The sequence below is a fragment of the Nonlabens sp. genome (assembly GCF_039941875.1).
In the GTDB taxonomy this organism is placed as follows: Bacteria; Bacteroidota; Bacteroidia; order Flavobacteriales; family Flavobacteriaceae; genus Nonlabens.
In genome coordinates this window covers 1-57,671 of record NZ_JBDVDQ010000009.1, presented here as the reverse complement: position 1 = coordinate 57,671, position 57,671 = coordinate 1, and the positions used below count along the sequence as shown (strand labels likewise).

The 57,671-nt window shown below is 36.3% G+C and carries 40 protein-coding genes and 1 tRNA gene (1 of these 41 running past the window's edge); 30 read left to right on the top strand and 11 right to left on the bottom strand.

The genetic code is table 11. The annotated features are described in order from the left end of the window. Together ABJF08_RS05505 and ABJF08_RS05500 are read right to left on the bottom strand one after the other, a co-directional pair. A protein-coding gene (locus tag ABJF08_RS05505) for a four helix bundle protein (RefSeq protein ID WP_348115069.1) crosses the window boundary here: on the bottom strand, positions 1 to 18 show its beginning. Its footprint begins 354 nt before the window's first position; the window shows 18 of its 372 coding nt (coding positions 1-18); its start codon is at positions 16 to 18; its stop codon lies beyond the left edge, outside the window. A gap of 138 nt (positions 19 to 156) precedes the next feature. Beyond that, positions 157 to 1,080: a dihydrofolate reductase gene (locus ABJF08_RS05500; protein ID WP_348115068.1), complete on the bottom strand. Its 924-nt coding sequence runs from the start codon at positions 1,078 to 1,080 to the stop codon at positions 157 to 159. Between the two features lie 44 nt (positions 1,081 to 1,124). On the opposite strand from ABJF08_RS05500, the gene ABJF08_RS05495 reads away from it, so the two are divergent. The 3 genes from ABJF08_RS05495 to ABJF08_RS05485 all read left to right on the top strand — a co-directional run bounded on the left by ABJF08_RS05495 (position 1,125) and on the right by ABJF08_RS05485 (position 5,391). Then, positions 1,125 to 2,189: an aminotransferase class V-fold PLP-dependent enzyme gene (locus ABJF08_RS05495; RefSeq protein ID WP_348115067.1), complete on the top strand. Its 1,065-nt coding sequence runs from the start codon at positions 1,125 to 1,127 to the stop codon at positions 2,187 to 2,189. A 16-nt stretch (positions 2,190 to 2,205) separates the two neighbouring features. Further along, on the top strand, positions 2,206 to 4,293 hold the full coding sequence (locus tag ABJF08_RS05490) for a T9SS type B sorting domain-containing protein (protein WP_348115066.1): 2,088 nt from the start codon (positions 2,206 to 2,208) through the stop codon (positions 4,291 to 4,293). Between the two features lie 288 nt (positions 4,294 to 4,581). Then, entirely contained in the window at positions 4,582 to 5,391 is an 810-nt protein-coding gene (locus ABJF08_RS05485; protein ID WP_348115065.1) for a hypothetical protein, read from the top strand. 73 nt (positions 5,392 to 5,464) lie between these two features. Here the strand turns inward: ABJF08_RS05485 and polA are convergent, their stop codons facing one another. Further along, positions 5,465 to 8,290, bottom strand: a complete 2,826-nt coding sequence (gene polA / locus ABJF08_RS05480) for a DNA polymerase I (RefSeq protein ID WP_348115064.1) — start codon at positions 8,288 to 8,290, stop codon at positions 5,465 to 5,467. A 171-nt stretch (positions 8,291 to 8,461) separates the two neighbouring features. Further along, on the bottom strand, positions 8,462 to 9,739 hold the full coding sequence (locus ABJF08_RS05475; RefSeq protein WP_348115063.1) for an MFS transporter: 1,278 nt from the start codon (positions 9,737 to 9,739) through the stop codon (positions 8,462 to 8,464). Positions 9,740 to 9,918: 179 nt separating this feature from the next. Here ABJF08_RS05475 and ABJF08_RS05470 point away from each other — a divergent pair, with 179 nt between their 5' ends. Continuing rightward, positions 9,919 to 11,142 (top strand): metallophosphoesterase, encoded by a 1,224-nt coding sequence (locus ABJF08_RS05470; protein ID WP_348115062.1) that lies wholly within the window; start codon positions 9,919 to 9,921, stop codon positions 11,140 to 11,142. 105 nt (positions 11,143 to 11,247) lie between these two features. Continuing rightward, positions 11,248 to 11,544 (top strand): thioredoxin family protein, encoded by a 297-nt coding sequence (locus ABJF08_RS05465; RefSeq protein ID WP_348115061.1) that lies wholly within the window; start codon positions 11,248 to 11,250, stop codon positions 11,542 to 11,544. A 5-nt stretch (positions 11,545 to 11,549) separates the two neighbouring features. Here ABJF08_RS05465 and ABJF08_RS05460 read toward each other — a convergent pair whose 3' ends face one another. Together ABJF08_RS05460 and ABJF08_RS05455 are read right to left on the bottom strand one after the other, a co-directional pair. Continuing rightward, positions 11,550 to 12,134 (bottom strand): polysaccharide deacetylase family protein, encoded by a 585-nt coding sequence (locus tag ABJF08_RS05460; RefSeq protein ID WP_348115060.1) that lies wholly within the window; start codon positions 12,132 to 12,134, stop codon positions 11,550 to 11,552. 37 nt (positions 12,135 to 12,171) lie between these two features. Further along, the gene (locus ABJF08_RS05455; RefSeq protein ID WP_348115059.1) at positions 12,172 to 15,576 is read right to left on the bottom strand and encodes a DUF2723 domain-containing protein; all 3,405 of its coding nucleotides are present in this window, start codon (positions 15,574 to 15,576) and stop codon (positions 12,172 to 12,174) included. 238 nt (positions 15,577 to 15,814) lie between these two features. Between ABJF08_RS05455 and ABJF08_RS05450 the strand changes: the two genes are divergently transcribed. Continuing rightward, positions 15,815 to 15,885: transfer RNA gene (locus tag ABJF08_RS05450), tRNA-Gln, on the top strand. A 73-nt stretch (positions 15,886 to 15,958) separates the two neighbouring features. Here the strand turns inward: ABJF08_RS05450 and ABJF08_RS05445 are convergent. Then, a complete protein-coding gene (locus ABJF08_RS05445) occupies positions 15,959 to 16,780 on the bottom strand; it encodes a universal stress protein (RefSeq protein WP_348115058.1) in 822 nt (273 codons plus the stop codon). 150 nt (positions 16,781 to 16,930) lie between these two features. Between ABJF08_RS05445 and rimP the strand changes: the two genes are divergently transcribed. From rimP to infB, 3 genes are read left to right on the top strand one after another with little or no spacing between them, the layout of a single operon-like run. Continuing rightward, entirely contained in the window at positions 16,931 to 17,398 is a 468-nt protein-coding gene (rimP, locus tag ABJF08_RS05440) for a ribosome assembly cofactor RimP (protein WP_348115057.1), read from the top strand. 8 nt (positions 17,399 to 17,406) lie between these two features. After that, positions 17,407 to 18,639, top strand: a complete 1,233-nt coding sequence (nusA, locus tag ABJF08_RS05435) for a transcription termination factor NusA (protein ID WP_348115056.1) — start codon at positions 17,407 to 17,409, stop codon at positions 18,637 to 18,639. A gap of 32 nt (positions 18,640 to 18,671) precedes the next feature. Continuing rightward, a complete protein-coding gene (gene infB, locus ABJF08_RS05430) occupies positions 18,672 to 21,572 on the top strand; it encodes a translation initiation factor IF-2 (protein ID WP_348115055.1) in 2,901 nt (966 codons plus the stop codon). An 841-nt stretch (positions 21,573 to 22,413) separates the two neighbouring features. On the opposite strand, the gene ABJF08_RS05425 is transcribed toward infB, so the two are convergent. After that, on the bottom strand, positions 22,414 to 22,788 hold the full coding sequence (locus ABJF08_RS05425; RefSeq protein WP_348115054.1) for a translation initiation factor IF-2: 375 nt from the start codon (positions 22,786 to 22,788) through the stop codon (positions 22,414 to 22,416). Positions 22,789 to 23,013: 225 nt separating this feature from the next. Between ABJF08_RS05425 and ABJF08_RS05420 the strand changes: the two genes are divergently transcribed. The 8 genes from ABJF08_RS05420 to ABJF08_RS05385 are packed head-to-tail and all read left to right on the top strand — an operon-like array spanning position 23,014 to position 34,457. Then, a complete protein-coding gene (locus ABJF08_RS05420) occupies positions 23,014 to 24,312 on the top strand; it encodes a c-type cytochrome (protein ID WP_348115053.1) in 1,299 nt (432 codons plus the stop codon). Between the two features lie 20 nt (positions 24,313 to 24,332). Next, positions 24,333 to 27,401 (top strand): TAT-variant-translocated molybdopterin oxidoreductase, encoded by a 3,069-nt coding sequence (locus tag ABJF08_RS05415; protein ID WP_348115052.1) that lies wholly within the window; start codon positions 24,333 to 24,335, stop codon positions 27,399 to 27,401. 27 nt (positions 27,402 to 27,428) lie between these two features. Next, positions 27,429 to 28,865, top strand: a complete 1,437-nt coding sequence (gene nrfD / locus ABJF08_RS05410; RefSeq protein ID WP_348115051.1) for an NrfD/PsrC family molybdoenzyme membrane anchor subunit — start codon at positions 27,429 to 27,431, stop codon at positions 28,863 to 28,865. Between the two features lie 12 nt (positions 28,866 to 28,877). Further along, positions 28,878 to 29,411 carry a DUF3341 domain-containing protein gene (locus ABJF08_RS05405; protein ID WP_104514480.1) on the top strand — a complete coding sequence of 178 codons (534 nt, stop codon included), beginning with the start codon at positions 28,878 to 28,880 and terminating at the stop codon, positions 29,409 to 29,411. Further along, a complete protein-coding gene (locus tag ABJF08_RS05400; RefSeq protein WP_348115050.1) occupies positions 29,411 to 30,115 on the top strand; it encodes a cytochrome c in 705 nt (234 codons plus the stop codon). The genes ABJF08_RS05405 and ABJF08_RS05400 overlap by 1 nt, the downstream gene beginning before the upstream one ends. 21 nt (positions 30,116 to 30,136) lie before the next feature. Continuing rightward, on the top strand, positions 30,137 to 31,534 hold the full coding sequence (locus ABJF08_RS05395; protein WP_348115049.1) for a quinol:cytochrome C oxidoreductase: 1,398 nt from the start codon (positions 30,137 to 30,139) through the stop codon (positions 31,532 to 31,534). Positions 31,535 to 31,555: 21 nt separating this feature from the next. Beyond that, on the top strand, positions 31,556 to 32,632 hold the full coding sequence (locus ABJF08_RS05390; protein ID WP_348115048.1) for a cytochrome c oxidase subunit II: 1,077 nt from the start codon (positions 31,556 to 31,558) through the stop codon (positions 32,630 to 32,632). A gap of 4 nt (positions 32,633 to 32,636) precedes the next feature. After that, positions 32,637 to 34,457, top strand: a complete 1,821-nt coding sequence (locus ABJF08_RS05385; protein WP_348115047.1) for a cbb3-type cytochrome c oxidase subunit I — start codon at positions 32,637 to 32,639, stop codon at positions 34,455 to 34,457. A gap of 69 nt (positions 34,458 to 34,526) precedes the next feature. Here the strand turns inward: ABJF08_RS05385 and ABJF08_RS05380 are convergent, their stop codons facing one another. Continuing rightward, positions 34,527 to 35,033 (bottom strand): peroxiredoxin-like family protein, encoded by a 507-nt coding sequence (locus ABJF08_RS05380; protein WP_348115046.1) that lies wholly within the window; start codon positions 35,031 to 35,033, stop codon positions 34,527 to 34,529. A 176-nt stretch (positions 35,034 to 35,209) separates the two neighbouring features. On the opposite strand from ABJF08_RS05380, the gene ruvB reads away from it, so the two are divergent. The 10 genes from ruvB (at position 35,210) to ABJF08_RS05330 (ending at position 52,718) form a co-directional block, all read left to right on the top strand. Next, on the top strand, positions 35,210 to 36,235 hold the full coding sequence (gene ruvB / locus ABJF08_RS05375) for a Holliday junction branch migration DNA helicase RuvB (protein ID WP_348115045.1): 1,026 nt from the start codon (positions 35,210 to 35,212) through the stop codon (positions 36,233 to 36,235). A 3-nt stretch (positions 36,236 to 36,238) separates the two neighbouring features. Beyond that, on the top strand, positions 36,239 to 37,591 hold the full coding sequence (locus tag ABJF08_RS05370; RefSeq protein ID WP_348115044.1) for a cytochrome P450: 1,353 nt from the start codon (positions 36,239 to 36,241) through the stop codon (positions 37,589 to 37,591). A gap of 164 nt (positions 37,592 to 37,755) precedes the next feature. Further along, positions 37,756 to 40,044: an NADP-dependent malic enzyme gene (locus ABJF08_RS05365; protein WP_348115042.1), complete on the top strand. Its 2,289-nt coding sequence runs from the start codon at positions 37,756 to 37,758 to the stop codon at positions 40,042 to 40,044. 58 nt (positions 40,045 to 40,102) lie between these two features. Further along, the gene (ruvA, locus tag ABJF08_RS05360; protein WP_348115041.1) at positions 40,103 to 40,684 is read left to right on the top strand and encodes a Holliday junction branch migration protein RuvA; all 582 of its coding nucleotides are present in this window, start codon (positions 40,103 to 40,105) and stop codon (positions 40,682 to 40,684) included. Between the two features lie 3 nt (positions 40,685 to 40,687). After that, on the top strand, positions 40,688 to 47,893 hold the full coding sequence (gene sprA / locus ABJF08_RS05355; protein ID WP_348115040.1) for a cell surface protein SprA: 7,206 nt from the start codon (positions 40,688 to 40,690) through the stop codon (positions 47,891 to 47,893). Positions 47,894 to 47,979: 86 nt separating this feature from the next. After that, positions 47,980 to 48,357: a glycine cleavage system protein GcvH gene (gene gcvH / locus ABJF08_RS05350; protein WP_348115039.1), complete on the top strand. Its 378-nt coding sequence runs from the start codon at positions 47,980 to 47,982 to the stop codon at positions 48,355 to 48,357. Continuing rightward, positions 48,357 to 48,782: a VanZ family protein gene (locus ABJF08_RS05345; RefSeq protein WP_348115038.1), complete on the top strand. Its 426-nt coding sequence runs from the start codon at positions 48,357 to 48,359 to the stop codon at positions 48,780 to 48,782. Before gcvH ends, ABJF08_RS05345 begins: the two co-directional genes overlap by 1 nt. 56 nt (positions 48,783 to 48,838) lie before the next feature. Further along, positions 48,839 to 49,567, top strand: coding sequence for an energy transducer TonB (locus tag ABJF08_RS05340; RefSeq protein ID WP_348115037.1), 729 nt, complete (start codon positions 48,839 to 48,841; stop codon positions 49,565 to 49,567). Between the two features lie 102 nt (positions 49,568 to 49,669). Next, positions 49,670 to 50,500 (top strand): energy transducer TonB, encoded by an 831-nt coding sequence (locus ABJF08_RS05335; protein WP_348115036.1) that lies wholly within the window; start codon positions 49,670 to 49,672, stop codon positions 50,498 to 50,500. A 31-nt stretch (positions 50,501 to 50,531) separates the two neighbouring features. After that, complete coding sequence (locus ABJF08_RS05330; protein ID WP_348115035.1) at positions 50,532 to 52,718, top strand: hypothetical protein; 2,187 nt, start codon at positions 50,532 to 50,534, stop codon at positions 52,716 to 52,718. Between the two features lie 9 nt (positions 52,719 to 52,727). Here the strand turns inward: ABJF08_RS05330 and ABJF08_RS05325 are convergent, their stop codons facing one another. Beyond that, positions 52,728 to 53,117 (bottom strand): group III truncated hemoglobin, encoded by a 390-nt coding sequence (locus tag ABJF08_RS05325; protein WP_348115034.1) that lies wholly within the window; start codon positions 53,115 to 53,117, stop codon positions 52,728 to 52,730. A 138-nt stretch (positions 53,118 to 53,255) separates the two neighbouring features. Here ABJF08_RS05325 and ABJF08_RS05320 point away from each other — a divergent pair, with 138 nt between their 5' ends. Then, on the top strand, positions 53,256 to 53,954 hold the full coding sequence (locus ABJF08_RS05320; protein ID WP_348115230.1) for a zinc metallopeptidase: 699 nt from the start codon (positions 53,256 to 53,258) through the stop codon (positions 53,952 to 53,954). Positions 53,955 to 54,038: 84 nt separating this feature from the next. On the opposite strand, the gene ABJF08_RS05315 is transcribed toward ABJF08_RS05320, so the two are convergent. Next, positions 54,039 to 55,403, bottom strand: a complete 1,365-nt coding sequence (locus ABJF08_RS05315) for a saccharopine dehydrogenase C-terminal domain-containing protein (protein ID WP_348115033.1) — start codon at positions 55,401 to 55,403, stop codon at positions 54,039 to 54,041. 53 nt (positions 55,404 to 55,456) lie between these two features. Here ABJF08_RS05315 and ABJF08_RS05310 point away from each other — a divergent pair, with 53 nt between their 5' ends. Together ABJF08_RS05310 and pckA are read left to right on the top strand one after the other, a co-directional pair. Next, on the top strand, positions 55,457 to 55,852 hold the full coding sequence (locus ABJF08_RS05310) for a DUF423 domain-containing protein (protein WP_348115032.1): 396 nt from the start codon (positions 55,457 to 55,459) through the stop codon (positions 55,850 to 55,852). Positions 55,853 to 55,906: 54 nt separating this feature from the next. Next, positions 55,907 to 57,520 (top strand): phosphoenolpyruvate carboxykinase (ATP), encoded by a 1,614-nt coding sequence (pckA, locus tag ABJF08_RS05305; protein WP_348115031.1) that lies wholly within the window; start codon positions 55,907 to 55,909, stop codon positions 57,518 to 57,520. The last annotated feature ends 151 nt before the right edge of the window (positions 57,521 to 57,671 follow it).

The following is a 57,671-nucleotide window of genomic DNA, read 5'->3' as shown; positions in this document are numbered from 1 at the left end:
TAAATCTTCAAAATCCATTATGTCTATTTTATTAATTGCTAGATTCAATATTTGAAATTAGATAGGTGATCACATTATTCACAACTAATTAACTCTGTGACTAAATCACCATAACTAATTAAACTTGTGACTGAAACCTGCGACTGGGACTGGAATCTATCTCCTCACCCAAGTTTCATAATCAAAACTATAAGCATGCTTTTCATCTGCAGGATGGTGTAGTGATGTTTTTATCTCCCATTTTGTAGTATCTATTTTTGGGAAATACGTATCTACGTCAAATGTGCCGTGAACCCTCGTTAGTTCTATCTCGTTAGATATAGACATCGCAAGTTTATAAATTTCGCCACCACCTATAATAAAAGGATTATTATCACCAGTAGTAGTCGCAAGAGCAGTTTCCATATCATGAACTACTATGCCGCCGTCTGCTCTGTAATTTTTATCTCTAGTTAGTATTACATGAGTGCGGTTAGGTAACGGTTTAGGGAAACTTTCAAAAGTCTTACGCCCCATAATGATGTGATGACCAGTGGTAAGTGATTTAAATCTCTTAAAATCATCTGGTAAATGCCATACGAGATCGCCATCTTTACCCAGCTCATTATTCATTCCTGCAGCTGCGATCATGGTGATTTTACGATTAGTATTTGGATTATCGATAGATAAAGTGGTTTTAGGAGCTACGTATTCCTTCTGTACTTTCTTTTCTAACTGTGTGATGCGTTCTTTTTGTTTCTGCACTAGTTTTGCATATTGTCTCTTTTCCCATTCAGGACCTAGCAGCCTTTTAGTAATAAACACATTAAAAGCATGATAACAAAGTAATAGCAACCATGCAAAAATCACCCATATCCACCATTCTATATCTAGAATGCGTATAGGCTCTACTTTCATAAGCACTTGACTAATTATAATTAGTCCTACCGCACCTACTAGAAAAACAATAAAATGTGTAAAGAGACCACGTTTTTGCTTAATGCGTTTTTGCGCATTCTCAATCATCTCTTTTTGTTCTAAATCAATTCCAGGTATATCTTTTTTCTTTCTACCGAACATTCTAGTTATTTTTATACTCAAATTTACGCTATTATCCACATAGACGTTCTTAGCAATTGTATAAAATGATCGATCAATTTCCTATTCTCAAAGAATACACTTATCTCAATACGGCAAACCATGGCTTACTGTCTCAAGATATAGTAGACCATCGCGCTTCTCTAGATTTAAAAATGCGAGACCAGGCTTCTCTTTTTACTAATAAGCGCAATGTGTTTATAGATGAAGTAAGACACACGATAGCAAATTTTATGGATGCCGATCCTGATTTTACGGCAGTGATTCCTAATTTTTCTACCGCTTTTAATACGTTGATTAACGGTTTTGACTCTGCAAGTATTTTTTTACTTTTAAAGGATGACTATCCATCGATTAATAATCCAGTAGAGGCTCGAGGATTTAAAACACACCATGTGGTAATAGATGAGCAAATGGAGCAAAATATTATTGCAGTTTGTGAGATGGAGCAGCCAGACTTCTTCTGTTTTTCTATGGTTCAATACATATCTGGTATTAAGATGGACTTAGATTTCTTGAACGATCTAAAAAAACGATTTCCTAAAATAACTCTCATTGCAGATTTTACTCAGTATGTAGGTTTTGAAGAGTTCCGCTTTCGCGAAAGCGGAATAGACATCATCATCGCGTCCTGTTATAAATGGTTGCACGCTGGAGATGGAAATGGTTTTTTATGTATGAAAGAAGAAGTACAAGAAACTATTTTTCCTATAGAGAAGTTAGATGGAAATGCAAACAGTGGAATTAAATCTAACGTGAATTTCATAAGTACTTTTGAACCTGGTCACCAAGATATGATGGCTTTTGGTACGCTACAACAAGCTATTATCAAAGCACATGAATTGGGGTGGAAAACAATTAGTGAGCCTGTTAAGGAGCTGGCTTCTAAAGCAAAACTAGCTTTTCAAGAAAGAGGGCTGCTTTCTACCGTCGTCTGTGCTAGAAAAGAACATTCTTCTATTTTCAATATAAAAGGAGATCAAGAACTATATGAGGAGTTATTAGACCATAAGATTATAACCTCGTTGCGAGGCGATGGTCTTAGAATAAGTTTCTCTTATTTTAATACAGAAGAGGACTTGATTAAGTTGTTGGAAGTCTTAGATTTGTAGGGCTATGACCATTTTTATGAAAAAGTTCTTTTTACTCGGCCTAATTTTATTTGCGCAATTCAGTTTAGCTCAAAATCCTAATGACTGTATAGACGCTATTTTACTTTGTGGAGATACAGATTTAGGAATAAACCCTTCTGGTATAGGTAGAGATGAGTTTGCACAATTCGGTAATCCAGTGCCTAGTTGTTTTAATTTTCAGACAGATCAGGCTTGGTTTAGGGTAGAAATAGAGACTACAGGAACTTTTAGTTTTGCTCTGACACCTGATACACCTCAGGCTGATTATGATTTTGCGGTTTTCGGACCAGTAATAAATTGTGATAATCTAGGGCCAGCCATACGTTGTTCTAGCACAAACCCAAATGATGCTGGCGTTACTGGTGATACAGGTCTTAACGACACAGAGTTGGATCTTACTGAAGGGCCAGGACCTAACGGTAATGGTTTTCTACAGGAAATAACCGTCACTGCAGGCGATGTATATTATATAATTATCGGTCTAGCAGTAGGAAACGGTGGTTTTTCACTATCTACTAGCGGTAGTGCTACATTACCACCATCACCTACAGCTAATGTTGTTGCAGATCTAGATGTTTGTGATAATCTAGGAGCACAAGATGGTTTTAGAGAATTTGATTTTACACCACTCGATGCAGATGTTCTTCTTGGGCAAGCTAATACATCAGTGACTTATCATGAATCTCTTAATGATGCTAACATAGGTATTAATGCACTCACTTTCCCGTATACTAATGTTTCAAATCCGCAGGAGATTTTTGTGCGTGTTTTAAGAAATGACTCTAACTGTACCGATTTTACCCAGTTTACGGTAGAGGTAGACGATACTAACGTTGCTACAGATGTAGACCCTTTTATTATATGTTCTGATAATACTACAGAAGTTTTTGATTTTGATACGGTTATTGACTCTCTCGTACCTAATAATGCCAACTTAAACATTTCTTACCATCTTAGTTCTGCAGATGCTAGTAGTGATAGTAATCCACAAGGATCTGTATTTACAGCAACAACTACCGAAGAATTTTACTTTATTAAAGTAATAGACCCAACAGGGCTATCATGTGAATTTATTTTAAATACTTCGCTTTTGGTTGCAAATCCACCAGTGATCGCTACTCCTAACGATCTTGTGTTGTGTGACGACGATTTTGATGGTTTTTTAAATGTCTCCTTAAGTAGTCAAAATGTAGATATTTTAAATGGTTTAGATCCAGCTTTACATCAGGTACGATTTTATGCGACAGATGCTGACCGTACTCAGGAGCAAAGCACATTAGGTAATACATATACCACGACTCAAAATCCGCAACGTATTTATGCAAGTGTTACGGAAATAAGAACCTTGTGTGTTGCAGACGTAGAATTTGACGTTATCATTAATCCGCGACCTATGCTTGCTGCCCAAGATGATATTGTTGTTTGTGTAGATGCTGTTAACCCAACTCGAATAAGTGTGGAAGCTGGTTTTGATCTTTATGAATGGAGTACTGGAGAGATGGGTGCTGCTTTGAATAGTATTGAGATAGATCAACCTGGAGCTTACACTGTGACAGTGACTAATAGTTTTGGCTGTCAAAATTCATTGACCATTACCGCTTTACCGTCTGATATAGCTGTGATAGATGATATTATTACAGAAGATTTTAGAAACGGAGATAATACGGCCCAATTCATTGTTTCTGGTCCTGGAGATTATGAATTTTCTGTTGATAATGGAGCTTTTCAAGACTCTAATTTCTTTTCTGGGCTCTATAAAGGGTTTCATACAGTTAGAATACGCGATAAAAATGGTTGTGGTACGCTGACTCAAGAATTTGTGGTGTTAGATTATCAGCGCTTCTTTACACCTAATAATGATGGTTTTCATGACTATTGGACTCTAGACGGTATCACTACTTCGCCTGAAGCTGTAATTTTTATTTATGACCGTTATGGCAAGTTATTGCATCAAATGGCACCACTAGGACCAGGATGGGATGGTACCTATTTAAATGCGCCTTTGCCTTCTAGTACCTACTGGTTTACTTTACAAATACCTAATAAGCCACTAGTTAAAGGCTATTTTGCTTTAAAGAGGTAAGGTTGAGTTGGTGTTTTCGCTTTCGCGAAAGTGAGAAAATTACACTGACGTCATTTGAAATATTAAATTTTTACTAGATGTTTATCAATTAAAAGGACCTGAAATAATTAGTTTCTTCATTAATAAACTTTATTTCATGTCGTTAATCGATAAATAGCTATGTAGTTTATCGAATATTCATTTACTTTATCTTTATAAACACGCATTTCATCGATAGAAAATTCTTACACCTTTTATAAATTCGTTATATCTCTATACTTATTTATTTTGCAGTTATAACCCTGTATTATGAAATTTACAAATTTAATTGCAGCCCTGACTATTTTATTAACTGTTACCATGACTACTGCTCAAGTAGGTATAGGTATCGCTCAACCTGAAGCGGCATTAGACATTAATTCTACTGACACTGGTGTATTGTTGCCTAGAATAGGTTTACTCTCTGCCACAGACGTCACATCTGTTGTTAACCCAGATGGTGGTGCGCTGGTTAACGGAACCATGATATGGAATACTGGAGCCGCTGGTTTAACACCAGCCGGATATTACTTTCATGAAGATGGTGTGTGGTATGAAGTAGCTCGAGGGACTACACCTCAAGTGTTTTTTGGTAAGTTAATTATAAGTGCCAAAGGAACAATGGATATTACTGACGTACCATTTAAACCAGAATCTATTGAGTTTCTAGCAGTGAATAGAGTTCAGAATTATGATGAAACTTATAGATCTGGCACTAATAATTCAAATGATATAAGAATGGCAGGTGGACAGACTGTAGGGTATGCTCAAGCAATAGGTGCTAGTATTAATCAACAAGTGATCTCAAGTGGTTTTAGTGGGTCAAGTATCAACAACATTGGTACATATTCTTCTAGTAGCCACTGTATAGCAGCATATTTTGTGAATAATAATGGTGAGCCTATACACGATAATGGTACAGCAACTGGTGGTACTGATGCTGAGGCAGGATTAATATCTGCTTCTTTACAGACATTTAATGATGACGGTTTTACTCTTAATGTAGATAATTACTTAGGAGAAACTTCTACTGGAGTGAGAACAAATCAAATAGTAGTTATTTACAAGGCATATAGATAATGTTGTAGGTATTCTAAACTAATGTCCTAAACATAAAAAAGACCTGCCGTAGCAGGTCTTTTTTGTTTGTATTTTAATGCGCTTCTAACCAATTCTGTCCAACGCCAACTTCTACATCTAGTGGTACACTCATTTTATAAGCATTTTGCATCTCGTCTTGAATGAGTTTTTTCATGTCTTCTAACTCATCGTTATGAATGTCAAAAACCAATTCATCATGAACTTGTAATAACATTTTAGACTTGCAGTTCATCTCTTCAAACTTCTTGTGTATGTTGATCATGGCAATTTTAATAATGTCTGCTGCGCTACCTTGTATCGGTGCGTTAACCGCATTACGTTCTGCCGCACCACGTACGATACCGTTAGAGCTATTGATATTATTTAAATAACGACGTCTTCCTAAAATCGTTTCTACATAACCATTCTCACGAGCAAAATCCACTTGGTCTTGCATGTAGGATTTAAGTTTAGGATATGTAGCATAATAGGTGTCTATCAATTCTTTTGCTTCTGCACGAGTAAGATCGGTTTGATTACTTAAACCAAAAGCACTTACACCGTATATAATCCCAAAATTAACCGTTTTTGCATTGCTACGTTGTTCTCTAGTCACATCTTCTAGTGCTACATTAAAAACCTTGGCAGCTGTAGAGGCGTGAATATCTTCACCGCTTTGGAAAGCAGCGATCATGTTTTCTTCTTCACTCAAAGCAGCAATAATTCTTAATTCTATTTGAGAATAATCGGCAGCGAGAAGTGTGTAGTTTTCATCTCTTGGCACAAATGCTTTACGCACCTGACGACCACGCTCTGTACGTATAGGTATATTCTGTAAGTTAGGATCTGTAGAACTTAATCTTCCTGTCGCAGCTACCGTTTGCATATAGTTAGTGTGTATGCGTTTTGTTTGAGTATTTACCTGATTAGGCAAAGCGTCTACATAAGTAGATTTTAATTTACTTAAACCACGATAATCAAGAACATTTTGAACTATCGCATGATCTTTTGCTAGGTAACTCAGTACATCTTCAGCAGTAGAGTATTGACCAGTTTTAGTCTTTTTAGGTTTTTCAACCAGGTTTAATTTTTCAAATAGAATAATTCCCAACTGTTTAGGAGAACCTATATTAAATTCTTCTCCAGCAACTTCATATATATCTTTTTCTAATTGAGTGATATCTGTGTCTAGATCACCAGATAGTGAGTTTAAAAACTCTTCGTCTAGATTAATACCTTCTATTTCCATAGCAGCCAGTACATCTAGTAAAGGCATTTCTATATCGTTAAAAAGTTTATCGGTTCCTGCGCTAGCAAGTTCTGGAGTAAAATGTTCCTTAAGTTGTAAAGTGATATCGGCATCTTCTACCGCGTATTCTTTTTGTTTTTCTAGATCTACAGCGCGCATAGAAAGTTGGTTCTTCCCTTTCTTCCCTATCAGTTCTACGATAGATTGCGGTGTGTAGTTCAAATAAGTTTCTGCCAGCACGTCCATATTGTGACGCATATCTGGATTAATAAGATAATGAGCCAGCATGGTGTCGAACATCGGTCCTTTTACATGGACTCCATATTTGTCTAATACTTTAATATCGTACTTTAAATTCTGACCTATTTTTTCGATGCTTTCGCTTTCAAAAAATGGTTTTAATTCATCTACGATAGCTTGTGCGGCATCACGATCTTCCGGAATAGGTAAGTAAAAGCCTTTTCCTTGTTCCCAAGAAAATGCAATTCCTACTAACTCGGCAGCAAGTGCATCTAGACCTGTTGTTTCTGTGTCAAAACAGACACTAGATTGCTTCATTAAAGACTGTAAGAACAATTTAGTTCCCATTCCTTCTTCTACTAACTGGTATAAGTGATCACTGCTAGCAAGAGTGTTGCGTCCTATAGATTGTGCCTCTGTAGTGATTCCAGAACCTGGAGCGTCAAATAAAGAGAATTGCCCAGCGCCAGCATCGTCAGTCTTTGCGCCTTTAGTTTTAGTCTCTGGTAATTCTTTAGAAAATATTTTTGCCAGAGTCTCCTTTGCACGACGAAATTCTAACTCGTCAAAGATATCGTGAACCTCTTCTACGTTAGGGTCGTCCAGTTCGTATTTTTTGGCATCAAAGGTTACCGGGCAGTCCAGTCTTATGGTGGCAAGTTTTTTAGAAAGAAGGCCTAACTCTGCATTAGCGATTACTTTTTCTTTCATTTTACCTTTAAGCTGGTCGGTATTTTCTAGTAAACCTTCCATAGAACCGTATGCAGCGATAAATTTCTTAGCTGTTTTATCTCCTACACCAGGTAATCCCGGGATGTTATCACTCGCATCACCCATCATACCTAAATAATCGATAACTTGTTCAGGTCGCTCTACTTCAAATTTCTTTTGTACCTCAGGAATTCCCCATATCTCAATTCCATTACCCATACGGGCAGGTTTGTACATAAAAATGTTTTCAGACACGAGTTGTGCATAATCCTTATCTGGTGTTACCATATAAGTAGTAAAACCTTCTTTTTCGGCTTGTTTTGCTAGTGTTCCTATCAGGTCATCAGCCTCAATTCCTTCTACTACCTCTATAGGAATGTGCATGGCTTTTAAAATACGCATGATATAAGGAACCGCTATTTTAATCGCCTCAGGTGTTTCATCTCGGTTTGCTTTGTAATCTTCGTACATCTCCACACGGTCTGCACTACCACCTTTATCAAATGCAACGGCTAGATATTCTGGTTTCTCACGTCTAATAACGTCAAAAAGCGAATTTGTAAAACCCATAATTGCACTAGTATCCATACCGGCACTATTGATTCTAGGGTTCTTAATAAGTGCATAATAACCTCTAAAAATCAAAGCATAAGCATCTAGGAGAAATAATCTTTTATCGTTTGTACCGTCGTTAGTCATCGTGAAATTTTATGGATGCTAAAGATAAAAAACGAACCTAGGAAAATAAGGAATCTATAAGCCAATTATGACTTTTTATACACAACGATGTGCTGTGTAAAATGCTTTTATGATAGAGTTATGTGGATAGGTGTTCCGCTTTCGCGAAAGCGAGATCACAACAATTATTTTCTATAATGATGACTCATCGATACTACTATCCTTAAAATCTTCTCTAAGGTCTAATTTTCTAAAAGAAGGAGATACTAAAGCTGTTGAAATAACTGTGATTAGTGTCATCGTACCACCGAATACTACGGCTGTTACTGTTCCCATTAATTTTGCAGTAACACCACTTTCAAAAGCACCCAATTCATTTGAAGATCCTACAAACATAGAATTCACGGACGCCACACGACCGCGCATGTGATCAGGTGTTTTTAACTGGAGTATGGTCTGTCTTATGACCATAGAAACGCCGTCTGTCACACCACTGAAGAATAAGGCGATTACAGATACCCAAAAAGAAGTGGACAGTCCAAAAACGATAATACAAATTCCAAATCCCAAAATAGCGGCAAGTAATTTCATACCAGCATTTTTACTTATGGGTATATATGCGGTAGCAATCATGGTTAATATGGCACCTACAGACGGCGCAGCTCTCAAAATACCAAAACCTTCACTACCTACACATAAAATATCTTGAGCAAAAATGGGTAATAAAATAACCGCACCACCGAATAGAACAGAGACCATGTCTAGTGTTAGTGCTCCTAGAATAGCTTTGGTATTAAAGACAAAACCCAATCCTTCTTTTAGACTTTGGATAATAGGCTCGTTAATCTTGGTATTTAAAATAGGTTTTTTAGAAATAAGGAAAACGGTAAAAAATGATAATACAACTAGGCTGAAAACAATACATAAGGACCAGTGTACACCGAACCAGTTAATCGCAAATCCTGAAAAAGCAAGTCCTACTACAGATGCAATTTGCCAGGCAGAACTGCTCCAAGTAGCTGCGTTAGGATAGACTTTCTTAGGTACGATAAGCGCAATAAGTGAAAATAGAATAGGGCCAAAAAAGGATCTTAAAAAACCACCGAAAAAAACCAATGCATAAATACTGTATAAAACAGTGCTGGTAGACCAGTTACCTACTATTTCTGGCCAGGTTAATAAAAATAATCCTAAACTGATAAGGGAAAAAGCTGCAATACATAGCGCTAGGAGATTGCGTTTTTCTTTTTGATCTACTATGTGACCGGCAAATAATGCCATCGAGAACGCTGGTACAAACTCCATCAAACCTATTAAGGCTAGCGACCATGGGTCTTTAGTTAATGAGTATACCTGCCACTCGATAACAATAAACTGCATGGACCAGCCGAATACTAATAAAAAGCGCATGATTAAAAAGATGTTGAACTCCTTAATTCTTAACGCTGCGTAGGGATCGTTTTTTACCAAAATTATAAAGTGATGTGTTTAAGATGAGCAAAATTAAAGCATGTACCGTGTAAATAATTTACTTTTTTTGATAAAAAAGTGCTGTATTGATTGATGGTAAAAAAAAATGGATGTTTTTCATTTTCAGTCTTTAACGATATTGCAACATTTTAAAAGCCAAAAGGCAGTAATATTGCATTATGACTAGACTACTTATCGTTCTCGCGATTTTTATCGCTCTTGAGTTTTATTCCTTTCAGTTAATACGCACCTTATCTAGAGGTCACTGGTGGAAATGGGTGTACCTGGCAGTTTCTGTTTTGGTTATTCTCAATGTATTTTTACAGTTTTATTTAAATCCAGATCGCAGTCAGATATCTGCTTCTAGAGATTTGGCTATCACTATTACACTGGCATTTTTCACATTAAAATTAGTGTTCTTCTTATTTATGTTCGGTGAAGATATTTATAGAAGTATAGTAGGTTTGATAAAAACGCTCACTCAAAATCAAGAACAGGATCAATCGTTTTTACCTAGTAGAAGAGCTTTTCTTGCTAAAGTAGGTCTCGCTGTGGCGGCCCTGCCCTTTGGTGCTATATTATATGGTGCATGGCGTGGTAAATATGATTATCAAGTTAGAGAATATGAGTTGACCTTTGAAGATTTGCCAGATGCGTTTGATGGATATAAAATTACTCAATTAAGTGATATTCACGTTGGTAGTTTTGATGATAAGGAAGAGGTGGCGTATGCGATTAACTTGGCTAATGAACAACAAAGTGATTTGATCTTATTTACTGGTGATCTAGTTAATAACGAAGCTAAAGAGATGCATGGTTGGGAAAGTATATTCGGTTCTCTTAAAGCAAAGGATGGAGTGTACTCTGTTCTAGGAAACCATGATTATGGAGATTATGTGCAATGGGATACTGACGAGGCTAAAGAAGAAAATATGCAGCAGCTCTATAAAATCCAGAAAGATATGGGGTGGAGATTAATGCTTGATGAAAATGAGAAAATCACTCGTGGTACGGACTCTATTTCTCTAGTAGGTGTGCAAAATTGGGGTGGCGGCCGTTTTCCTAAATATGGTGATCTTGCAAAAGCATCTCAGGGATTAAGTAAGGAAGAGTTCAAAGTCCTTTTAAGTCATGATCCTACACATTGGGATTTACAAGTTAAAGACGACGATAAGAAATACCATCTTACTCTGAGTGGTCATACACATGGTATGCAATTTGGTATAGAAATACCTGGCTTTATTAAATTGAGTCCGGCATGGTTTGTTTATAAAAAATGGGCAGGTATCTATAAAGAAGCAGGTCAATTCTTGAATGTGAATAGAGGTTTTGGCTTCTTAGGTTATTCAGGGCGAGCAGGAATATGGCCAGAAATCACAGTAATTACTTTAAAAAAGGGGTAATCCTTTAATTTATCGATTTATTTTACCATCGTTACTGTCTTGTTAAGAATAGTTTATGTTTTGTTTTGACGATTTTATGTACATTTGATAGTATAATTTGTGATTATGTCAAAGTTCGGCCAGCTTATTAGTGCAAATGTTCCAGTATTGTTCAATTTTTTTACTGACTGGAATGAGGATACCGTTGCTATGAATGCAGTGTTACGTAATGTGGCTGCAGCCTTAGGTGATAAAGCCAAGGTTATTAAAATAGATGTAGAAAAAAATCAAGAGCTCTCTGAAGCACTTAGAATAAAAGGTGTTCCTACTTTTATTATATATCAAGGTGGTGAGATGAAGTGGAGGCAAAGCGGTGCGCAAGATGATAATACCTTGATACATCAATTAAAACAACTGCATTAAATAAATTATGGTTGTGAAATAGATTTACTTTCCCAACCTTTTTCTTTTAGAAATGCCAGGTATTCTGGTAATATTACTTTTAATTTTTCAAAAGATTTATCGCTGTCGTGAAATACGATGACACTGCCGTTACGTGTGTTTTTCTTTAAGTTTTTCAGGCAAGATTCGGATGTTCTACTTTGATCAAAGTCGCCTGATAGGACATCCCAGAGAACTATTTTATTCCCTTTTTTAATCAACTTTTTAGTAACTGAAGGAGTTATTCGACCGTATGGTGGTCTAAATAGTTTTGTATTTACCACTTTGCTACACTCATTAACATTATCTAGGTACGTCTTTCTTTTAGTAGTCCAGGCGTTAAGATGGTGGTAAGTATGGTTGCCTATTTGATGTTTTTGGTTTTTTAGAAGCCTATAAGTTTCTGGATAACGATCTACTTTATCTCCTATACAGAAGAAAGTTGCTTTAAAACCGTATTGAGATAAAAGGTCTGTGACAAAGTCGGTAACCAGTGGAGTAGGACCGTCATCAAAAGTTAGATAGACTGTTTTTTCTCCACGGTTACCGTGCCAATAATAGTTTTTAAACAAGTTAGAGAACTTGTCTGATATGTGATCTGGATATAATTTAATCTTGACTTAATGTATCTGCTATGGTCTCTTGTTGAGACGTAGTAACGTTATCTACAGAGTTGTCAAGAAGATCTCTTAATTCCATCGCTTCAGCAGAGTCTGGGAATGATTCTTCCGGGCTTTCTCCTTTTTTCCTGATGTAATAAGCGTCATTCATAAACCTGATAAACGGCTCGAAGTACCCATTGTAAGTATCTACATGTTTATTGATCATTTCTTGATCTTCATAAAATACTGGAACCTCGGCAATAGAATTGTATCTAGAAATTGCTGTTGCAATTCTTAGATAATTATTGTCTTGTTCCTCTAGACTCAACTGGTTGTAATGATCCAATTCATCTTGGTATTTTGCAATGACTTTATTTAATAAATCCCTTGCTTTTTCTTGCTTGTTAAGTTCATAATATCCGGAAATAAAAGGTTCTAGCATCGAGTAATTGCCATAATATTCTACGGGCATGTGCTTCATACCTAAATCTAGTATTTCTTCAGCCTTAGTTAGTTGCCCATTTTTCATTAATGCCTCTGCAGCACGAGTAATGTTGCTTCTGTAACCTACACTATTACGTCTAGTCTCTACATCATGATATATGTCTGAAGAACCACCGTTACCCCAGTCCCATTTCTTGATTACTTGATATGCATAATCAGGATCTACTCTACCCATGTCAAATGGATCGCGTGGATCTTCTGGTGTAGTTTTAATAGGTAGTAATCTATAAGCGCAACCATCTAGTTGTAGATAGTCTTTCATCCATATATAATCTTCGTCACTAAATGCGCCACCAGAGAAATAAATAGGACGTTCCCAGTTGTTTGCGTTAATAATGTCTAGCATAAACATTCTGTTTTTATAAACGGCATTGCTTTTTATGTTTATGACTATTTCATCCACGATTTTATCAGCATCTTTTTGCGGTACAACACCATTCTTTAGAACAGCTTCTTTATTCACAGGAATAGAGATAAACTTTGTTGGGAATGTGTGCTCAAAGTGCTCGTTTCTCATTTGTTCTTGAGTGACTTTGTTATCGCTAGCTACCCATTCCATCCATTGATCTAATTTCATCGTGTCTGGAAAAACATAATTAGGATCTTGATTCAGATCTTGCATGCGTTGTTGAATACGTTCTTTATCTGAGTAATAAAGAGCATCACGAGTACCGTATTTATATTTGCTATGAGTTAAAGTGCTAGGTATAGGCTCGCTATCCCATGCTTTCTTTTTCATATCGTCCATGTACCAGTCTGTACTTAATAGTGAAGTACATACGACACGCACGTCTGTACGATAGCCTTCTACTTCTTGTGCATACCATAATGGAAATGTGTCATTATCTCCTATAGTAAAGATCAACGCATTAGGTAAACAGCTGTCTAGATATTTCTTAGCACTTGCTAGAGCTGTGTATTTATCAGATCTATCGTGATCATCCCAATTTTGATATCCCATAAGTAATGGAGCAGCTGCAAAACAAGCTGTTAGTGAAATAATTTGTGCAATTCTAGACTTCATAAGATCGCGCAGCATTTCATAAATGGCATAAACTCCCATTCCTACCCACATGCTGAATACTAGAAAAGATCCTACATAAGCATAATCACGCTCTCGTACTTGAAACATGGATTGATTAAGGTACACAAGTATGGCAAGTCCTGTAAAAAGGAAGAGCACCAGAGTTACATAAAAGGATTTTAAATCTTTACGAGCATGAAAAACGGCGCCTAATATTCCTAATATTAATGGTAGGAAAAAATAAGTGTTGCGTCCTTTATTATTAAGCATGTCATCACTTAGTTCGTCTTGGGTACCTAGATGTGCCTCATCTATAAAACTAATGCCGCTTAACCAGTTGCCGTCATAAGAATCCCACTCTCCTTGTACGTCATTTTGTTTACCCACAAAGTTCCACATGAAATAACGCATATACATATAGCTCACCTGGTAATTTGCCATATACTTCATGTTGTTAGCAAAACTAGGTTTGTCTATTTCTACAGCTTCCCTTAAAGACATTAATACGTCTATATATTCTTCGGTATCAATTGTACCTCGTTGCAGTCTACGTTCATAATCATCTAGAACAGATAGTAGTTCTTGATTGTTTTCAAAACCTTCTTTTATGGTGTAGTCTAGACCACCCATAAATTCTATGTAATTAGACGCTCTAGATGGGTCTGTCATACGTGGAAAAAACCCTTTATGACTGTCGTTTGTATTAGGTATCGCGTCCTTATAATTATTAACGATTACATATTTACCCAATTTATAGTCTTTCTCGTATTTAGGTTTTTCGTCTTTAAACGCTTCATTGTCTTCAGTAGTTGGGTCGTCTTCATTATATCCAGCATACATATCGGTAAACGACTCTCCAAAGAATAAACCAGGTGATGGGTATTGTTCACGGTTGTAATAAGCTAATAAAGAACGAGCATCTTCTGGTGCGTTTTCATTAATAGGTGTTCCTGCATTTGCCCTTATAGGTAGCATGGTCCAAGAAGAAAAACCTACTAATACAAACATGATGCATAAAGTAATCGTGTTTAATAGAGGTAAGTTACGCTTTCGCGAAAGCGAGATTAAAAATGCAAATAATCCAACTATAAGTAAGAGAACGATTATAGTACCAGAGTTAAAAGGTAGTCCTATGTCGTTAACAAAGAATACTTCTAAGTATCCGAATATGCTTAACGTATAAGGAAGTAGTAGTTTAAAAACGAATAGTAATACGGCAACCACTGCTATATTAGCAACAATAAAGTTGAGGACAGTTATTTTTTTATAATGTTTAAAATACCATAACAGTCCTATAGCAGGTATGGTAAGAATACCCATAAAGTGAATACCAAATGATAGTCCTACTATAAATGAAATCAGTATTAACCAGCGGTTGCCGCGTGGTAATAGCATGTCGCGTTCCCATAATAAGCCTATGTAAAACATAAGACTCATGAGCAAGGTTGCTGGTGCATAAACTTCTGCTTCTACAGCATTAAACCAGAAACTGTCAGAAACTGCAAAGGTTAATGATCCTATAGCGGCCGCTCCTAATATCATCACGTCATTTGCGCCATCTTTTAAAATATGTCTTTTTAAAAGTAAAGTAAGCGACCAGAACATAAATAAAATAGTGAATGCACTAGAGAATACGGCTAGTAAATTAACCGTGTATGCTATGTCCGTTGCATCTAGTGCGAATACAGAAAAAGCGGCTCCCATCATCTGGTAGAGTGGTGCTCCTGGTGGATGTCCTACTTCTAGTTTTGAAGAGGTAGCAATATACTCTCCCGCGTCCCAGTAGCTTACTGTAGGTTCTACAGTGCTCCAGAATATAAAAAGTGCTGCTGCAAAGACTGTCCAGCCTATAATTTTATTTAATTGTGCGTAGTTCAATTTCATAATGATGGTTAACTCTGGCGAAAATAAGATTTTATGCCCTTATTAACCGTATAAACGTCTAAGAGAAAATTACAGTATGTAAATTTTGATAAGATTTTTTTTAAAACTTTTTAAATAGCATTTATCAATAAATAAAGGCGATTCAAGAGGGTGTGTTTACTTTAATCAAAAACTTATTTAAATTTTTTCGATTTTTTTTTGTGAGATTTAAGAAATGTTATAAATTTGCACTCGATTTTGTCCCATGGTGTAATGGTAACACTTCGGTTTTTGGTACCGTCATTCAAGGTTCGAATCCTTGTGGGACAACAATTAAATCCTGATTCTTAATTGAATCAGGATTTTTTGGTTTTAATAGTTTCGCTTTCGCGAAAGCGAAATGTTACTTAATTCTAAATGTAACTACTGGTAAGCTAGAGTGGTTCACTATATCTTCACTGACGCTTCCATTGAAAAAGTGTGATAGTCCGCGGCGGCCATGAGTAGCCATTCCTATTAGATCTCCTTTAACGTCTTTAGTGTAGTTAAATACACCCTCTTCCACAGAGCTGTCATTATATATAACGTAGTCTGCTGGTTGTACGTTTACATTTTTTAAATATGCGGTAACCTTTTCTTCTGCTTGTCTAGTGCTAAGGAATTGAGAAGGAGTGTTTACATATAGTAAATGAAGGTTGCATTTAGTTTTTTCGGCAAATACTGCAGCTTCTTTTAATGCGCTTGTGGAATTAGGGTCTAAATCTGTTGCAAATACGAAGTCGTTTACATCTAATCTGTTTTTACGATCTTTTACCACTAGAACAGGAACCTCAGAATTTCGAACAACTTTCTCTGCATTAGAACCTATGAACATATTTTTAATACCATCTGTACCGTGACTACCCATTACAATAAGGTCCGCATTGTGTCTTTTTACAGTGTCCATAATTCCGCTAAATGCGGCTCCTGTTTCTACATCACCATGAATGGTAACGCCTTTTAAAAAGTCTGCGTTTAATAGATTGTCAAATTTTTCTTTGGCTAGCTTCATAAAAAATACGGCCTCTGGTAAATTTGAACTTCCATTATTTGCAAGGTGTAGTGGAAGGTCTAGTTGGTGGAGTAAAAATAATTCTCCATCATTTTCTCTTGCTATATCAGCAGCCACTCTCAGTGCGTTTTCGGCTTGTATGGAGAAATCTGTAGGTACGATGATCTTTTTCATAATGGTAGTTTTTTATATCACTTAAAGATACAAAAAAATAGCATGTTTATCACTCTGTTTTTTAAGGCTTTGGAAATGCTTAAAAAAACAGTATATTTGCAAAGTATTTAAACAAGTATGAGGGGACTAAAGTCCCCTCTTTTTATAAATATGTTGAAAGATAAAGTAGAAAAATTATTAAACGAAGCGTTTGAAGAACGTCCAGATATCTTTTTGATTGATTTCAAAATGGGTGCTGGGAACGAGATCAAAGTCATTATAGATGGCGATGACGGTGTGAAACTGTCTGATTGTATGTTTTTTTCTAGAGCGGTAGAGCACAATTTAGATCGAGAAGAATATGATTTTTCTATAGAGGTTCTAAGTGCAGGTGCTTCTTCTCCTTTAAGTTCTCCTAGGCAGTTTGTTAAAAATATCGGTAGAGATGTTCAAATAACAGATAGGGAAAAGAGAACTGAAACTGGTTTGTTAAAAAAAGCAGATAAGGAAGAGGTTACTATTACATGGAAAGCTCGTGAGCCTAAGCCGATAGGTAAAGGGAAAGTTACTGTTGAAAAAGAGTGGACTTTGAGCTATGAAGACGTGAAGCAAGCAAAAGTTGTTATAAAATTTAATTAAGAAGTAGTATGGAAAATCTCGCATTGATCGAGTCTTTTTCTGAGTTTAAAGATGATAAAATGATAGATCGTGTCACGTTGATGGCGATCTTGGAAGATGTGTTTAGAGCCGCTTTGAAAAGAAAGTATGGTGAAGATGACAACTTTGATATTATTATCAATCCTGATAAAGGTGATTTAGAGATATGGCGTAATCGTGTTGTTGTGGCTGATGATGAAGTAGAAGATGATAATTCTGAGATTTCATTAACAGAAGCTCAGAAAATCGAGCCTGATTATGAGGTTGGTGAAGACGTTGCAGAAGAAGTAAAGCTTATTCAATTAGGACGTAGAGCGATTCTTGCTTTAAGACAGAATCTTATTGCGAAGATTCATGAGCATGATAATACTAATGTCTTTAAACATTTTAAAGAGTTAGAAGGTCAGCTTTATAGTGCTGAGGTTCATCACATAAGACATAGAGCAATTATATTGTTAGATGATGATGGTAATGAGATAATCATGCCTAAGGACAGACAGATTCCATCTGACTTCTTTAGAAAAGGTGAAAATGTACGTGGTGTTATTGAGAGTGTAGAATTAAGAGGTAATAAGCCTAATATTATTCTATCAAGAACATCTCCTAAGTTTTTAGAGAAGCTTTTTGAACAAGAGATTCCAGAAGTATTTGACGGTGTTATATCTGTTAAAGCTGTTGTAAGGGAGCCTGGTGAAAAAGCTAAGGTTGCTGTTGATAGTTATGATGACCGTATAGATCCTGTAGGTGCTTGTGTAGGTGTTAAGGGTTCTCGTATTCATGGAATAGTTCGTGAATTAGGGAATGAAAACATAGATGTAATTAACTTTACGGCCAATACGCAACTTTATATAGCGAGAGCTTTAAGTCCTGCAAAGATTGTTTCTATGGTAATCAACGAAGAGACTAAAAAGGCAGAAGTGCGTTTGAGTCCTGAAGAGGTTTCTAAGGCGATAGGTCGTAGAGGTCACAATATAAGACTAGCTGGTAAGCTAACTGGCTACGACATCGATGTGATAAGAGAGGGTGCTGAAGAAGATGTAGAGTTAACCGAATTTACCGATGTTATCGATGGATGGGTTATTGAAGAATTGAGTAAGATAGGATTGGACACTGCCAAAAGTGTTCTAGAGCAAGACGTTGCTGACTTAATAAAACGTACAGATCTTGAGGAGGAAACCGTTTTAGACGTTGTTAGAATCCTGAGAGCAGAATTTGAAGATTAGATTAGAAATTAAAGTCAATCCTGAACCATTTTATGGCCGAAGTAAAAAACATGAGACTCAACAAAGTTCTAAGAGAATTTAATATTTCTCTAGACCGTGCTGTGGAGTATCTTAATTCTAAAGGAATTGAGATAGAGGCTCGCCCTACCACAAAAATAGATGCTAGCGTCTATAAAGCACTTGCTGATGAGTTTCAAACTGACAAGAGCAAAAAAGTAGCCTCAAAGGAAGTAGGTGCTGAACGTCGCAAGGAACAAGAAGAATTGCGATTGCAGCGAGAAAAAGAACTTGAGGAAAAACAAAAGAGACAACAAGAGGTTATAAAAGCTAAGGCTTCTATAGGTGGTCCTAAACAAGTAGGTAAAGTTGATCTGGATGCTGGTAAGAAAGCAGAAAAGACGACTAAAGTACCTGAAAAGGCTGTTGAGGCTGTTGTTAAGGAAGTGTCTCCTAAGGCTGAGAAAGCTAGTGTTGCTCCTCCTAAAGAAAAAACCGATTCTGAAGAGTCTAAAGAAGTCGCTCAGGTTTCTAATAGACCTAAAGCAATGGGTACAACCTTAAAAGGTAAAATTGATTTAGATGCAAATAAGAGATCTAAACCTAAGAAGAAGCCTGAGGCATCTAAAAAGGTAGAGGGGTCTAAGAATGTTGCTAAGTCTAAACCGAAGACAGAGGCTGTTTCTCCTAAAGCAAAGTCTAAAGTTGAAGAGGTAGCTAAAGAGGCTAAGCAGCCTAAGCCAGCTACTAAGTCACCTGATGCTGCTAAGGCCGAGCCAGTAGAGGCGGTTAATTCGGAGCCAGAAGTTATTAAGACTGAGTATAAGAAATTAGGTGGTCTTAAAGTTACTGGTAAGAAAATTGACCTTTCTCAATTTGCTAAGCCTAAGAAAAAAGCTGCAGATACGAATAGAGGTAAGCGTAAGCGTATTTCAAAACCTGGAGGTTCTGGAGGTGGCGGTAATCGCTCTAATAATAGACGTGGCGGTAATAATAACAATACTGGACGTAAAAATATTGTTAAAGAGGAGCCTACAGATGAAGAAATCCAGAAGCAGGTAAGGGAGACTCTTGAGAAATTACAAGGTAAGTCTTCTAAGTCTAAAGCGGCTAGATACCGTAGAGATAAGAGAGAGAGTCACCGTGATAAAGTTGATGCTGCAGAGCAAGCTCAAGCAGAGGATAAGTCATTACAGGTAACGGAATTCGTTACTGTAAGTGATCTTTCTATTATGATGGATGTTCCTGTAAATAAAGTTATCGGTGCATGTATGTCTCTAGGGATGATGGTAACGATGAATCAAAGACTTGATGCTGAAACGATGTCTATCGTTGCTGAAGAGTTTGGCTTCGATGTAGAGTTCGTAAATGCGGATATAGAAGAAAGTGTTGCTGAAGTTTTAGATAATGAAGAAGATTTAGTTTCACGTGCACCTATTGTTACGGTAATGGGTCACGTAGATCACGGTAAAACATCTCTTCTAGATTATATTAGAAAAGAAAATGTTATTGCTGGTGAAAGCGGTGGTATTACACAGCACATAGGTGCATATGGGGTACAACTAGATAATGGCCAGAAAATAGCTTTCTTAGATACACCTGGTCACGAGGCTTTTACAGCGATGCGTGCTCGTGGTGCTCAAGTTACTGATATTGCAATTATTGTTGCTGCAGCAGATGATGATATCATGCCGCAGACTAAAGAGGCTATTTCCCATGCGCAAGCAGCAGGAGTACCTATAGTATTCGCAATTAACAAGATTGATAAGCCGCATGCAAACCCTGAAAAGATAAAAGAAGGTCTTGCACAAATGAATTTACTTGTAGAAGATTGGGGTGGTAAGATACAATCTCATGATATCTCTGCAAAAGTAGGTACTGGTGTTAAAGAATTACTTGAAAAAGTTTTACTTGAGGCAGAGTTACTAGATTTAAAAGCTAATCCTAACAAACCGGCAACTGGTACAGTGGTTGAGGCGTTCCTTGATAAAGGTCGTGGATATGTTTCTACTATACTTGTTCAAGCTGGGACATTAAAAGTTGGAGATTATGTTCTAGCTGGTCCTAGACATGGTAAGATTAAGGCGATGCAAGATGAGCGTGGTCATGATGTGCAAGAAGCTGGTCCTTCTACTCCTGTTTCAATACTAGGTTTAGATGGTGCTCCACAAGCTGGTGACAAGTTTAACGTATTCCAAGATGAGCGTGAAGCTAAGTCTATAGCAGCTAAGCGTACACAATTACAACGTGAGCAGTCTGTTCGTACTCAGAAAACATTATCACTTGATGAAATCGGTCGTCGTATCGCATTGGGAGACTTTAAAGAGCTTAACTTAATCCTTAAAGGTGATGTTGATGGATCTGTAGAGGCGTTAACTGATTCTTTCCAGAAATTATCTACGGAAGAAATTCAGGTTAATATCATACATAAGGCTGTTGGTGCGATTACTGAAAGTGATGTATTGCTTGCGACTGCATCTGATGCGATAATAATCGGATTTAATGTTCGTCCACAAGGTAATGCAAGAGTCGTAGCAGATAGAGAAGAAGTGGATATCCGTACTTATTCGATTATATATGATGCAATTAATGATCTTAAAGATGCGATGGAAGGAATGCTTTCTCCAGAGCTTAAAGAAGAGATTACTGGTAATGCAGAAGTTAGACAGACGTTTAAAATATCTAAAATTGGTACCATTGCAGGGTGCATGGTTACAGACGGTAAGATATTTAGAAATGGTGGTGTAAGGCTGATAAGAGATGGTGTTGTTGTTTATACAGGAGAACTTGTTGCGCTTAAACGTTTCAAAGATGACGTTAAGGAAGTTGCTAAAGGTTATGAATGTGGTATGCAGATTAAAAACTATAACGACTTACAAGAGGGTGATGTTTTAGAGTCCTTCCATGAAGTAGAGGTTAAGAAAACCTTGAAATAATAAGTTGTATCTTGAGTATATAAAAAGCGTCTTCATGAAAATGAAGACGCTTTTTTTTGTTCGCAATAATGTCTTATTTGTTTTTGAATACTTTAATCTTAAAGATCTATTGATTTAGGTAATTGTGTTCAATGCTATTATATGGCAATTTTAAATTTGAGTCTATATTTGAATTCGTTGGTTTTGTAATTAAAGTGTTATTTCCTATCGTTGGTGATATTAGGTGTTATTTAATCTTTATAAAACTTTTGGTATATGTAGTGTATTGTCCATTAGAATAGATAATAGTGTAAACGCTTTGATTGTATTTTATAGCTAAAATGATTTTATAGAGGCTTGTCATTTTACCATAGATTTAGGAGTTATAAATGTAAAGTTGATGCTGCCTTGAAGGATGGATTACGTTTGTGGTTGGGTCTTTACATTGTATGTGTTCTAATTTTATAGAACTATCTGTAAATCCGTATTTTCGACTATCTCAACTCGGCTGTGGTTTATTAATTCTATTTGGTAATTTATTGTGAAGTCTGTATTTAAGAAAATGAATCAAAATGTGTGATTAACTAGTTAGGTTTTTAGTGATCGTCTTATGATTATATTATGAATTATATAATTTAGTTGAGATGTTAGTTTCTGTATTTGGTTATGATAGAATTGTTATATGTATAGTCTTTGCAATTAATGGTTGTATTGAATCTTGTAAGCTTGGATCTAATCAATGGGATGTGGTCTAATTGTTTATTAGAATTTGAACAAGGTAGGTTTATAAAGAAAAAGCTCAATGATAATGGTGTCATTGAGCTTTTTGTTATTGTTTAGAACGGTATCTTGTTGGAGATATTTAAGGTTTTAGAATAAGCGCATTGGAATATTTTTCTTTTATTTTAAGTAGTGCTCTCTCTGCTTCTAATCTGCTTCTGTATGTTCCTACACATATCTTGTGATAAGGATGTTCCCAAGTTAATTCAGATTTCCATTCGTGATTTAAAGCATCATATTGACGTTTTGTTGCGATGGCTTTGTTCCTTTCACCGTAAAAAATTTGTATGGTATAGTGTTCTTTAAAGTCACCAGATTTATCCATGGCGATTTTTGTAGAAACTAAGGCATCTATTTTTTGCTTATCAATTTGCTTTGATTCTTGTGCAATTCCTTGAAATGCAACACCGAACATGGTTAGGCTTACCATTAAAATTTGTATTTTTTTTCTAGACATAGCGTGTGTTCTCTTATTGTTAGCTTTCGCGAAAGCGAATCTATTTAGAATAGTTATAAATTATTTTCTTCATTTTATTCACGGGCAAAAATAAACGATTTATGACCTATTTTTGCGGAAGCATTTACGATACGGTAAAATACTGTAATTATTGTGCCAAAGTTATAGTAATATTCATTAAGCGAGATGATAAATAGGAAATTACATTTTTCCGCATGGCAGTTCATGCTAGCGTTTGTTTTCGTGACACTAGGTTCTATTAGTGTTTACGGACAAGATGCTACCACCTCAGAAGGTGAGCCAGCGGCGCCTGTAGAAGCTACTAGTGGTGGAGACGCTACTTTAGGAGAGGCTCTTTTTAAAGCTAATTGTGCATCGTGTCACAAATTGTACAAAAAAGCGGTCGGTCCGGCGCTTTTTCAGGTTAGTCAACGTCACGATAGAGAGTGGCTTTACAGTTGGATTAAGAACTCAACGGCTTTAATTGCGACAGGAGATGCTGAGGCAGTAGCTATTTACAACGAGTTTAATCAGTCTAACATGAATGCTTTCCCACAGCTTTCTAATACTGATATCGATAATATTATAGCTTATACTGATACTGAAAAGCCAACGCCTACTGATGATACTGCGGTTGGTCAAGCTGGTGCTGGTGATGTTTCTGGAGGATCTTCGATCTCTAATAATATTATACTAGGTGCGCTAGCGGTAGTTTTATTACTGTTAGTAGTGTTGCTAATTGTGGTAAACAAAACGTTAAAAAGATTTGCAGAAGCTAACGGTATTCAAACAGAATTTGAAAAAGAAGAACGTACTCCTATATGGAAGGCATTTGTTCAAAATCAATTTTTAGTTTTAGTGACTGCGATATTCTTATTGTTAGCAAGTGCGTATTTCGCATATGGCGCTCTAATGAGTGTGGGTGTTGATCAAGGTTATGCGCCGGTTCAACCTATTCATTATTCTCACAGAATACATGCTGGATCTAATGAGATAGATTGTAAATATTGTCACTCTAGTGCTCGTGAGTCTAAGCACTCTGGCATTCCTTCGTTAAATGTTTGTATGAATTGTCATAAATCTATCGGTGAGGTAGCAGATGCTACTTATAAAGAAGGTATCGATGAATATGGGATTGATTATAATAAGGAGATTCAGAAACTGTACGCAGCTACTGGTTGGGATAGTGATGAGCAGAAGTTTGTTGGTGAAGAGAGCCCTGTAAGATGGGTGCGTATCCATAACTTACCAGATCTTGCATATTTTAATCACGCACAACACGTTACTGCTGGTAAGATTGCTTGTCAAACTTGTCACGGTCCTGTTGAGGAAATGGAAGTGATGTATCAATATTCACCATTAACTATGGGATGGTGTATCAACTGTCACCGTGAGACTAATGTAGATCTTCAGGGTAATGGATATTATGAACAAATTCACAAAGAACTTTCTGAAGCTCGTGGTGGTCGTCAATTGACTATCGCAGATTTAGGAGGACTTGAATGTGGTAAATGCCACTATTAATAACATAGTTTTAGATATTTATGGCTACTACTAAGAAATACTGGAAAAGCACTGCGCAACTTGATGATAGCAATGAGATTGTAAAAAATCTTGAGCAGAATGAGTTTGCGAGTCCTATTCCTTCTGATGAGTTTTTAGGAAATGATGAGGCGATGGAGTCTTCTAGCACTTCACGACGTGATTTTCTAAAGTATGTTGGTTTCAGTACTGCGGCAGCATCGCTAGCAGCATGTGAAGGACCAGTAATATACTCTGTGCCTTACGTTAATCAACCAGAGCAAATCATTCCTGGAATGGCTAACTATTATGCGACAACGATCGCAAATGGTTATGATTTTGCTAGTATATTGGTTAAAACTCGTGAAGGTCGTCCTATTAAGATAGAGAGTAATAAGGATGCGATGTATCGCGGTCATGCAAATGCTCGTGTTCATGCCTCTGTGTTATCTTTATATGACAACAATAGATTGAAAACTCCTATGATTAAAGGAGTTGAGTCTAATTGGGAAGAGTTTGATAAGCAAGTTGCAAATCAATTGACTTCATTAAATGGAAAGGAGTTAGTTGTGTTATCGCAAACTTTTGCTAGTCCATCAATGAATAAGATCTTTTCACAGTTAAAAGGTAAGTATTCTAATGTACGTGTCGTTACTTATGACGCTGTAGGTGAAGAAGCTGCTCTTGCTGCTTTTGAAGCTAGATATGGATCGAGGGCATTAGCTGATTATGATTTTATAGATGCAGAAACTATAGTTTCTATAGGTGCCGATTTTGTAGGTGACTGGCAAGGTGGAGGATTTGATAAGGGTTATGCAAAATCTCGCGTTCCTAAGAACGGTAAAATGTCTCAACATATCCAGTATGAATCTAATTTATCTTTATCTGGTTCTAATGCTGATAGACGTTATCCTGTAACGCCGACTGAACAAAAAAATATTATTGCTGCATTATATAGCAAAATAGTAGGTGGAGGAGCAAATGTTTCTTTATCTGATAAAGTAGCTAAATCTGTGGAGCAAACAGCTATTAGTCTTAAGCGTGCTGGTAGTAAAGCTGTTGTTCTTTGTGGTATTCCTGATCAGGCAGCTCATCAATTAACTATTGCTATAAATGAAGCTTTAAGATCAACTATTGTTGATACAGACGCTCCTATCTTGACTCGTCAGGGTAACCGTTCTTCTGTGGATGCATTGGTTAAGGATATGAATGCTGGTAAGGTAGGTGCTATTTTTATTGCAGGTGTTGATCCTGTATATAGTTATGATGATAGTGACGCTTTCGCGAAAGCGTTAGAAAAAGTAGCTCTTAGAGTATCTTTTGCATCTTCTATGAATGCAACTGCTGAAAAATGTAATTATGTTGCTACTACTCCTCATTATCTTGAATCTTGGGGTGATACTGAAATAAAGAAAGGTCATGTGTATTTAACGCAGCCTACTATAAATCCTATTTTTAAGACTAGACAGTTACAAGACACTTTATTAAAATGGTCTGGTAGTACTGAATCTTACAAAGATTTCTTAAAAGATACTTCTGCTGCTGCAGGTTCTAGCTGGAATCAGTCATTACAAGATGGTTTTTATAAAACATCTGTTGTTGTTTCTGAGTCTGGTGAGGATGTTGAGCGCGAAGTGATAAGTAACTCTGCTGCTTTAAGTGCTATGGCTAGTGCTAAAAAGCCTTCTGGTTATGAGCTTACTTTATATACTAAAACTGGTTTAGGTGATGGTGTTATGGCAAATAACCCATGGTTACAAGAATTGCCGGATCCTATTACTAGAACGACTTGGGATAATTACGTAACTATCTCTCAAGTAGATGCTGAGAAAGTAGGTGTAGTTAATGAAAATGTAGCAAACGGTGCTCTTGATGGAACATATGTAACGGTAACGTTAGATGGTGTACAAAGAAAATTGCCTGCTCTTATTCAGCCAGGACAAGCCGCTGGTACTATCGGTATAGCTTTAGGTTATGGTCAGACAGCTGCTATTCAAGAAGAAATGCAGACAGGTGTAAATGCTTATCCTTTCTATAAGAACGGTGTTGCAGTTCAAACTGTTTCTGTGAAGGATGCAGGTGGTACACATGAGTTTGCTTGTACTCAATTACAAAATACTATGATGGGTCGCGATATTATTCGTGAGACTGATCTAGAAACATATAGAACCGGTAATAAGGATAACTTTAATCCTATGCCTGAGGTTTCTTTAAACCATGTTGAAACTCCGGTTACTTCTCCAGATGTTGATCTTTGGGAAAGTTTTGATAGATCTGTAGGTCATCATTTTAATATGTCTATCGATTTAAATGCATGTACCGGTTGTGGTGCTTGTGTTATTGCTTGTCATGCAGAGAACAATGTTCCTGTTGTTGGAAAGACTGAGGTTAGAAAATCTCGTGATATGCACTGGTTACGTATAGATAGATATTACTCTTCAGAAGATAGTTTTGAGGCTGATGAAGCTAAGAAAGATGGTTTTGATGGGTTATTCGGTGATAATGGTTCGTTAGGTGGTTTTGGAGAGTTGGAAGTTCCAGCTGATAATCCACAAGTGGCTTTCCAGCCGGTGATGTGTCAGCACTGTAATCACGCACCTTGTGAAACTGTATGTCCAGTAGCTGCATCTTCTCATGGTCGTCAAGGTCAAAATCACATGGCTTATAACCGTTGTGTAGGTACTCGTTATTGTGCAAACAACTGTCCTTATAAGGTTCGTAGATTTAACTGGTTCTTATATAATGGTAACGATGAGTTTGATTATCATATGAACAACGATTTAGGTCGTATGGTTATTAATCCAGATGTTACTGTAAGGAGTCGTGGTGTAATGGAGAAATGTTCTCTATGTATGCAAATGACTCAAATGACTATTCTTGAAGCTAAGAAAGACGGTCGCATGATTAAAGATGGTGAATTTGCTACGGCATGTTCTAATGCTTGTTCAAGTGGTGCGATAACCTTCGGAGATATCAATGATAAAGAATCTGAGATTTTTAAAGTGAAACAACAAGACCGTATGTATCACCTATTAGAAGAAGTGGGAACTGAACCTAATGTGATGTATCAGGTTAAAGTGAGAAACGTATAATTAACTAGCAAAACTAATCAAGATATTATGGCTCATTATGAAGCGTCCATAAGAAGACCTCTCGTTACAGGAGATAAAACATATTCTGATGTAACAAGGGATATAGCGGCACCAGTAGAAGGTGTGGCAAATAAGCAATGGTGGATTGTGTTTACAATCGCTCTTATTGCATTTCTTTATGGATTAGGATGTATTACTTATACGATCTCTACTGGTATTGGAGTTTGGGGATTGAACAAGACCATCGGTTGGGCTTGGGATATTACTAACTTTGTATGGTGGGTAGGAATCGGTCACGCAGGAACGTTAATTTCTGCAGTACTTTTATTATTTCGTCAAAAATGGAGAATGGCGATTAACCGCTCTGCAGAGGCGATGACTATTTTCTCTGTAATTCAAGCTGGTTTATTCCCTATTATTCACATGGGACGTCCATGGTTAGCTTATTGGGTTTTACCTATTCCTAATCAATTTGGTTCTTTATGGGTAAACTTTAATTCGCCATTACTTTGGGATGTATTTGCAATTTCAACTTACCTTTCTGTATCATTAGTATTTTGGTGGACTGGTTTGCTACCTGATTTTGCTATGATCCGTGATAGAGCTATAACTCCTTTTAATAAGAAGATCTACGGAATACTTTCTTTCGGTTGGTCTGGTCGTGCAAAAGACTGGCAACGTTTTGAAGAAGTATCTTTAGTTCTTGCAGGTCTTGCAACACCACTAGTACTTTCGGTTCACACTATTGTATCTTTTGACTTTGCTACCTCTGTTATACCAGGATGGCATACAACGATTTTCCCTCCTTACTTTGTTGCTGGAGCGATCTTCTCTGGTTTTGCTATGGTAAATACACTTCTTATTATTATGAGAAAAGTATGTCACCTAGAGAACTACATTACTTTGCAACATATTGAATTAATGAACATAGTAATTATGATTACTGGTTCTATAGTAGGTGTTGCATATATTACTGAATTATTTGTGGCGTGGTACTCAGGTGTTGAGTATGAACAATATGCTTTCTTGAACAGGGCGACTGGTCCTTACTGGTGGGCTTATTGGGCTATGATGACTTGTAATGTGTTCTCTCCTCAGTTTATGTGGTTCAAGAAATTAAGAACTAGTATTATGTTCTCTTTTGCTATTTCTATTGTAGTAAACATAGGAATGTGGTTTGAGCGTTTTGTAATTATTGTGACTTCTTTGCATAGAGATTATCTTCCATCATCTTGGACTATGTTTTCACCAACGTTTGTCGATATAGGTATCTTCATAGGTACCATTGGGTTCTTCTTTGTACTTTTCTTATTGTACTCTAGAACTTTCCCTGTTATTGCACAAGCAGAAGTGAAATCTATACTTAAAGCTAGTGGTAGTAAGTACAAGACTTTGAGAGAAAATAAAATGAAGTCTAACGCAGGAGCTTCTTCAGGAGACCCTATCGCTCATCCAGGCGAGTAGAACTAAGATATTATGTCAACAAAAATTATACACGCTTTATATACTGATGACGATGTTTTGCTACAGGCAGTAAAACAAGTTAGAGATAAGCATTACCATATTGATGAAATATTCACACCATTTCCTGTACATGGTCTAGAAAAAGCTATGGGAATTGCAGATACTCGCCTTGCGATTAATGCTTTCTTATATGGAATAGTAGGTTTGTGTGTAGCAACTGCTATGATGAATTATATAATGATAGAAGACTGGCCACAGAATATAGGTGGTAAACCTAGTTTCTCATATTTGGAAAACTTACCAGCCTTTGTACCTATCATGTTTGAGTTAACAGTATTTTTTGCAGCTCACTTAATGGTTATCACTTTTTATATGAGAAGTAGATTATGGCCATTTAAGAAAGCTGAAAATCCTGATGTAAGAACGACTGATGATCATTTCCTTATGGAGATTGATACACATGGTGCTGATGTTGAAGAAGCGACAAAGTTTCTTTATGACACTGGTGCAGTAGAGATAAAATTAATAGACAAAGAAGCGCACTAATGAATAGATCTGTAAAAACGTTCTTGTTTGCATTTGCTTCAATTCTTGTTGTTTCCTGTGGAGGAGATGATAAGTCGACAGCAACTGATTCAAATAGAAGTGTTCAGTATTTCCCTAACATGTATGAGTCTGCAGGTTATGAGGCTTATCAAGAAGGAGAGATATTTCCTGGAAATGTAGAAGCTCAATTACCTGTTGAAGGTACAGTTTCTAGAGGGTGGATGCCATATGATTATGATAACACTAATGATGGTTACGCTTCCGCGAAAGCGAACTTGAAAAATCCTCTTCCATATACTGAAGCTAATTTAACTAACGGTGAAGCTCTTTTTGGAATTTACTGTGCTATATGTCACGGTAAAAAAGGTGATGGACAAGGTACTTTGGTTAAATCTGAAAAGATATTAGGAGTTCCTAGCTATGATGCTCGTGATATTTCACAAGGTTCTATTTATCATGTTATGTATTATGGTATAAATTACATGGGATCTTATGCTGCTCAAACTTCTATTGAAGAGAGATGGCAAATAGCACATCATGTAGATGCTTTAACTAGAGATTTAAAAGGTCAGGCTCGTCAAGAGTTTGTTACTGAAACTTCTAAGGAAGATGAAATGGCGATGATGGATGTACACCACGATGAGGATGCTCACAGTGTTGATGATCACGCTACAGAAAACGAACCAACAACTGAAGGGCATTAAGCCCTAGTAGATATTGTATATATGTATAAGGTAACAAGCAAATTAAAAATTGTAGCATTCTCTCTTATTATCATAGGAGCACTGCTAACTGCGGTAGGATTTTGGCAAGTACCAGCTTCTCAAGATGCAGTTAAAGAAATGCTTGCAAAGGAAGCAGCACACGGTGGTGGGCATGCTGAAGAAAGTAATGAACATCATGATGTTGCAACTGTATCTCATGGTGACGCTAGTCATGACTCTTCTGTTTCAGGGGAACATCATGGAGAATCTGCTCATGGTGGTAGTCATGAAGATGAGCATGCAGAGCATGTATATCATCAATTACAGAACAGACCTTGGTCAGCAGTTTATGTAGCAGCTTTCTTTTTCTTTATGATAGGTTTAGGAGCTCTTGCTTTCCACGCGGTTCAAAAGGCAGCTCAAGCAGGATGGTCTCCAGTGTTATTTAGAGTTATGGAAGGTGTGAGTAGTTACATTTTACCAGGAGGTATTATTATGTTTCTTCTTCTTTTAGCAACTGGGTTAGGAGCTAATCATATTTTTATCTGGATGAATGAAGGTGTAGATGTTGTAGGTCATGAAAATTATGATGCAATTGTAGCAGGTAAAACAGGCTTCTTGAATGTTCCTTTCTGGTTATTCAGAGCTGGTGCTTTTCTTGTCGGTTGGAATATCTATCGATGGAACATTAGAAAATTTGGTTTAAAGCAAGATGAAGCTAAGGATGGTGACATTGCTTGGTATAAAAAAGGCTTTAAGCACAGTGCTATGTTCTTAGTATTCTTCATAGTAACAGAGTCTATTATGTCTTGGGACTGGATAATGAGCTTTGATCCACATTGGTTCTCAACTTTATTCGGTTGGTATGTATTTGCAAGTATGTTTGTATCTGCTATTACTGCGATTGCCTTGGTTACCATTTTCTTAAAATCTAAAGGTTACTTAGAATTTGTAAATGATTCTCATATTCATGATTTAGCTAAATTCATGTTTGGTATCAGTATCTTTTGGACTTACTTATGGTTCTCACAATTTATGTTGATCTGGTACTCTAACATTCCGGAAGAAGTAACTTACTTCGTAACTCGTATTGAAGATTATAATATAGTATTCTTCGGTATGGTTGCTATCAACTTCTTATTCCCATTATTGATTCTTATGAATTCTGACTTTAAACGTATCAACTGGTTTGTAGTAACTGCTGGTTTGTTTATAATAATAGGTCACTATTTAGATATTTATGTTATGGTTATGCCTTCTACGGTAGGTGAATCTTGGTTTATAGGTTTCCCGGAAATAGGTTCGTTCTTATTTTTCGCTGGTCTATTTATCTTTTATGTATTCCATACGATATCAAAAGCTCCTTTATTAGTTAAAGGTGATCCTTATCTAGGAGAGAGTAAACATTTCCATTATTAAAACCCATAGAAAACAACTGTAATGACAGCATTTCTAATCATATTTATAGCAGCCCTTTTTGCGATCTCTGTATGGCAAATATCTAAAATCGTTAATTTAGGTAAATCTCCTGAACACGATGCTGAAGCAGCGGAAGTAGCAAACGACTCTGATAATAAACGTCAAGGTCAAATGATGCTTGTTTTTGTAATAGCCATGTACATCATGATGATTGCATGTTTCGTAGGGTATCAAGATTATTTCCTTCCAGATGCAGCTTCTGCACATGGAGCAGATTATGATAACTTATTACTTCTAACAACTGTAGTTATTATGGTTGTACAAGTTTTAACGCAAGGTCTACTTCACTTTTTCTCATATAAATATCACGGTAGAAAAGGTCAAAAGGCTTTATTCTATGCAGATAACGATAGACTCGAGTTTATTTGGACAGCGATTCCAGTTGTTGTATTAGCTGGTTTAATTCTTTGGGGCTTATTTTCTTGGAATGATATCATGGATGCAAATACTGATGATGATCCTTTAATAGTGGAGGTATATGCTTATCAATTCGGTTGGAAAGTAAGATACAGTGGTGCGGATAATACTTTAGGAGACGCAAATGTACGTTTCATTGAAGGTCAGAATGTAATCGGTATCGACCCTACAGATAAAGACGGTATGGATGATAGAGTTGGTTCAGAATTACATTTACCTGTTAACAGACCTGTTATCTTTAAATTCAGAAGTCAGGATGTTTTACATTCAGCTTATATGCCTCATTTTAGAGCTCAAATGAATGTTGTGCCAGGAATGGTTACTCAGTTTAAATTCACTCCTTCAGTTACTTCTGAAGATTATAAGTCAACTGAATTTATGACTGAAAAAGTTCGTAAGATTAATGAAATTAGACGACAAAAAAGTAAAGAGTTAGTAGCTGAAGGTGATGTGGCGTTAGATCCATATGAATTTGAATACTATCTTCTTTGTAATAAAATTTGTGGAGCTTCTCATTACAACATGCAAATGAAGATCGTTGTAGAAAGTGAAGAAGACTACAATGAGTGGTTAGAAACACAACAAACTTTTGAAAAAACTTTAGCTAACGCTGAAAACTAGAAATATGGCACAATCAATAGCTGTTACTGCAGATCAGGGACATGATGAAGAACACCACCATCATAAGCAAACTTTTGTAACTAAATATATTTTCTCTACAGATCATAAGATGATTGCTAAGCAATATCTTATAACTGGTCTTATCATGGGGGCGATAGGTATCGCAATGTCTGTGTTAATGAGATTGCAATTGGCAAACCCAGGTGAGCCAAATATGGTATTTGAGGCATTGTTAGGTAAATGGGCTCCTGACGGAGTAATGGACCCTAATATGTATCTTGCCTTAGTTACTATTCATGGTACTATAATGGTATTCTTTGTACTTACTGCTGGTCTAAGTGGTACATTCTCTAACTTTTTGATTCCATTACAGATCGGTGCTCGAGACATGGCATCTGGATTTTTAAACATGGTTTCTTATTGGTTGTTTTTCCTTTCTGCGGCAATAATGTTGAGTTCTCTTTTTGTGGAACTAGGGCCTGCTGCGGCTGGGTGGACTATTTATCCTCCTTTAAGTGCGCTTCCAGAGGCTATGGGTGGATCTGGATTAGGTATGACTTTATGGTTAGTTTCAATGGCTATCTTTATTGCATCTTCTCTTTTAGGTTCTCTTAATTATATTGCGACAGTAATCAACCTTAGAACAAAAGGAATGTCTATGACACGTCTTCCTTTGACCATTTGGGCATTTTTCGTTACTGCCATTATTGGTGTTGTTTCTTTCCCGGTTTTATTTGCTGCTGCTTTATTACTCATAATGGATAGAAGTTTTGGTACTTCTTTCTTCTTATCAGATATATATATTAAAGGTGAAGTATTAGCTCACCAAGGTGGATCTCCAGTATTATTTGAGCATTTATTTTGGTTCTTAGGTCACCCAGAGGTTTATATTGTCTTGCTTCCAGCATTAGGTATTACTTCGGAGATTATAGCGACTAATTCACGTAAACCTATTTTCGGTTATAGAGCGATGATAGCATCTATTCTTGCTATCGCATTTCTTTCTACTATCGTATGGGGTCACCATATGTTTGTATCAGGTATGAATCCTTTCTTAGGATCTGTATTTACTTTTACAACTTTACTTATTGCTATTCCTTCAGCGGTTAAATCTTTTAATTATATAACTACACTGTGGAAAGGTAATTTACAGATGAATCCAGGAATGTTGTTTTCTATAGGTTTGGTTTCTACTTTTATTACTGGTGGTCTTACTGGTATTATATTAGGTGATAGTACATTAGATATTAATGTTCATGATACATATTTCGTAGTTGCTCACTTCCACTTAGTAATGGGTATATCTGCTTTATATGGTTTATTTGCTGGGGTTTACCACTGGTTCCCTAAAATGTTTAACCGTATGATGAACAAGAACTTAGGTTATGTACACTTTTGGTTAACGGCGATAGGTGCTTATGGGGTATTTTTCCCAATGCACTTTGTAGGAATGGCTGGTTTACCAAGACGTTATTATACAAATACGAACTTCCCTTATTTTGATGATTTAGCAGATACTAATAAATTGATTACATATTTTGCAATTGCTACTGCATTTGCTCAACTGTTCTTTGTTTACAATTTTGTAAAATCAATTTTCTTTGGTAAGAAAGCGCCAGCTAATCCTTGGAAATCTAATACATTAGAATGGACTACAGGTGATACTCATATTCATGGTAACTGGGCTGGTCCTATACCTACAGTGTATAGATGGCCTTACGATTATAGTAAAGTTAATGAAGAAGGTGAATATGTGATTGTAGGTCAGGATTATGCGCCACAACACATTCCTATGCAAGAAGGTGAAGAAGAAATGAATCATTAATCGCATATCTTTTATAACAAAAAATGCCGCTCATTGAGCGGCATTTTTTGTTCAATGTTTTTCTATAGTTTAATCTTCTCCTCTGGCTGGGTAATCTTTTTCTTCTATAAAATCAACAGCTTTAATTACTGCGTCTATTCTAGGTCTGGTGAAAGGCATTGTTTGTACGGAAGAAAAGTACAATGTACCATCTGCTTTTATGAGAAACATACCAGGTTCTGAAAACAACTCCGGTTCTTTGTCACTTATTCCTTTGGAAAAATAAAGTCCCCATTCTTCTGCGGTTTCTCTTTTTAATCCATAGCCTATTGGTAAATTTTTCACTTCCCAGCTTGTTCCTGCTTTCTTTGCTCTTTTTTCGCTATCCATACTTATAGCAATTACATTAATTCCCCTTTCGTTTAATTCGTCCAAATGGTCGGCTATATTTTCTAATTGTTTTTTACAAACAGGACAATGTAAGCCTCTGTAAAATATTACTAAAGTATATTTTTCTGGATGTTGTTTTTCTAGTGACCACATCGTGTCATTTATTAAATTGACGTCTAGACTTGGTGTTTGTTGAGTAGGTTTCATATTTTTATTTTGAATATACTTATATCTTCAGGATCATGTTGCTAAGTTATTATTAAATCTAGTTAAGCTTATGTTATACCGCTTTCGCGAAAGCGGTATCTTTAAAACACTTTTTATAATTATAAATAACAGTATTACTTTAATAAAGCCTGCTCTTTGAGTAGTATCTTTGGTATATGAATGAAAATCTTGATCCTAACGGCGGCCATTTTTCTAACGAAGAGCATGATGTAGATAGAGCGCTACGTCCCTTATCCTTTGACGATTTTGCGGGACAAGATCAGGTGTTGGAAAATTTAAAAATATTTGTAGCAGCAGCAAATGGTAGAGAAGAAGCGTTAGACCATACTCTTTTTCATGGACCTCCAGGATTAGGAAAGACTACATTAGCTCATATCTTAGCAAATGAATTAGGTGTAGGTATCAAAGTTACCTCTGGTCCTGTACTGGATAAACCAGGTGATCTAGCTGGTTTACTTACTAATCTTGATGAGCGTGATGTTTTATTCATTGATGAGATTCATAGATTAAGTCCTATAGTAGAAGAATATCTTTACAGTGCCATGGAGGACTATAAGATCGATATCATGATCGAGACCGGTCCTAACGCACGTACGGTACAAATTAATCTTGCTCCATTTACTTTAATAGGTGCTACGACTAGATCTGGTTTACTTACCGCACCTATGAGAGCGAGATTCGGTATTGCTTCTAGATTACAATATTATACTACTGAGCTTTTATCTACCATCGTTATACGTAGTGCCGAAATTTTAAATATGCCTATAGATCATGATGCTGCCATAGAGATAGCAGGTCGTAGTCGCGGTACTCCTCGTATCGCAAATGCTTTGTTGCGTAGAGTGCGAGATTTTGCACAAATTAAAGGTGATGGTAGAATAGATATGAAAATCGCTAAGTATGCTCTAGAAGCACTTAATGTAGATGCTCATGGTCTAGATGAAATGGATAATAAGATTCTTACAACTATTATCGATAAATTTAAAGGTGGTCCAGTAGGTATTACTACATTGTCCACGGCTGTGTCAGAAAGTGCTGAAACTATAGAAGAGGTTTATGAACCATTTCTTATACAACAAGGTTTTATTATTAGAACGCCTAGAGGACGTGAAGTAACAGAAACTGCATACAAACATTTAGGTCGTGTTAAGGCAAATAATTTAGGAGGTTTATTTGAGTAACATATGAGAGAAATAGAACAAATACCAGCGCTTACTTTTCTGTCTAAATCTATAGAGATTTATAAAGACCCATTACCATTTCATAGAGCTAATTTTTCTAAATACGGTAATACGTTTAAGTTAAGTCCTAAGCCTGGTCTTATGATTCATTTCACTTGTGACGAAAAGATCACTCAACATATACTTCAAAAAAATCAAAAAAACTTTCATAAATCATCTTTACAGACAGATGATCTGGGTAAATATATTGGTCATGGATTGCTTACTGAAAACGGCGATAAATGGCGAGCTAATAGAAAGTTAATTCAGCCGGCGTTTTATAAAAAATCTATAGCAATGCTTATGCAAACTATGGATCAGGTTATTAATGAAGAGTTAGATCGTATAGAATTAAATAAGATTACTGATGTGTTTTCCATATTTAATGACCTTGCTTTTAAGGTAGTTGCTCGCAGTCTATTTGATCTTGCAGATATCGATGATCTAGATAAAAAGATAAACCGCCTGCAGGAAATTACAGAGCATGCTCAGAAAATGCTTATTAAAGAATTGCGTATTCCATGGATGAAATGGTACTTTGATCGAGAATGGTTATCTGGTCAGAAAAGTATTCCACATGCTTTGTCAGAAATGCAAGAAGCACGAGATTTATTATTAACCATAATAAAAAATAGACGTCTCAGCGATAAAGAACCTGGGGATTTATTAGATATGTTGCTCCACAGTACTTATGAAGATGGTACTCATATGCAGGATGACCAGTTAGTAGATGAGATTCTTGTATTGTTTGTGGCAGGTCATGAAACCACGGCAAATGCCTTGAGCTTTGCTACTCAATTACTGGCTCATCATCCTGCGACTATTAATAAAGCAAGGCAAGAATTAGGTAATCTGCATGTAGAAAATTTGATGTCTGGCCTTATGAAAATGCCTTATGTAAAACAATGTGTAGAAGAAACATTGCGTCTCTATCCACCGGCATATGTTACAGATCGTGTAGCGTTAGAGTCAGATGAGTGTGAGGATATAAGAATAGAAAAAGGTAGTATATGGCTCGTTTCTTTTTATGAAATGCACCGTCGCAAGGATTTGTGGGATGCTCCAGATCAATTTGATCCAGATCGTTTTGCTCCAGATAAGGCTAAGAAGTATCGAGATTTTTATTTCCCTTTCGGTGCGGGACCTCGTATGTGCGTGGGAAACAATTTTGCAATGTTTGAAATGATGCTCGTTATTGCTAGAATGTTAGAGCGTTTTGACATAACACCGGTTAATGATGCTATTGAATATCATCCTTTAATTACATTAAAACCTAAAAACGCACTTCTTACATTTAGTAAAAGGAAAGAGAATTAATGAGGTGATTTTTTAAATTCCGCTTTCGCGAAAGCGAGAAAATAACATACCCTATGCAACTTTAGCGTTAAAGTCTAATCCGAAAGGCTCAATAATAGCCGCTTCACAAATGCATAGTGAAACATAAGCGCTATCTTTGTTTTACGAAAAATTCTATTGGATTTATGAGTGAAGAAAGTAAAAGAAGAGAGGCGTTAGTATATCATGCAAAGCCTACACCGGGAAAAATAAAAGTAGTTCCTACTAAAAAATATAGCAGTCAGAGAGATCTTGCACTAGCTTATAGCCCTGGAGTGGCAGAGCCTTGTCTAGAAATAGCAAAGGATAAAGCAAACGTTTATAAATATACCACAAAGGGAAATCTAGTTGCTGTAATTTCTAACGGTACAGCTGTTTTAGGTCTAGGAGATATAGGTCCAGAGGCATCTAAACCTGTGATGGAAGGAAAAGGATTGCTTTTTAAAATATTTGCAGGCCTCGATTGTTTTGATATAGAGGTGGATACTAAGAATGTAGAAGAATTTATACAAACGGTTAAAAATATCGCACCTACTTTCGGTGGGATAAACCTAGAGGATATAAAAGCTCCAGAAGCTTTTGAAATAGAAAGAAGATTAAAAGAAGAACTGGATATTCCAGTAATGCACGATGACCAGCATGGTACAGCTATAATATCTAGTGCAGCGCTTTTAAACGCATTAGAACTGGCTGATAAGAAAATAGAAGAGGTGAAAATCGTCATCTCTGGTGCTGGTAGTGCAGCCATTTCATGTACTAGTTTATATGTAACACTAGGTGCAAGAAAAGAAAACATCATGATGTTTGATGTAGATGGTCTTATTACAAAGGATAGAACAAATTTAGGAAAGGAGCAAATGCAATTTGCTACCGATAAGCCTAAGGTGGATTTAAGAGAAGCGCTTAAAGGTGCAGATGTATTTTTAGGACTTTCTGTAGGTAACATAGTAGATGGAGATATGTTGCGATCTATGAATGAGTCGCCTATAGTGTTTGCGATGGCAAATCCTACACCAGAAATAGATTACGATCTTGCTATGGCATCTCGAGAAGATATTATTATGGCTACTGGTAGGAGCGATCATCCTAACCAAGTGAATAATGTTTTAGGATTTCCATTCATTTTTAGAGGTGCGCTAGATGTTAGGGCGACAAAGATTAATGAAGAAATGAAAATGGCTGCTACTAAAGCCATTGCACAACTAGCCAAAGAGGCTGTTCCAGAACAAGTGAATATAGCTTATGGTGAGTTGAAAATTGCTTTTGGTAGAGATTATATTATTCCTAAACCATTTGATCCTAGGTTGATAACCACCATACCACCGGCAGTTGCTAGAGCAGCTATGGAAAGTGGAGTAGCAAAAGAGCCTATCACAGATTGGGATAAATACGAGGAGCAATTGCTTAGTCGTATGGGGTCTGATAATAAGCTGGTACGTTTACTACTTAACCGTGCTAGAATTAACCCTAAGAGAATCGTATTTGCCGAGGCAGACAATATAGATGTTCTTAAAGCCGCACAAATTGTACTGGAAGAAGGTATTGCTATTCCTATTCTTTTAGGACGTCGCGATATGATTGAAGAGCTTATGGAAGACATAGGCTTTGATCAACCTTGTTTAATTATAGATCCTAAGTCTGACGAAGAGAAAGCGCGAAGAGATAGATATGCTCAGGAGTTTTGGAAACTGAGACAAAGAAAAGGAACTACAGAATTTGATGCTGGTAAAACCGTGAGACAGCGTAATTACTTTGCTGCGATGATGGTAAAGCTGGGTGATGCAGATGCTTTAATCACTGGTGTTGCACAATCATACCCTATATCGGTAAGACCTATGATGGAAATTATTGGGAAAGCACCTGGTGTAGATAAGATAGCGACTACTAACTTGATGATTACTGCAAAAGGTCCATTATTTGTATCAGATACTTCGATAAACATCGATCCAGACGCATTAGAGCTTGCAAAAATTGCACAAATGACTGGTCGTACAGCGACTATGTTTGGTATCTCGCCAGTAATAGCGATGACTTCATATGCTAACTTTGGATCTTCTTCACATCCACATGCGACTAAAGTGACAGAGGCTGTAAAGTATTTACATCAGTACTATCCAGATCTAGTGGTAGACGGAGAATTACAAACAGATTTTGCCTTAAATGCAGATTTATTACAAAGCAAGTTCCCATTTTCTAAACTAGCTGGTAAAAAAGTAAACACACTTATTTTCCCTAATCTAGAAAGCGCAAACAGTACTTATAAGATGCTTAAAGAGCTCAATAACATCGACTCTATAGGTCCTATTATGATGGGTATGCAAAAACCAGTGCACATACTTCAGTTAGGAGCAAGTGTAGATGAAATTGTAAATATGTCTGCCGTTGCAGTTATCGATGCGCAACAAAAAGAAAAGCACGCTAATAGGAAAGAGTAACCTCTTAATTTAGTAGGTTATAATTTATTACATTTGAGTTCTAAAAAACTGTTAATTAATGATTGCGCAACTTCAAGGAAAACTGGTGGAAAAGAATATGACCGATGTGGTTATAGACTGTGGTGGAGTAGGTTATCTAGTAGAGATATCTCTTCATACTTATTCTCTAATTCCAGAGGGAGAACTAATCAAGTTGTTTACTTATCAATTAATTAGAGAAGATGCGCACCGTTTATTCGGTTTTATAGAAAAAACAGAGAGAGAAGTCTTTAAACTATTACTTTCTGTTTCTGGTATAGGGGCAAACACAGCTAGAACAATGTTGTCTAGTCTAGATCCTAATCAGATTGCGCAAGCTATCGCTTCTGGAGATGTGAGAACCATTCAAAGTGTTAAAGGAATAGGCGCAAAGGGTGCTCAGAGAGTTATTCTTGATTTAAAAGATAAAATCCTACAAGTGCTCGATAATCCACAATTAACAGTGGTGGCAAGCAATACCGGAAGAGAAGAAGCGTTATCTGCATTAGAAACCTTGGGATATATGCGTAAACAAGCACAAAAAGTCGTTGATAAAATCCTATCGAGTCAACCAGATGCTACTACAGAACAGCTTATAAAACAAGCACTTAAACAATTATAGGATTTGAGATACAGTAATAATAACCTAAGGGCTTTTGTCTTTCTTTTGTCTTTCTTTGTTTTCGCTTTCGCGAAAGCGCAACAACCAACAACTATTCCCCAAGATTCTATCAGAACAGGTGCAAGATTAGGTACGTTGAGTTTACCTAATCCGCCGAGTATAGTAACTCTTTATGCGTATGATGCAAATTTAGATCGCTATGTGTATTCTAGTAGTTTTAATGGCTACAATATAGATTTCCCTTTTATACTTACTAGAGAGCAGTATCTGGATCGTGTTCTTAAAGAGCAAATGTCTAATTATTTTAAGGAAAAGGCTGCTGCCATTGCTGGTAGAACAGAAGAGGATAAAGAAAAGCAAAAAGATTTATTACCTAACTTTTATGTGAATTCTGAGTTGTTTGCATCCATTTTTGGTGGTACAGAGATCGATGTAGATCCACAAGGGTCTGTAGAAGTTGATTTAGGATTACTTTTTAATAGGTCTGATAACCCTAGTTTTTCCCCTAGAAATAGACAGAATTTAACCTTTGATTTTAATCAACGTATTAATCTAAGTCTAGTAGGTAAAGTAGGTACAAGATTACAAGTAAATGCAAATTATGATACTCAAAGTACATTTAACTTTCAAAATCAGATAAAATTAGATTACACTCCTACAGAAGATGATATACTACAAAGTGTAGAGGTAGGTAACGTGTCCATGCCGCTTAATTCACAGTTAATACGTGGTGCGCAAAGTCTATTTGGTATCAAGACCGAATTGCAATTCGGTAAAACAAGAATAACAGCTGTGTTTTCTGAGCAACAATCAGAGTCTACAACAGTGCAAGCAGCTGGTGGTGCAACTATTAACGATTTTGACTTTTTCTCGCTAGATTATGATGAAAATAGACATTATTTTTTATCACATTATTTTAGAGATAATTACGACACTTCTTTAGAGAATTATCCTTTCATAAATAATAACATCCAGATCACTCGTGCAGAAGTATGGATTACAAATAGAGGTAATAGCACTCAAGATGTGCGTAATCTAGTTGCTATACAAGATATAGGAGAGGCAGACCCTGATAATATAGGTCTAGATACACAGCCAGGAGGATTTTTAAATGTGCCTGCAAATAGTTTTCCTGATAACGGGAACAATGATTTTAATCCGGAAGGAATAAATGGTGGTGGGCAGACGGTTTTAAACTCTCAAATTAGGGATATCGCTACGGTTCAGGCCGGTTTTGGTGGTGCCACGGTAAACGAGGGTTTTGATTATGTTACCTTAGAAAATGCGCGTAAACTTACTGCTCAAGAATTTACCTTAAACACTCAGTTAGGTTATATATCATTAAGACAGCGTTTAAATAATGACGAAGTTCTTGCGGTTGCGTTTCAGTATACTGTAGGTGGTCAGGTGTATCAAGTAGGTGAATTTGCAAATGATGGTGTAGTAGCTACAGACGTTATTGTAAACGCAAACCCTAATCAACCAGCTGTAAATAATCAAAGTCTGGTGGTAAAATTATTAAAGAGTAATCTTACTAATGTTAGTGAACCTATCTGGGATTTAATGATGAAGAATGTTTATAATCTTGGAGGTTTTCAATTAACTCAAGAAGATTTTAAACTAAATATATTTTATCAATATCCGCCAGAATTAAATTACATCACTGCTGCAGAGGGGACTTTAACTAATCCTGCTGTTCCATTACCAGATGATGTGGATCAGACTACATTGATACGTGTTTTTAATCTCGATAGGTTAAACCAACAAGGTGATCCACAGCCGGCAGGTGATGGTTTTTTTGATTACCTACCAGGTATAACGATCGATCCAGAAAACGGACGGATTATTTTTACAACCGTAGAACCTTTTGGTAGTCATTTATTTGATAAATTAGATAACACTCCAGGTACAGGTACTGAAGATTATAATGATCCAACTACCTATAATGCAAATCAAGAACAGTACGTATACCGTGATATGTATCGTACGACAAAAGCACAAGCGTTACAAAGTGCCGATAAAAATAAGTATCTTATAAAGGGTGAATACAAAGCAACTGGTCAGGAAGGAATTCCTATAGGTGGTTTTAATGTTCCTAGAGGATCAGTTACGGTAACGGCTGGTGGTAGGACACTTCAAGAAGGTATAGATTATACCGTAGATTATCAACTAGGTCGTGTGATTATTCTAGACCAAGCATTGCTTAATTCTAATACACCTATTCAAGTTTCTACGGAGAATAATTCTGTTTTTAATCAACAGACCAAACGTTTTACTGGAATTAATGTAGAACATAAATTTAGTGAAGACTTCATTTTAGGTGGTACTTTCTTAAATTTAAAAGAACGACCTATCACTCAAAAATCTACTTATGGTTTTGAGCCTATCAATAACACTATTATAGGAGCTAATTTCTTGTACAATACAGAAGTTCCTTTTTTAACTAGGCTAGCTAATAAACTTCCTAACATTGATACTGATGTTGCTTCTAACCTTTCTTTAAGAGGTGAATTTGCTTATTTATTTCCAGGTTCACCAGCAGGTGACGATTTTGGAGGTGAGGCATCTGCTTATGTAGATGATTTTGAAGGTTCTCAAACTTCTATAGATATTTTAACCCCATTTTCATGGTCGCTCGCTAGTACACCTTTAGCCTTTGAAGGTAATGGTAGTGTTGCAAATCCTTTAGAGTATAACTTTAGCCGTGCAAAATTAGCATGGTATTCTATTGATCCTATCTTTTACGGGAATCAAAGACCTGATGGTATCACAGATGATGACGTGTCTGACTATAGAACTAGACGTGTTTTTGTCGATGAAATTTTTCCTAACGTAGATTTACAACAAGGTCAACAACAAGTTATAAATACTCTGGATTTATCTTTTTATCCTAATGAAAGAGGTCAGTATAATTATAATCCACTAGCGGCAGGAACAAATGTGTTGCCTAATCCAGCAGATAATTGGGGTGGAATTATGCGCTCTTTTTCTAGTACAGATTTTGAACAGACTAATGTAGAATATGTACAGTTCTGGATCATGGATCCGTTTCAATATGACGCAACTAATAACGGTGGTACTATTTCCATTAACCTAGGTAGTATTTCTGAAGATATTTTAAAAGATAATAGAAAGCAATTTGAAAACGGATTACCTAACGATGGTAGTACATTGCTTACTACCGACACTGCTTATGGAAAAGTACCTACTAATCAGTCTTTAGTTTATGCTTTTGATACGGACGGTGCAGAGCGTGATAATCAAGATATAGGATTAGATGGATATAGTGATAATGAAGAATTAACAGATTTTCCAACTTTTGGACCTTTTGATCCTGCTGGAGACAATTATGAATATTTCTTAGCGACTACAGGTGATATATTTACACGTTATAAGAATTATAACGGTACAGAAGGTAACTCGCCTACTACTGTAACTCAAGATGATCGTGGTGCTACAACTTTGCCGGATGTGGAAGATATTAACCGTGATAACACGATGAATACTATCGATAGTTATTATGAATATGATATCGAGATCTTCCCTGGTATGGATGTAACCACTAGTGATTACATTTTTGATACTAAAACGGTACAAACTGTTTTGCCTAATGGTAACACACTTGACACAAGATGGGTTCAATTTAGAGTTCCACTAAGTGATCCTAACAGAGAAGAAGTAGGAGGTATTGCAGATTTTAGAGCGATACGTTTTATGAGAATGTATTTGTCGGATTTTGAAGTAGACACTTTTTTAAGATTCGGATCTTTAGATTTAGTACGTGGTGATTATAGAAGATATACAGAGTCACTAGATGATACAGATCCTATTGCGTCAGATGATCCTACTGTATTTGAAGTGGAAGGTGTAAATATTGAAAACAATGAATCTCGTACACCTATTCCTTATAGATTACCTCCAGGTGTAGAAAGAGAAGAATTACGTACCCAAAATCAAAACATACGTCAGAACGAACAATCGCTAGCTTTAAGTGTTTGTGATTTAGAACCTGGTGATGCGCGTGGGGTTTTTAAGAACATTAGAATTGATATGCGTCAGTATGAATCTCTTAAAATGTTTGTTCATGCAGAGTCTTTAGTAAATGAAATCTCTGTAGATGATGATGATTTAGAAGCGTTTGTTAGAATAGGGGTTGATTTTACTCAAAACTATTACGAGATACGACTGCCGTTAAAACCTACCGCTTTTGGTACAGATGTTAGAGAAGAGATATGGCCGGTTGCAAATAATTTTGATATAGATCTATCGTTGCTTCAGTCCATAAAAGCACAAGTTTTAGCTGATAATACGCTTAACATTAGTGCTCTTAATTTCTTTGATCAGGCAGATTTAGATCCGGCTAGTGCTGGAGAAGAAAACCAACATCAATACGGTATTAAAGGTAATCCTAACTTTGGAGACATACGTGCTATGATGATAGGTGTGCGCAACGCAACTACTAATAATATTTGTGGTGAGATCTGGGTAAATGAAATGCGACTTGCTGGTCTTAAAAATCAAGGCGGTTATGCTGCGGTAATGAATATGGATGCAAACATTGCAGACTTTGCGAGTGTGAGCGCAACTGGTAGGAGAAGTACAGTAGGTTTTGGAGCTATAGAACAAGGGCCTCAAGAAAGAAGTCGTGAAGACGTTACTCAGTATGACGTGACAACTAACGTGAGTCTGGGTAAATTACTACCTCAAAAATGGGGTGTTTCTTTACCTTTTTCTTATAGTATAGGAGAAGAAACGATTACACCACAATACGATCCTCAATTTGAAGATATAGAACTAGAAACGAGACTAGATAACGCAACTAGCGATGCAGAGCGTGATGCTATTCAAGAACAGTCAGAAGATTATACACGTAGACAAAGTATCAACTTAATAGGTGTGCGCAAAGAAAGAACAGGAGATGCAAAACCGATGCCTTATGACATCGAGAACTTTACCTTTTCTGGATCTTATAATCAGACAGACCAACGTAATTTTGAAGTAGAGAAGTTTCAAGATCAATCAGTTAATGTAGGTGGTACATATAATTATGCTTTTCCTAAGTTAGAGTTAGAGCCATTTAAGAATGCTGCATGGTTAAATAACTCTTATCTGAAATTTATAAAAGATTTAAACTTTAATCCATTACCTAATAACTTCTCAGCAGGATTAAATGTTTTAAGACAGTACAATACTCAAAAATTCCGCGATTTACAATTAGATACTAACCCTGTAGATTTAAATGGTGATGGTCTTCCAGATGCTCAAAATATAACCATTGCACCGCTTACTAATCGCAATTTTACCATGAATCATCAATATGCGATCAATTGGGATTTAACTAAATCATTGCAAGTAAATTTATCAGCAAACAGTGATCGATTGATACGTAGTTATGTGAACGAGGACGATACTATCGATGAGGATTATACCGTTTGGACCGATTTCTTTGACGAGGGTATTCCTAACTCGCACTCTCAACAAATGCAACTTACTTATAAATTGCCATTTGATAAATTTCCTTTTCTCGCTTTCGCGAAAGCGAACTATACATACACATCTAACTTTAACTGGACTCGTAACCAGCAACAATTTGCACAGCTAGATGGTATTCCAGATTTAGGGAACTCTATTCAAAATGCAAATACACATCGCATTAATGGAACGCTAGATTTAAACAAGTTATATCGATATGTGGGTCTGGAGAAAAAGAAATTCGGTGTCACGGCAAATGCTGCTAGATCTAGAACAAGATCGAGAACGCCTAAACCTAATGAGGCTGCCCAAAATGATAAGAAGGATAAAACTCCAAAGAAAAATTTTGGTAATAAGGCATACAACACGCTTGTAGGTATTGTTACATCTGTAAAACGTGCTCAAATAAATTATCAAGAAACTAATGGTATTTTCTTACCAGGTTATACACCAGATATTGGTTTTATTGGGACATTAAAACCTACTTCAGGTTTTGTATTCGGTAGTCAGGCAGAGGTGCGTGACCTTGCAGCAAGACGTGGATGGTTAACCTTATACCAGGACTTTAACCAGCAATATAGTGAAGTAGAGACACGACAGTTAGACTTTAATTTTAAAGTTGATTTGTTAAAAGATCTTTCTATAGACATTCTAGGTAATCGCGCTTATCAAGAAACCTATACAGAAAACTATCGTGTAGACGAAGATGATTTAACTTATCAATCACTTACCTCAAATACCTTCGGTAACTATAATATTACTAATTTAATGATAGGAACTGCCTTTCAAAAAAGTACTATTGAAGATTCTGAGACATTTGATACTTTTAGAAGCAATAGACTTGCTGTGGCAGATAGACTGGCAACGAGTTTTTATGGAAATAGCACCTTTGGTCGCGATGCAGATGGGTATCCATTAGGTTTTTCTAGGAACAGTCAACAAGTATTATTACCGGCATTTCTTGCAGCATATGAAGGTAGAGATGTAGAGAAGCAAGATTCTAATGCTTTTAGAAATATACCGTTGCCTAACTGGACGGTAAAGTATACTGGGTTGATGAATTTAAAATGGTTTAAAAAGAACTTCCGTAGATTCTCTATTAATCATGGATACCGCTCTAGTTACACTATTAATCAATTTCAAACAAATCTAGATTATGTGCCTGGTAATGGTGCGCTGTCTTATGAAGATCAAGTAGGAACTAATGCACTGAATCAAAACGGTGATTTTAAATCAGAGCGTCTTTTCTTTAATATCAACCTTGCAGAGCAGTTTAGTCCTTTAATAAAGATAGATATGGAAATGAAAAATTCTATGTCCATAGCTGCAGAATTAAGAAGGGATAGAGCTATATCTTTAAGTTTTGATAATAATTTACTTACAGAGATTAATGGTAATGAGTTGATCTTAGGATTAGGTTATCGTATTAAAGATTTAAAGTTCAAGTCTAACTTTGGTGGTAGAAGTAAGATTATTAAGAGTGATTTAAATTTAAGATTAGATGGGTCTGTAAGAGATAACGTTACTATAGTTAGATATCTAGATTTAGATAACAGTCAGGCAACCGCTGGACAGACTATTTATGGTCTTAAATTCACTGCAGACTATAATTTGAGCCATGCATTTACAGCTATCTTTTATTATGATCATACGTTCTCAGAGTTTGCTATTTCTACGGCATTTCCACAAACTACCATACGTAGTGGATTTACTTTAAGGTACACATTTGGTAATTAATTAAAGTATCACGCATAATTCAACTTTAAGGTTTGAATTAATAGATAGAGTTATCTTAAATTTACGCTTTTAAAAAATCATACAAAATGAATATTCCATCAGAATTAAAGTATACTAAAGATCACGAGTGGATCAAAATAGAAGGAGACGTTGCTACCATAGGTATTACTGATTTTGCACAGAGCGAGTTAGGTGATATCGTTTATGTAGAAGTAGAAACTTTAGATGAGACTTTGGATCAAGAGGAAGTTTTCGGTACAGTAGAAGCTGTAAAGACTGTTTCAGATCTTTTTCTTCCATTAACTGGAGAGATCACTGACTTTAATGAAAAGTTAGAAGATGAGCCAGAACTTGTGAATTCTGACCCTTACGGAGACGGATGGATGATAAAAATGAAGTTTACTGACGCATCTCAGGTAGATGGATTATTAAGTGCTGACGCCTACAAAGAGTTAGTAGGATAATGAAAAAAGTTGTTTATTGGCTAGCTGCTCCATTGTTTACTGTATTTATTACAGTAGCTTCTATGGTAGCAAATCCAGCACCGCCAGTAAATATTGATAACGTAGATAAGATATACCACGCTACCGCTTATTTTATAATGGCGATCTTGTGGTATATTTTCTTTTACAGTCGTTTTTTAGGAAGACAAAGCCTTTTGAGCTTTGGCCTAAAAACTATTTTAAAAAACTGGTCCAGAACTATTGCAATAGGAGCAAGTGCTTTGTCCTTGATTATAGGGGTGTTAATAGAACTAGGACAAGAATTTATTTCTGTAAATAGAACAATGGACATCATGGATGTACTAGCAAATTTTGCTGGCATCATTATTGCTATGTTATTCTTAATAATAATTGATAAATTATTTAACAAACATAAAGTGGCATAATTCTTTTGTTAGCACAAAGAATTAGTTATTTTTAACCTCTTATAAATACAACCATAATGGAAGTAAAAAAATCAGAAAAAGCAGATTTACGTAAGAACATTACGCTATACGCCTTATCAGGGCTTGCGTTTATGTTGTTATTATCCTGGCAAGGACTTGAGTACGAGTCTAAAACCGTAGAAATAGAAGAGGTGTTTGAGGAGCCTGAAGAAATCTTCATCGAGGAAGAAATTCCGATTACTCAAATGTTGGATACTCCACCACCACCACCGCCACCACCACCAGCTCCAGAAATTATTGAGGTAGTTGAGAATGAAGTGGAAATAGAAGAGGTGATCATTGAAGATACAGAAACTGATGAACAAGAAGAGATCGTTGAGATCGAAGAAGTTGCTGAAGAAGTAGGTGTTGAAGAAGTAATTGCTGATGTTCCATTTGCAATTATCGAGAATGTGCCTATCTATCCTGGTTGTGAGAGTAAAAAGAACAATGCAGATCGTAAGAAATGTATGAGTGAAAAAATCACAAAATTTGTAAATAAACAGTTTAATACTGGACTTGCAAATGATCTAGGGTTAGAAGGAAGGCAGAAAATTTCTGTTCAATTTAAGATCGACTCAAAAGGTAATGTTGTAGGTATTCAATCTAAAGCAAAGCATCCTAAATTACAGAGTGAGGCAGCAAGAGTAATTAATAAATTACCTGCTATGACTCCAGGAATGCAAAGAGGTAAACCAGTAGGTGTGATTTATGCACTACCTATTATTTTCCAAGTGCAGGACTAATTATAGACGTTTTTATATATATAAAATCCCAACCTTTTTAGGTTGGGATTTTTTTTGGTACGCTTCTTGATTTCTCTTTGAAATAACATAAAACCATTGATTATGAACACTTCAAATGAGAAAAGAGATGCTGCAACATCTCAAAACACTCGCCGTGAAGACAAAAAAGCGGCAAACACAAAGGTGAATCCCATCGTTAATTTTCAAATAGGGCTCATAGCTGCACTAGTAGCTGCGTTTCTTATTATAGAATTAACGACTGAGGTTCCTGAAACTATTGTCTATCCACCTATTTCAGTTAATATGACAACTGATGAGCCATATCTAGACTCATTTACAATTATTGATAATTCTCCTAAGCCAGTAGTAAAGAAGGCGCCTAAGCCAAAAGTCGAGACGCCTAAAGTGGATCCAAACAAACCACCTAAGGTTGTTGAAAACGATCAGCCAGATATTCCAGAACAAGATAAGGATACAGTAGAGCCTGTCGAAACTAATCCTGTAGAAACTGATACTAGTGATACAGATGCGGCAAGTAGTAACAATGATGCGCCAGCTAGCAAATCATCTGGACCTACAGTAATAGCTGCACTACATGAAGTGCCATTGTTTCCGGGATGTAGTGCTAGAATGGATAGTAAGGAGCGAGTAGAATGTCTCAATAAAAAAATGGGAAGGTTTATTCAAAGGAAGTTCGACACGAGTCTGGGTAATGACTTAAATGAAAATGGTATGGTTAAAATCGCTGTGCAATTTACAATAGGTGTAGACGGCTTACCTAAAGATATTCTAGTAAAAGCACCTAATAAAAAACTAGAAGAAGAGGCGTATAAAGTGATCTCTAGATTACCTAAAATGACACCAGGCAAGATAGATAATGCAGCGGTTAATGTTACCTACGCGTTGCCTATACGATTTCAGATTAACGATTAGTAATTATACTACGCTATGAGTTTTAAAAGCCATGAAATTTCATGGCTTTTCTATTTTTGGGACAGTCGGTAAAACAAGTATATTTGTCACTTATCAAGGGACTATGAAATTTCTATATACTTTACTCTTTCTTACATTTTCAAGTACGTTATTTGCTCAGTCAGATATTGAACGATTTCCGGTTTTTGAAGATTGTAAAGGGAATACTAGTAAGCAGTTAGAAGATTGTTTTTATAGTGCGCTTTATGCTCAGCTTAAAAATAATTATCAGCATCCTGTTAAAAATGATACGCTTACAGATCAATCAGTTACCATAAGATTTGAGGTGGATCGCGATGGTAAATTTGTGCTGATTAGAACAGATGCGTTTAAATCTTCTTTAAAAGAAGAGATGATTAAAGCGTTTTCAAAACTACCAGTTATAGAAGCTCCTACATTTAATGGAGACGCTACGTTCATGCAATTTATACTTAATGTGCCAGTGCCTATGAAAGAGTCTGGTTCTTTTAAAGTGTATAGCAACTCTCAGTCTACAATAGATAAACAAAATGAGGTGAAAAGAAAGGAAGATAGTCTCGCTTTCGCGAAAGCGAATGAAGAATACAACACCATCATTAGTGATCAGTATGATAACCATCAACTAAGGTCTGATGCGATTATACCTCTTTCTTACCAAAGATATCATAGGTATGAAGCAGCGATGAACCGTGTAGGGAATAATGCTCATACGGCGGTAAAACCTTATACTTTTAATTATGTGGATCAATACTTTGACCTTGAAGCAGAGCGTGAATCCTTGCTTAAGGATCGTAAAACATGGTTAGGTCGCAAGTGGCATAATGAGCATTTCTTTGAACTTGCAGGAGAGGATTATTGGGTGGTTATAGATCCTGGTGTAGATCTTCAAGTAGGGAAAGATTCTAGAGATGATGTGACTACATATAACAATACGAGATTAGTTAATGTGAGTGGTGGGATAGGTGATCAAATCACATTCGGTGCTAGTATACAAGAATCTCAAGCTAGATTTCCTGGTTTTTTTGAAAGAGATGTTATTTCTAGAGCGCCAGATGGTGGTAACCCTGGTATAGTGCCCGGTAGAGGTATTGCCGAAGATGGTGGCGATAGAATATTTGATTATCCAGTAGCTACAGGGTACGTGAATTATAAGCCTAGTAAATATTTTGATTTACAACTAGGACATGGTCAGCACTTTATAGGTGATGGTTATCGCTCATTAGTATTAAGTGATAACTCACAACCTTTCCCTTATTTTAAACTTAATGCTAAGTTCTGGAAACTAGATTATACGGTCTTGTACACATCATTGAGAGATGTTCGACCTGAGGTAACTGCAGACGATTCTTTCCGTACTAAATTCATGACGCATCATTATCTAAGTTGGAATGCGACTAAAAGATTGAACCTAGGTTTCTTTGAAAGTGTTTTATGGCAGGATGATAATCAAAGAGGTTTTGATTTTAACTATTTAAACCCAGTAATTTTTTATCAAACCGTAGAACTAGAAACAGGCTCTAGAGGTGGAAATGCTCTGTTAGGTCTGACAGCAAAATATAAAGTGAGCGATAAGGTTACCGCATATGGACAGTTAGTTCTTGATGAGTTTTCTGGAGGATCTGTTGTTAGTGGTAATGGTAGTTATCAAAATAAAAGTGCTTATCAATTAGGTGTAAAATGGCAAAACGCATTTAAACTGCCTAATTTAATGATGCAACTAGAATATAATAGAGTAAGACCTTATACCTATTCTCATAATACAGTAGTGTTAAATTATGGTAATAGTAATCAGGCGCTAGCACATCCATGGGGTGCAAATTTCTATGAAACGGTATTAATAGGTCGCTATACTAAAGACCGCTGGTATGGAATAGCTAAGGCTATTTATGGAGAGCGTGGTTATGATGTACTTACTGATGGTGATAATGCCTTTTATGGAGGTAATATTTACGGGACAGAAGATGACCGTATTTCTGATAATGGTAATATAACCGTCCAAGGTAATATTTCTAACTTTTTCTATGGACATCTAGAGGCTGGTTATGTTATAAACCCAGCAAGTAGGTTGAAGGTTTTTGGGCAAGTAATTTACCGCAGTTCAAATCCGCTTACAAACAATAGTGTAGTGCGTGGAGAAAGTACCACATGGTTAAACTTAGGTTTACGTACCGATATTATGAACTGGTCATTTGATAGATAAATCTATAGTTTAAGATCTAGCCTCAAACATTTTTATAAATAGTATGCTAGCCATATTTCTAGCACGTCGTAACGCAAGGTCTGCTATATCGCCACGGTACATTTCATTAATGGTTTCTTTCCATAGGTTGATCCATAGGCCAAAATGATTCATATCAATAGAATGATTTTCCTGTAAGTCTAGTTTTTTATGTGCTGTAACAGGATTTCCTTGATAGCTTTTGGCCATTAGTAGACTGCTCTCCCAGAAATCTGTTATGTGCTCTAAATGAGTTTCCCAGTTCTCAATGGCTCGGTTAAAAATAGGACCTAGAGTTTTCTCTTCTCTAACTTTACTATAAAAACAAGTAACGAGTTTGTTGATGTCTTCTTTATTTTTTATGTCTTCTAGTGGTGTCATCAATTGTCTGGTTTTGATAAAGGCAATTTAGTTTTTATAACTTGATACTTTGTATTTCGTCTAGGTAATTAATAAATGAAAATTTAATTTTAAAGATGTAACTTTAAATTCTTAACTTGATTAAAATTAAAAATTATGATGGGCGGCGGCTTAATGGGTTATTACATTATTGGTGCAATTGTGATGCTGGTAAGTACTTTAGTGAGTAAAAAACTAAAGTCAAAATTTGAGTACTATTCAAAATTGACTCTCAAAAACGGAATGAGTGGTGCAGAGATTGCCCAAAAAATGCTCGATGATAACGGTATTACAGATGTAAAAGTAATTTCGGTAGCAGGACAGCTAACAGATCATTACAACCCTAGCGATAGAACGGTAAATTTAAGTGAGGTGGTTTATTCACAACGCAATGCAGCTGCAGCCGCAGTTGCAGCTCATGAAGTAGGTCACGCGATACAACATGCAACTGCTTATTCATGGATAGGAATGCGTTCTAGTTTAGTTCCTATAGTGAGTATTGCGTCTAAATATTCTCAATGGGTAATCATGGGTGGTGTAGCTCTCGCGGCAAGTACGTTTTTTGGTAAATGGGTATTGCTTGCAGGTATTATTATGTATGGTATGGGGACGTTATTTGCTTTTGTAACCTTACCAGTAGAATATGATGCTAGTAATCGAGCACTAGCCTGGTTAGAAAATGAAAGAATGCTTACTCAAGAAGAGCATGCAGGAGCAAAAGATGCTTTAAAATGGGCAGCTAGAACTTACTTAGTTGCTGCAATAGGCTCACTTGCTACTTTATTGTATTTTATTTCTATCTTTTTAAAGAGGAGATAATGTTTAATAAACGAATAAAAAAGTCACTTATTAGTTAACTAATAAGTGACTTTTTTTTATTGGAAAACTGGTTGATTTAAACGGTTACATGTGTAATTTATTATAACCTAAATATTCTGTCTCGCTTTCGCGAAAGCGAATTCCATATCCTTCTAATTCTTTAAGAATAGGCTTATAAACAGACTCTTTAATAGGGATTTGCACTCCAGGTTCTGTAATTTCTTTATTTAATATTTTTAATGCAGCGATGGCAACAGGAAGTCCTACTGTTTTTGCCATAGCAGTTTGAAGTTTTCCATCGCCTAGACAGACCATGGTGCTATCCACTTGTTTCTGTTCACCATTTATTTCATAGCCGAATTTATGATACATCACAATCATATCTTTTTCTCCAGGTTGTAATGTCCATGAATCTTCTAGAATGGCTTGCAACATTTGTGCAGGCGTGGCGTCTTTAATACCTATTATTTTTTCATTATTAAAAATATCTAACTCTTCTAACTTTAACCACATAATGTCATCTTGATCTATCTTAAGTTCATGACGCATTTTTAGTTCCACACTATCGGTAGGGGAATACGGTAAAAAGCTATTGACAAAATCACGATAGGTCATATCTTCAGAGCCTTCTATAATATAGGTGTCGTCGGTCATTCCTAGTTGTACAAACATATTCCATGCTTTACTGAAACCTACACGTCTCATGGTACCTCTATATAATGTTAAGATGTCCTCTAGTCCATAAACTTCTCTGTATTTGAGACTATTTCTATTAGCTAACGCTTCAAAACGGCCGTAACCATCTACATCTAGAAATTCTGTTCTTCTAAAGAGACGGTGGTACGGTATGTATTTATATTTACCTTCTTGAATGAATTTTGCAGCTCCACCTTGTCCCGCAGTCACGACATTACGTGGATTCCATGTAAATTTATAGTTCCATAGGTTATTATCATCTTCTGGAGCAACTAGTCCACCAGTAAAAGATTCAAATAACAAAAGTTTACCACCTTTGTTTCTAATGCTATCTATTACTTGCATAGCGCTCATGTGGTCTACTCCTGGATCTACACCTATTTCATTCATAAAAACAAGACCTTTTTCTTTGACCTCTTTGTCTAGCGCTTCCATCTCTGGACTTACATAACTGGCGGTAACCATGTTTTTATTAAAGGTCACACAGTCTTGAGCGACTTCTATATGAAATCTAGCAGGTAGCATTGATATGACAATATCTGCTTTTTGAATATACTTTTTACGTTCTTCTGGATTAAAAATATCTAATTCTATAGCAGTAGCATTTTCATGATTCTGACTTAATGATTGAGCGCTCTCAACGTTTTTATCAGCGATGATTAAATGTAATTTATGTTCGTTAGATTTATTAAGAAGATAATCTATTAATACTCCTGTAGATTTTCCTGCTCCTATAATTAAGATGTGACGCATGGCTGTTGTAATTTAGTGCCAAGTTAAGTGACTTAATTAAAATTTTAGAAATAATGGAAAGAAAGTTATTAATCGTCGGCTGTAGTTTTGCGGTTATCGCGGTAATTTTGGGAGCTTTAGGTGCTCATGCTTTAGAGAAAGTGTTAGAACCACAACAGTTAAAAAGTTTTGAAACAGGTGTGCGTTATCAATTATTTCATGCCATTGCATTAATTGCTTTTTCTCAAGTAAGTATTTTAACAGATTCTTCAAAAGGTATTTTGTTGTATTTATTTGCTATCGGAATTGTGTTATTTTCATTTAGTATTTATGGACTTTCGGTATCAAAATGGCTTAAAATCAGCTTAAAGTTCCTTGGTCCTATAACTCCATTAGGCGGCCTTAGCTTGATATCAGGGTGGTTCTTTGCTTTATGGAAAATCATTTCACATAATTCTATTAATAATTAGTGAGAACCATTTGATAGTTATAATTTTGCGCAAAATCTTAATTAAAGGATTATCATGAATTCAAACACCTCTATTACGCAATCGATTGCGTTAACCGAATGGGGAATCAAAAATTCCAAAATCAATTACCAACTCGCGCCTGAAGTTTTACAAGAGAAATCTGTAGAGAACTATGGCGGTAAAGAAACTGATAATGGCACGCTCGCGGTTCATACAGGTGAATTTACCGGTCGCTCTCCTATGGACAGATTCATTGTTAAAGATGACGTTACTGAAAAATTAGTCTGGTGGGGAAACATCAACCTTCCTTTTGAGTCAGATAAATTTGACGCATTACTCGATAAGGTAACTTCTTATCTAGATGGTAAAGAGCTTTTTGTAAGAGATGCATATGCATGTGCTCATAAAGACTACCGTCTTAAATTAAGAGTGATTAACGAGTATCCGTGGTCTAATATGTTTGCTTATAACATGTTTATCAGACCTGAAGAAGAAGAGCTTAACGGCTTTGATCCTGAATGGACAGTGATCAATGCACCAGGATTCATGGCGGTGCCAGATGAAGATGGTACAAGACAGCACAATTTTGCTATTTTAAATTTCTCAAGAAAAATCGCCTTAATAGGTGGTACTGGTTACACAGGAGAAATTAAGAAAGGTATTTTCAGTGCTCTTAACTTCATCTTACCAGTTTACAAAAACACTTTACCTATGCACTGTAGTGCAAATGTGGGTGAAGATGGTAGTACAGCTATATTCTTTGGTCTTAGTGGTACTGGTAAAACGACGCTTTCTACAGATCCTAATCGCGCCTTAATAGGTGATGATGAGCATGGGTGGACTGAGGATAATGAAGTCTTCAACTTTGAAGGTGGTTGTTATGCAAAGGTGATTAACCTAGATCCAGAAGGAGAACCAGAGATTTTCAATGCGATAAAACCTGGCGCAATTTTAGAAAACGTTATTTTTAAAGAAGATAACACTGTAGATTTTGCAGATACTACTATCACACAAAATACCAGAGTAAGTTACCCTATTTATCATATCGATAATATTAAAGTACCTTCTCAAGGAAAAAATCCTAAGAATATATTTTTCCTTACTGCCGATGCTTTTGGTGTACTGCCTCCTATTTCAAAATTAACCCCTGGTCAGGCAGCTTATCACTTCATAAGCGGTTATACGGCAAAGGTAGCAGGTACTGAGGCTGGTGTTACAGAGCCAGTGCCTAGTTTTTCTTCCTGTTTTGGAGCGCCATTTATGCCGCTACATCCTACTGCATATGCAGAGATGTTAAGCAAGAAAATGAAAGAAGCTGGTGTGAACGTGTGGTTAGTAAATACAGGATGGACTGGTGGTCCTTATGGTGTAGGTTCTCGTATGAAATTAAAATATACTAGAGCTATGATTACGGCTGCGCTAGATGGTTCACTAGAAGAGGCAAATAAAGGTAATTACCACGTACACTCTATGTTTGGAGTGGCACAACCTAGAACATGTCCTAATGTACCGACTGAAGTATTGTCTCCACGTAAATCATGGAACAACGATAAAGGTTATTATGAAACTGCAGAAAAATTAAGACAGTTCTTTATTGATAACTTTAAACAATTTGAAAGTGAAGCATCAGAAGAAATTCTTGCTGGTGGTCCACCTAGAAAATTATAGACATCTATAAATATGTCTAGTCCTAAATAACCGATACAGATTATTAAAGGATTAAATTTATTATTTAAATCTCAATGAAGCTAGCTTCGTTGAGATTTTTTTGATTTGTATGTTTTTCTTGTTAATTGATTTTGTTTGTGCATTTGAATAG

Excerpts from the sequence above, each read along its gene's own strand:
- ABJF08_RS05495 (WP_348115067.1), top strand. The coding sequence starts at position 1,125 with ATGATCGATCAATTTCCTATTCTCAAAGAATACACTTATCTCAATACG.
- ABJF08_RS05490 (WP_348115066.1), top strand. The coding sequence starts at position 2,206 with ATGAAAAAGTTCTTTTTACTCGGCCTAATTTTATTTGCGCAATTCAGT.
- ABJF08_RS05315 (WP_348115033.1), bottom strand. The coding sequence starts at position 55,403 with ATGCGTCACATCTTAATTATAGGAGCAGGAAAATCTACAGGAGTATTA.
- gcvH (WP_348115039.1), top strand. The coding sequence starts at position 47,980 with ATGAATATTCCATCAGAATTAAAGTATACTAAAGATCACGAGTGGATC.
- ABJF08_RS05455 (WP_348115059.1), bottom strand. The coding sequence starts at position 15,576 with ATGAAATTGAACTACGCACAATTAAATAAAATTATAGGCTGGACAGTC.
- ABJF08_RS05465 (WP_348115061.1), top strand. The coding sequence starts at position 11,248 with ATGTCAAAGTTCGGCCAGCTTATTAGTGCAAATGTTCCAGTATTGTTC.
- pckA (WP_348115031.1), top strand. The coding sequence starts at position 55,907 with ATGAATTCAAACACCTCTATTACGCAATCGATTGCGTTAACCGAATGG.
- ABJF08_RS05370 (WP_348115044.1), top strand. The coding sequence starts at position 36,239 with ATGAGAGAAATAGAACAAATACCAGCGCTTACTTTTCTGTCTAAATCT.
- ABJF08_RS05405 (WP_104514480.1), top strand. The coding sequence starts at position 28,878 with ATGTCAACAAAAATTATACACGCTTTATATACTGATGACGATGTTTTG.
- ABJF08_RS05345 (WP_348115038.1), top strand. The coding sequence starts at position 48,357 with ATGAAAAAAGTTGTTTATTGGCTAGCTGCTCCATTGTTTACTGTATTT.
- ABJF08_RS05385 (WP_348115047.1), top strand. The coding sequence starts at position 32,637 with ATGGCACAATCAATAGCTGTTACTGCAGATCAGGGACATGATGAAGAA.
- ABJF08_RS05320 (WP_348115230.1), top strand. The coding sequence starts at position 53,256 with ATGGGCGGCGGCTTAATGGGTTATTACATTATTGGTGCAATTGTGATG.
- ABJF08_RS05400 (WP_348115050.1), top strand. The coding sequence starts at position 29,411 with ATGAATAGATCTGTAAAAACGTTCTTGTTTGCATTTGCTTCAATTCTT.
- ABJF08_RS05380 (WP_348115046.1), bottom strand. The coding sequence starts at position 35,033 with ATGAAACCTACTCAACAAACACCAAGTCTAGACGTCAATTTAATAAAT.
- ABJF08_RS05325 (WP_348115034.1), bottom strand. The coding sequence starts at position 53,117 with ATGACACCACTAGAAGACATAAAAAATAAAGAAGACATCAACAAACTC.
- ruvA (WP_348115041.1), top strand. The coding sequence starts at position 40,103 with ATGATTGCGCAACTTCAAGGAAAACTGGTGGAAAAGAATATGACCGAT.
- infB (WP_348115055.1), top strand. The coding sequence starts at position 18,672 with ATGGCCGAAGTAAAAAACATGAGACTCAACAAAGTTCTAAGAGAATTT.
- nrfD (WP_348115051.1), top strand. The coding sequence starts at position 27,429 with ATGGCTCATTATGAAGCGTCCATAAGAAGACCTCTCGTTACAGGAGAT.
- ABJF08_RS05485 (WP_348115065.1), top strand. The coding sequence starts at position 4,582 with ATGAAATTTACAAATTTAATTGCAGCCCTGACTATTTTATTAACTGTT.
- ABJF08_RS05420 (WP_348115053.1), top strand. The coding sequence starts at position 23,014 with ATGCTAGCGTTTGTTTTCGTGACACTAGGTTCTATTAGTGTTTACGGA.
- ABJF08_RS05445 (WP_348115058.1), bottom strand. The coding sequence starts at position 16,780 with ATGAAAAAGATCATCGTACCTACAGATTTCTCCATACAAGCCGAAAAC.
- ABJF08_RS05425 (WP_348115054.1), bottom strand. The coding sequence starts at position 22,788 with ATGTCTAGAAAAAAAATACAAATTTTAATGGTAAGCCTAACCATGTTC.
- ABJF08_RS05330 (WP_348115035.1), top strand. The coding sequence starts at position 50,532 with ATGAAATTTCATGGCTTTTCTATTTTTGGGACAGTCGGTAAAACAAGT.
- ABJF08_RS05395 (WP_348115049.1), top strand. The coding sequence starts at position 30,137 with ATGTATAAGGTAACAAGCAAATTAAAAATTGTAGCATTCTCTCTTATT.
- ABJF08_RS05310 (WP_348115032.1), top strand. The coding sequence starts at position 55,457 with ATGGAAAGAAAGTTATTAATCGTCGGCTGTAGTTTTGCGGTTATCGCG.
- ABJF08_RS05335 (WP_348115036.1), top strand. The coding sequence starts at position 49,670 with ATGAACACTTCAAATGAGAAAAGAGATGCTGCAACATCTCAAAACACT.
- ABJF08_RS05340 (WP_348115037.1), top strand. The coding sequence starts at position 48,839 with ATGGAAGTAAAAAAATCAGAAAAAGCAGATTTACGTAAGAACATTACG.
- ruvB (WP_348115045.1), top strand. The coding sequence starts at position 35,210 with ATGAATGAAAATCTTGATCCTAACGGCGGCCATTTTTCTAACGAAGAG.
- ABJF08_RS05415 (WP_348115052.1), top strand. The coding sequence starts at position 24,333 with ATGGCTACTACTAAGAAATACTGGAAAAGCACTGCGCAACTTGATGAT.
- ABJF08_RS05470 (WP_348115062.1), top strand. The coding sequence starts at position 9,919 with ATGACTAGACTACTTATCGTTCTCGCGATTTTTATCGCTCTTGAGTTT.
- rimP (WP_348115057.1), top strand. The coding sequence starts at position 16,931 with ATGTTGAAAGATAAAGTAGAAAAATTATTAAACGAAGCGTTTGAAGAA.
- ABJF08_RS05365 (WP_348115042.1), top strand. The coding sequence starts at position 37,756 with ATGAGTGAAGAAAGTAAAAGAAGAGAGGCGTTAGTATATCATGCAAAG.
- ABJF08_RS05390 (WP_348115048.1), top strand. The coding sequence starts at position 31,556 with ATGACAGCATTTCTAATCATATTTATAGCAGCCCTTTTTGCGATCTCT.
- polA (WP_348115064.1), bottom strand. The coding sequence starts at position 8,290 with ATGACTAACGACGGTACAAACGATAAAAGATTATTTCTCCTAGATGCT.
- nusA (WP_348115056.1), top strand. The coding sequence starts at position 17,407 with ATGGAAAATCTCGCATTGATCGAGTCTTTTTCTGAGTTTAAAGATGAT.